At 35.7% G+C, this 57,671-nt stretch carries 59 protein-coding genes, 3 pseudogenes and 1 riboswitch (1 of these 63 running past the window's edge); of the genes and pseudogenes, 41 read left to right on the forward strand and 21 right to left on the reverse strand.

The genetic code is table 11. The features are described 5' to 3' along the window. Window positions 1-5: 5 nt before the first annotated feature. Entirely contained in the window at window positions 6-89 is an 84-nt protein-coding gene (locus BWGOE10_RS33895) for a hypothetical protein (protein ID WP_367890491.1), read from the forward strand. 6 nt (window positions 90-95) lie between these two features. Here the strand turns inward: BWGOE10_RS33895 and BWGOE10_RS03815 are convergent. Continuing rightward, window positions 96-778, reverse strand: a pseudogene (locus BWGOE10_RS03815) (IS6 family transposase). A gap of 319 nt (window positions 779-1,097) precedes the next feature. Between BWGOE10_RS03815 and BWGOE10_RS03820 the strand changes: the two are divergent. The 7 genes from BWGOE10_RS03820 to BWGOE10_RS03850 all read left to right on the forward strand — a co-directional run bounded on the left by BWGOE10_RS03820 (window position 1,098) and on the right by BWGOE10_RS03850 (window position 7,728). Next, entirely contained in the window at window positions 1,098-2,186 is a 1,089-nt protein-coding gene (locus BWGOE10_RS03820; RefSeq protein WP_070140984.1) for a DUF871 domain-containing protein, read from the forward strand. Window positions 2,187-2,332: 146 nt separating this feature from the next. Beyond that, a complete protein-coding gene (locus BWGOE10_RS03825; RefSeq protein ID WP_070140985.1) occupies window positions 2,333-4,273 on the forward strand; it encodes a BglG family transcription antiterminator in 1,941 nt (646 codons plus the stop codon). Between the two features lie 111 nt (window positions 4,274-4,384). Further along, window positions 4,385-4,705, forward strand: a complete 321-nt coding sequence (locus BWGOE10_RS03830) for a PTS lactose/cellobiose transporter subunit IIA (protein ID WP_070140986.1) — start codon at window positions 4,385-4,387, stop codon at window positions 4,703-4,705. Between the two features lies 1 nt (window position 4,706). Beyond that, on the forward strand, window positions 4,707-5,012 hold the full coding sequence (locus BWGOE10_RS03835; protein WP_070140987.1) for a PTS sugar transporter subunit IIB: 306 nt from the start codon (window positions 4,707-4,709) through the stop codon (window positions 5,010-5,012). A gap of 76 nt (window positions 5,013-5,088) precedes the next feature. After that, window positions 5,089-6,399, forward strand: coding sequence for a PTS sugar transporter subunit IIC (locus BWGOE10_RS03840; RefSeq protein ID WP_070140988.1), 1,311 nt, complete (start codon window positions 5,089-5,091; stop codon window positions 6,397-6,399). Beyond that, entirely contained in the window at window positions 6,375-6,653 is a 279-nt protein-coding gene (locus BWGOE10_RS03845; RefSeq protein WP_002150399.1) for a hypothetical protein, read from the forward strand. The genes BWGOE10_RS03840 and BWGOE10_RS03845 overlap by 25 nt, the downstream gene beginning before the upstream one ends. Next, window positions 6,643-7,728, forward strand: coding sequence for a DUF871 domain-containing protein (locus tag BWGOE10_RS03850; RefSeq protein WP_070140989.1), 1,086 nt, complete (start codon window positions 6,643-6,645; stop codon window positions 7,726-7,728). The genes BWGOE10_RS03845 and BWGOE10_RS03850 overlap by 11 nt, the downstream gene beginning before the upstream one ends. 179 nt (window positions 7,729-7,907) lie before the next feature. On the opposite strand, the gene entC is transcribed toward BWGOE10_RS03850, so the two are convergent. The 4 genes from entC to BWGOE10_RS03870 all read right to left on the reverse strand — a co-directional run bounded on the left by entC (window position 7,908) and on the right by BWGOE10_RS03870 (window position 12,836). Continuing rightward, the gene (gene entC / locus BWGOE10_RS03855; protein ID WP_070140990.1) at window positions 7,908-9,320 is read right to left on the reverse strand and encodes a cell wall-binding protein EntC; all 1,413 of its coding nucleotides are present in this window, start codon (window positions 9,318-9,320) and stop codon (window positions 7,908-7,910) included. Window positions 9,321-9,883: 563 nt separating this feature from the next. Beyond that, window positions 9,884-11,035, reverse strand: coding sequence for an ABC transporter permease (locus tag BWGOE10_RS03860; protein WP_415858222.1), 1,152 nt, complete (start codon window positions 11,033-11,035; stop codon window positions 9,884-9,886). Window positions 11,036-11,061: 26 nt separating this feature from the next. Further along, entirely contained in the window at window positions 11,062-11,736 is a 675-nt protein-coding gene (locus tag BWGOE10_RS03865) for an ABC transporter ATP-binding protein (protein WP_070140992.1), read from the reverse strand. Beyond that, entirely contained in the window at window positions 11,733-12,836 is a 1,104-nt protein-coding gene (locus BWGOE10_RS03870) for an efflux RND transporter periplasmic adaptor subunit (protein WP_070140993.1), read from the reverse strand. The genes BWGOE10_RS03865 and BWGOE10_RS03870 overlap by 4 nt, the downstream gene beginning before the upstream one ends. A 211-nt stretch (window positions 12,837-13,047) precedes the next feature. Here BWGOE10_RS03870 and BWGOE10_RS03875 point away from each other — a divergent pair, with 211 nt between their 5' ends. The 3 genes from BWGOE10_RS03875 (at window position 13,048) to BWGOE10_RS03885 (ending at window position 15,745) form a co-directional block, all read left to right on the forward strand. Further along, window positions 13,048-13,782: a TIGR02206 family membrane protein gene (locus tag BWGOE10_RS03875; RefSeq protein ID WP_070140994.1), complete on the forward strand. Its 735-nt coding sequence runs from the start codon at window positions 13,048-13,050 to the stop codon at window positions 13,780-13,782. Between the two features lie 90 nt (window positions 13,783-13,872). Next, entirely contained in the window at window positions 13,873-14,739 is an 867-nt protein-coding gene (locus tag BWGOE10_RS03880) for an ABC transporter permease subunit (RefSeq protein WP_070140995.1), read from the forward strand. A 1-nt stretch (window position 14,740) separates the two neighbouring features. Continuing rightward, window positions 14,741-15,745, forward strand: coding sequence for an ABC transporter permease (locus BWGOE10_RS03885; RefSeq protein ID WP_070140996.1), 1,005 nt, complete (start codon window positions 14,741-14,743; stop codon window positions 15,743-15,745). A gap of 43 nt (window positions 15,746-15,788) precedes the next feature. Here the strand turns inward: BWGOE10_RS03885 and brnQ2 are convergent, their stop codons facing one another. The 4 genes from brnQ2 to BWGOE10_RS03905 all read right to left on the reverse strand — a co-directional run bounded on the left by brnQ2 (window position 15,789) and on the right by BWGOE10_RS03905 (window position 18,392). Continuing rightward, window positions 15,789-17,105, reverse strand: coding sequence for a branched-chain amino acid transport system II carrier protein BrnQ2 (brnQ2, locus tag BWGOE10_RS03890; RefSeq protein WP_070140997.1), 1,317 nt, complete (start codon window positions 17,103-17,105; stop codon window positions 15,789-15,791). Window positions 17,106-17,322: 217 nt separating this feature from the next. Further along, window positions 17,323-17,892 carry a spore coat protein CotJC gene (gene cotJC / locus BWGOE10_RS03895; protein WP_070140998.1) on the reverse strand — a complete coding sequence of 190 codons (570 nt, stop codon included), beginning with the start codon at window positions 17,890-17,892 and terminating at the stop codon, window positions 17,323-17,325. Between the two features lie 12 nt (window positions 17,893-17,904). Continuing rightward, entirely contained in the window at window positions 17,905-18,168 is a 264-nt protein-coding gene (locus tag BWGOE10_RS03900) for a spore coat protein CotJB (RefSeq protein ID WP_070140999.1), read from the reverse strand. A gap of 8 nt (window positions 18,169-18,176) precedes the next feature. Beyond that, window positions 18,177-18,392: a spore coat associated protein CotJA gene (locus BWGOE10_RS03905; protein ID WP_070141000.1), complete on the reverse strand. Its 216-nt coding sequence runs from the start codon at window positions 18,390-18,392 to the stop codon at window positions 18,177-18,179. A 33-nt stretch (window positions 18,393-18,425) separates the two neighbouring features. Between BWGOE10_RS03905 and BWGOE10_RS03910 the strand changes: the two genes are divergently transcribed. Both BWGOE10_RS03910 and BWGOE10_RS03915 read left to right on the forward strand, forming a co-directional pair. Next, window positions 18,426-18,845, forward strand: a complete 420-nt coding sequence (locus BWGOE10_RS03910) for a VOC family protein (RefSeq protein ID WP_081338073.1) — start codon at window positions 18,426-18,428, stop codon at window positions 18,843-18,845. 14 nt (window positions 18,846-18,859) lie between these two features. Next, a complete protein-coding gene (locus tag BWGOE10_RS03915; RefSeq protein WP_070141002.1) occupies window positions 18,860-19,639 on the forward strand; it encodes a DUF2935 domain-containing protein in 780 nt (259 codons plus the stop codon). Between the two features lie 16 nt (window positions 19,640-19,655). Here BWGOE10_RS03915 and BWGOE10_RS32475 read toward each other — a convergent pair. Next, window positions 19,656-19,745 (reverse strand): annotated as a pseudogene (locus BWGOE10_RS32475) (Ku protein); the annotation flags it as partial. A 252-nt stretch (window positions 19,746-19,997) separates the two neighbouring features. Here BWGOE10_RS32475 and BWGOE10_RS03920 point away from each other — a divergent pair. The 4 genes from BWGOE10_RS03920 to BWGOE10_RS03935 all read left to right on the forward strand — a co-directional run bounded on the left by BWGOE10_RS03920 (window position 19,998) and on the right by BWGOE10_RS03935 (window position 21,756). Beyond that, window positions 19,998-20,279, forward strand: a complete 282-nt coding sequence (locus tag BWGOE10_RS03920) for a YkvA family protein (RefSeq protein WP_000733843.1) — start codon at window positions 19,998-20,000, stop codon at window positions 20,277-20,279. Between the two features lie 11 nt (window positions 20,280-20,290). Further along, complete coding sequence (locus BWGOE10_RS03925; RefSeq protein WP_070141003.1) at window positions 20,291-20,896, forward strand: DedA family protein; 606 nt, start codon at window positions 20,291-20,293, stop codon at window positions 20,894-20,896. A gap of 223 nt (window positions 20,897-21,119) precedes the next feature. Next, a complete protein-coding gene (locus BWGOE10_RS03930) occupies window positions 21,120-21,386 on the forward strand; it encodes a DUF3992 domain-containing protein (protein ID WP_236735944.1) in 267 nt (88 codons plus the stop codon). A gap of 16 nt (window positions 21,387-21,402) precedes the next feature. Further along, entirely contained in the window at window positions 21,403-21,756 is a 354-nt protein-coding gene (locus BWGOE10_RS03935; protein ID WP_070141004.1) for a DUF3992 domain-containing protein, read from the forward strand. Window positions 21,757-21,873: 117 nt separating this feature from the next. On the opposite strand, the gene BWGOE10_RS03940 is transcribed toward BWGOE10_RS03935, so the two are convergent. Beyond that, on the reverse strand, window positions 21,874-22,338 hold the full coding sequence (locus tag BWGOE10_RS03940; RefSeq protein WP_070141005.1) for an S-Ena type endospore appendage: 465 nt from the start codon (window positions 22,336-22,338) through the stop codon (window positions 21,874-21,876). Window positions 22,339-22,648: 310 nt separating this feature from the next. On the opposite strand from BWGOE10_RS03940, the gene BWGOE10_RS03945 reads away from it, so the two are divergent. Beyond that, the gene (locus BWGOE10_RS03945; protein ID WP_070141006.1) at window positions 22,649-25,111 is read left to right on the forward strand and encodes a LamG-like jellyroll fold domain-containing protein; all 2,463 of its coding nucleotides are present in this window, start codon (window positions 22,649-22,651) and stop codon (window positions 25,109-25,111) included. Window positions 25,112-25,191: 80 nt separating this feature from the next. Next, complete coding sequence (locus BWGOE10_RS03950) at window positions 25,192-25,395, forward strand: hypothetical protein (protein WP_000391508.1); 204 nt, start codon at window positions 25,192-25,194, stop codon at window positions 25,393-25,395. Between the two features lie 132 nt (window positions 25,396-25,527). Here BWGOE10_RS03950 and BWGOE10_RS03955 read toward each other — a convergent pair whose 3' ends face one another. Next, entirely contained in the window at window positions 25,528-26,931 is a 1,404-nt protein-coding gene (locus tag BWGOE10_RS03955) for an amino acid permease (protein WP_070141007.1), read from the reverse strand. 231 nt (window positions 26,932-27,162) lie between these two features. On the opposite strand from BWGOE10_RS03955, the gene BWGOE10_RS03960 reads away from it, so the two are divergent. From BWGOE10_RS03960 to BWGOE10_RS04000, 9 genes are all read left to right on the forward strand, one after another. Continuing rightward, window positions 27,163-28,344, forward strand: a complete 1,182-nt coding sequence (locus tag BWGOE10_RS03960; RefSeq protein ID WP_081338075.1) for a cation:proton antiporter — start codon at window positions 27,163-27,165, stop codon at window positions 28,342-28,344. 126 nt (window positions 28,345-28,470) lie between these two features. Next, the gene (locus BWGOE10_RS03965; protein ID WP_070141009.1) at window positions 28,471-28,788 is read left to right on the forward strand and encodes an outer surface protein; all 318 of its coding nucleotides are present in this window, start codon (window positions 28,471-28,473) and stop codon (window positions 28,786-28,788) included. A gap of 29 nt (window positions 28,789-28,817) precedes the next feature. Further along, window positions 28,818-29,681, forward strand: coding sequence for a MurR/RpiR family transcriptional regulator (locus tag BWGOE10_RS03970; protein WP_070141010.1), 864 nt, complete (start codon window positions 28,818-28,820; stop codon window positions 29,679-29,681). A gap of 151 nt (window positions 29,682-29,832) precedes the next feature. Continuing rightward, window positions 29,833-30,717, forward strand: a complete 885-nt coding sequence (gene murQ / locus BWGOE10_RS03975; RefSeq protein WP_070141011.1) for an N-acetylmuramic acid 6-phosphate etherase — start codon at window positions 29,833-29,835, stop codon at window positions 30,715-30,717. Between the two features lie 23 nt (window positions 30,718-30,740). After that, a complete protein-coding gene (locus tag BWGOE10_RS03980; RefSeq protein WP_070141012.1) occupies window positions 30,741-32,105 on the forward strand; it encodes a PTS transporter subunit EIIC in 1,365 nt (454 codons plus the stop codon). Between the two features lie 51 nt (window positions 32,106-32,156). After that, window positions 32,157-33,230 (forward strand): DUF871 domain-containing protein, encoded by a 1,074-nt coding sequence (locus BWGOE10_RS03985; RefSeq protein ID WP_070141013.1) that lies wholly within the window; start codon window positions 32,157-32,159, stop codon window positions 33,228-33,230. A 152-nt stretch (window positions 33,231-33,382) separates the two neighbouring features. Then, window positions 33,383-33,787 carry a DoxX family protein gene (locus BWGOE10_RS03990; RefSeq protein WP_002150357.1) on the forward strand — a complete coding sequence of 135 codons (405 nt, stop codon included), beginning with the start codon at window positions 33,383-33,385 and terminating at the stop codon, window positions 33,785-33,787. A gap of 157 nt (window positions 33,788-33,944) precedes the next feature. Next, the gene (locus BWGOE10_RS03995; RefSeq protein WP_070141014.1) at window positions 33,945-34,346 is read left to right on the forward strand and encodes a nuclear transport factor 2 family protein; all 402 of its coding nucleotides are present in this window, start codon (window positions 33,945-33,947) and stop codon (window positions 34,344-34,346) included. Window positions 34,347-34,433: 87 nt separating this feature from the next. Continuing rightward, a complete protein-coding gene (locus tag BWGOE10_RS04000; RefSeq protein WP_070141015.1) occupies window positions 34,434-34,916 on the forward strand; it encodes a PRK06770 family protein in 483 nt (160 codons plus the stop codon). 34 nt (window positions 34,917-34,950) lie between these two features. Here BWGOE10_RS04000 and BWGOE10_RS04005 read toward each other — a convergent pair whose 3' ends face one another. Beyond that, window positions 34,951-35,862, reverse strand: a complete 912-nt coding sequence (locus BWGOE10_RS04005) for a DMT family transporter (protein WP_070141016.1) — start codon at window positions 35,860-35,862, stop codon at window positions 34,951-34,953. Between the two features lie 205 nt (window positions 35,863-36,067). Between BWGOE10_RS04005 and BWGOE10_RS04010 the strand changes: the two genes are divergently transcribed. Both BWGOE10_RS04010 and BWGOE10_RS04015 read left to right on the forward strand, forming a co-directional pair. Beyond that, window positions 36,068-36,562 (forward strand): Lrp/AsnC family transcriptional regulator, encoded by a 495-nt coding sequence (locus BWGOE10_RS04010; protein ID WP_070141017.1) that lies wholly within the window; start codon window positions 36,068-36,070, stop codon window positions 36,560-36,562. A 138-nt stretch (window positions 36,563-36,700) separates the two neighbouring features. Next, window positions 36,701-37,156, forward strand: coding sequence for an N-acetyltransferase (locus BWGOE10_RS04015; RefSeq protein WP_070141018.1), 456 nt, complete (start codon window positions 36,701-36,703; stop codon window positions 37,154-37,156). A gap of 78 nt (window positions 37,157-37,234) precedes the next feature. On the opposite strand, the gene BWGOE10_RS04020 is transcribed toward BWGOE10_RS04015, so the two are convergent. Continuing rightward, window positions 37,235-38,005 carry an SDR family NAD(P)-dependent oxidoreductase gene (locus BWGOE10_RS04020; protein WP_070141019.1) on the reverse strand — a complete coding sequence of 257 codons (771 nt, stop codon included), beginning with the start codon at window positions 38,003-38,005 and terminating at the stop codon, window positions 37,235-37,237. A 289-nt stretch (window positions 38,006-38,294) separates the two neighbouring features. Here BWGOE10_RS04020 and BWGOE10_RS04025 point away from each other — a divergent pair, with 289 nt between their 5' ends. From BWGOE10_RS04025 to BWGOE10_RS04045, 5 genes are all read left to right on the forward strand, one after another. Further along, complete coding sequence (locus BWGOE10_RS04025) at window positions 38,295-38,654, forward strand: MerR family transcriptional regulator (RefSeq protein WP_070141020.1); 360 nt, start codon at window positions 38,295-38,297, stop codon at window positions 38,652-38,654. Between the two features lie 489 nt (window positions 38,655-39,143). Next, window positions 39,144-39,500 (forward strand): DMT family transporter, encoded by a 357-nt coding sequence (locus tag BWGOE10_RS04030; RefSeq protein ID WP_070141021.1) that lies wholly within the window; start codon window positions 39,144-39,146, stop codon window positions 39,498-39,500. 2 nt (window positions 39,501-39,502) lie between these two features. Then, window positions 39,503-39,817, forward strand: coding sequence for a DMT family transporter (locus BWGOE10_RS04035; protein ID WP_070141022.1), 315 nt, complete (start codon window positions 39,503-39,505; stop codon window positions 39,815-39,817). 138 nt (window positions 39,818-39,955) lie between these two features. Beyond that, on the forward strand, window positions 39,956-40,534 hold the full coding sequence (locus BWGOE10_RS04040) for a TetR family transcriptional regulator (protein WP_070141023.1): 579 nt from the start codon (window positions 39,956-39,958) through the stop codon (window positions 40,532-40,534). 278 nt (window positions 40,535-40,812) lie between these two features. Next, entirely contained in the window at window positions 40,813-42,015 is a 1,203-nt protein-coding gene (locus tag BWGOE10_RS04045) for an MFS transporter (RefSeq protein WP_070141024.1), read from the forward strand. 33 nt (window positions 42,016-42,048) lie between these two features. Here the strand turns inward: BWGOE10_RS04045 and BWGOE10_RS04050 are convergent, their stop codons facing one another. Beyond that, on the reverse strand, window positions 42,049-42,387 hold the full coding sequence (locus BWGOE10_RS04050; protein ID WP_063223780.1) for a winged helix-turn-helix transcriptional regulator: 339 nt from the start codon (window positions 42,385-42,387) through the stop codon (window positions 42,049-42,051). A 170-nt stretch (window positions 42,388-42,557) separates the two neighbouring features. On the opposite strand from BWGOE10_RS04050, the gene BWGOE10_RS04055 reads away from it, so the two are divergent. Then, window positions 42,558-43,097, forward strand: a complete 540-nt coding sequence (locus BWGOE10_RS04055) for an ester cyclase (protein ID WP_070141025.1) — start codon at window positions 42,558-42,560, stop codon at window positions 43,095-43,097. A gap of 19 nt (window positions 43,098-43,116) precedes the next feature. Then, window positions 43,117-43,665, forward strand: coding sequence for an NAD(P)H-dependent oxidoreductase (locus BWGOE10_RS04060; protein ID WP_070141026.1), 549 nt, complete (start codon window positions 43,117-43,119; stop codon window positions 43,663-43,665). 143 nt (window positions 43,666-43,808) lie between these two features. Here the strand turns inward: BWGOE10_RS04060 and BWGOE10_RS04065 are convergent, their stop codons facing one another. Together BWGOE10_RS04065 and BWGOE10_RS04070 are read right to left on the reverse strand one after the other, a co-directional pair. Beyond that, window positions 43,809-44,327 (reverse strand): general stress protein, encoded by a 519-nt coding sequence (locus BWGOE10_RS04065; protein ID WP_070141027.1) that lies wholly within the window; start codon window positions 44,325-44,327, stop codon window positions 43,809-43,811. Window positions 44,328-44,359: 32 nt separating this feature from the next. Then, a pseudogene (locus BWGOE10_RS04070) lies at window positions 44,360-46,099 on the reverse strand (SgrR family transcriptional regulator). Window positions 46,100-46,205: 106 nt separating this feature from the next. Between BWGOE10_RS04070 and BWGOE10_RS04075 the strand changes: the two are divergent. Beyond that, window positions 46,206-47,468 (forward strand): MDR family MFS transporter, encoded by a 1,263-nt coding sequence (locus BWGOE10_RS04075; protein WP_070141028.1) that lies wholly within the window; start codon window positions 46,206-46,208, stop codon window positions 47,466-47,468. Window positions 47,469-47,519: 51 nt separating this feature from the next. Here BWGOE10_RS04075 and BWGOE10_RS04080 read toward each other — a convergent pair whose 3' ends face one another. The 3 genes from BWGOE10_RS04080 to BWGOE10_RS04090 all read right to left on the reverse strand — a co-directional run bounded on the left by BWGOE10_RS04080 (window position 47,520) and on the right by BWGOE10_RS04090 (window position 50,565). Then, window positions 47,520-47,723: a hypothetical protein gene (locus BWGOE10_RS04080; protein ID WP_070141029.1), complete on the reverse strand. Its 204-nt coding sequence runs from the start codon at window positions 47,721-47,723 to the stop codon at window positions 47,520-47,522. Between the two features lie 157 nt (window positions 47,724-47,880). Continuing rightward, the gene (locus tag BWGOE10_RS04085) at window positions 47,881-49,080 is read right to left on the reverse strand and encodes an ABC transporter permease (RefSeq protein WP_070141030.1); all 1,200 of its coding nucleotides are present in this window, start codon (window positions 49,078-49,080) and stop codon (window positions 47,881-47,883) included. Between the two features lie 60 nt (window positions 49,081-49,140). Next, window positions 49,141-50,565: an amino acid permease gene (locus BWGOE10_RS04090; protein ID WP_001186323.1), complete on the reverse strand. Its 1,425-nt coding sequence runs from the start codon at window positions 50,563-50,565 to the stop codon at window positions 49,141-49,143. Window positions 50,566-50,712: 147 nt separating this feature from the next. Continuing rightward, window positions 50,713-50,894, reverse strand: a riboswitch (Lysine riboswitch). Between the two features lie 204 nt (window positions 50,895-51,098). Here BWGOE10_RS04090 and BWGOE10_RS04095 point away from each other — a divergent pair. Then, window positions 51,099-51,956, forward strand: a complete 858-nt coding sequence (locus tag BWGOE10_RS04095; RefSeq protein WP_070141031.1) for a GNAT family N-acetyltransferase — start codon at window positions 51,099-51,101, stop codon at window positions 51,954-51,956. Between the two features lie 32 nt (window positions 51,957-51,988). On the opposite strand, the gene gapN is transcribed toward BWGOE10_RS04095, so the two are convergent. Then, window positions 51,989-53,428 carry an NADP-dependent glyceraldehyde-3-phosphate dehydrogenase gene (gene gapN / locus BWGOE10_RS04100; RefSeq protein WP_070141032.1) on the reverse strand — a complete coding sequence of 480 codons (1,440 nt, stop codon included), beginning with the start codon at window positions 53,426-53,428 and terminating at the stop codon, window positions 51,989-51,991. A 643-nt stretch (window positions 53,429-54,071) separates the two neighbouring features. Between gapN and BWGOE10_RS04105 the strand changes: the two genes are divergently transcribed. Together BWGOE10_RS04105 and BWGOE10_RS04110 are read left to right on the forward strand one after the other, a co-directional pair. Beyond that, window positions 54,072-55,832: an ABC transporter ATP-binding protein gene (locus tag BWGOE10_RS04105; RefSeq protein ID WP_070141033.1), complete on the forward strand. Its 1,761-nt coding sequence runs from the start codon at window positions 54,072-54,074 to the stop codon at window positions 55,830-55,832. Next, window positions 55,829-57,671, forward strand: partial view of an ABC transporter ATP-binding protein gene (locus BWGOE10_RS04110; RefSeq protein ID WP_070141034.1) — the 5' portion only. Its footprint extends 158 nt past the window's final position; only the first 1,843 of its 2,001 coding nucleotides appear in the window; its start codon is at window positions 55,829-55,831; the stop codon falls past the right edge of the window. Before BWGOE10_RS04105 ends, BWGOE10_RS04110 begins: the two co-directional genes overlap by 4 nt.

The following is a 57,671-nucleotide window of genomic DNA, read 5'->3' on the forward strand; positions in this document are numbered from 1 at the left end:
CATACATCTATCATTATAACTACAAACGATTCCAAAAACGACTCAATCATCGAGCTCCGATCGAATATCGAATTTCGATGGCTGCATAGTCTTTTTTACAGTTGTCTACTTGACGGGGATAAGTCCAGGTCCCGTAAATCAACCTGTTCTTTTTTATCATATGCATGGCTTCTACTCCAGAAAGAATGGATGTAGCTGTGTCAAAACATTTGAACCCTAGCATAGAACGAATTCGCTTCTTTATAAAGCGATGATCTTGTTCTGCTATGTTATTCAAGTACTTTTGTTGTCTAAGTAGCATACGACCAGGTATGCTTTTTTCTTTTTTCAACTGTTCAATTGCTATAGGATAAGCTGGATTTTTATCGACTGTTATAACACGAGGTTTTGAAACATGAAAAGACTGCAAGGCCTTCTTGAAAAAATGCTTTGCAGCCTTCGGGTCTCTTTTTTTGCTCAGGTGAAAATCGATTGTATTTCCTTTCGAATCAACAGCACGATACAGGTACATCCATTGACCTTTTACTTTGATATATGTTTCATCGACTCTCCAGGAGTCACTTGTTTGTTTAAGGTGACGTCGGATTCGTTTGTCCAATTCAGGACCGTACTGATGAACCCAACGCATAATCGTTGTATGAGAAATGGATAAGCCCCGTTCCTCCATCATTTCCACTAAATCACGAAAACTGAGGTTGTACCGTAGGTACCATCTTACCGTTAATAAAATAATATCAGGCTGATAATGCTTCCATTTGAATACATTTTCCTGTTCCATACCAATCACGCACCTTCTTTAGATTAGTATATCAGTATGTCCAAGATTTGTAGATTGATTGCAATTGTCCTGAAGTTTTTGCACCAGAACCACAATTTTTGAGGCGAAAAAACTGACGAATTTGTGGAAAGACTACACAATTTTGAAAAAAAGATGTAAAGTATAGATGTATAGACTAGTAGTTGTTATGAATGATAGAAAATATTTTTTCTTTAAAGAAAGCGGATTCAAATGGTAGTGGACGAGAAGGGGATACATACTTTTTTACTACATATATTTGAAAAGGTTTACAATATGATGAAGAAAGAGGCATGTACATATGAGACGATTAGGTATTTCTATTTATCCAGAACATTCGACAGTAGAGGAAGATAAAGAGTATTTAACATTAGCAAGTAAATACGGATTTACACGTGTATTCACATGTTTATTATCTGTAGATGGCGAAAAAGAGACAATTATAGAAGAGTTTAAGGAAACGATCTCTCATGCGAATGCATTAGGGTTTCAAGTATTAGTTGATATTAGTCCAGCTGTTTTTGAACAACTAGGTATTTCGTATAATGATTTATCGTTCTTCCATGAACTAGGTGCGTACGGTATTCGTTTAGATGTTGGTTTCTCAGGTTTAGAAGAATCGATTATGACATACAATCCATACGGCTTAAAAATTGAGATTAATATGAGTAACGGTACGAAGTATGTAGATAATATTATGAGTCATAGACCAAATCGTGAAAATTTAATTGGTTGTCATAACTTTTATCCGCATCGTTATTCCGGATTATCATACGATCATTTCATTAAATGCTCGAAACAATTTAAAGATTACGGTATGAGAACAGCTGCTTTTATTTCATCATTCGATGCAACCTATGGACCTTGGCCAGTAACAGAAGGGTTATGTACACTAGAGCAGCATCGTGAATTACCGATGACAACACAAGCGAAGCATTTATTTGCGACAGAATTAATTGATGATGTTATTATTGCGAACGCTTATGCATCAGAAGAAGAATTACAAGCACTAGGTGCATTAAATAAAGAGAAACAAACATTTGATATAGGACTATATGATACAACAACAGAATTAGAGAGAATTATTGTGTTAGATGAACCGCATTTTTATCGCGGAGATGTATCTGAATATATGATTCGTTCTACACAGAGTCGTGTGAAATATAAAACAGAAGAGTTCAAACCGCATAATACGCGCGAAATTAAGCGCGGTGATCTTTTAATTGATAATGAACAGTATGGTCAATATAAAGGTGAATTACAAATCGCGTTAAAAGATATGGTGAATACAGGAAAAACAAATGTAGTTGGCCGAGTTGTAGAGGAAGAGATTTTCTTATTAGACTATTTACAAGCATGGGATAAATTTGGATTTACACTAAAGAAATAATGAAAGCGGGATAAAGTGAAGCTTTAATCAGTGGGGATTTAGTTCGTCCCCACTGATTATTAGCCCACACCAATCGGGGTAAAAGGGAAAAAACTACTGATTTCAGTGGCTTTTTCCCTTTTATATAAAGAGCGAGAGGAAGAGCTATGACAAAAGTGCATCAGCGATTAATTTCCATTTTAGAGGAATTTTTAGAAGAGAAATCGATGTTAAATCGAGCTTTTTTAGCGAGCCGTTTACACGTATCAACTAAGACGATTCAAAAGGATATAAAATTATTAAATGATATATTGGAAGAACACGGAGCGAAAATTGAATCGCAAAGGGGAAATGGGTACGAACTAGAAATTATACAAACTAAGAAGTTTGAAGATTTTTGCGTAAATGTATTTCAAAAGCAGACAGAAAAGATTCCCACTTCTTATGAAGAAAGAGTAGCGTATATTTTACAACGTATTTTAACGACAGATGGTTATATGAAGCTTTCACAGCTAGCGGAAGAGATTTATGTGAGTAAATCTACTGTAAACTTAATTATGAAAGATGTTACGGATATTTGTAGTCGCTATGAGTTACAAATTGAAAAAAGACCATATTATGGTATACGTATTGCAGGAGAAGAATTTAATATTCGTTCTTGTTTATCACAATATGGTTTACCGCGTTATGACCATACGCCGTTTCATGAGAACTATGAGCAGACGGACACATATTTATCGTTACCTCATATTTCTCTCATTCGCTCAGTTATACTAAAATATATCGAGGGAGGAACGATATATTTATCAGATATAGAAATTGATAATTTAGTAATTCATATTGCAATTGCTTTAAAGAGATGCAGGGATGATCATTACATTCAAGCACTGCATGTAGAGAAATCTGAACTTATAATAAAGAAAGAATACAAAATTGCGAAACAGATTTTAGGGGATTTAGAGGAAGAGTTGAAACTTCAATTTCCAGAAGAAGAAATTTTATATGTGACGATGCATTTATTAAGTACGGCTGTTACAGCGAGAGAGTGCTATGAAAATGTGGAAGAGCTATTAGGGAAAGATGTATATGCATTCATGCAGCATATTCTTTTCAAAGTGGCGGAAGAACGGAATCTTACTTTTTATTATGATGAGGAATTATTATTTGGGTTTGGTGTTCATTTAAAAACATTATTAAACCGTTTGAAATATAAATTAAATACGAGAAATCCTCTTTTGGCAGAAGTGAAAAAGAATTATCCATATGCTTTTGAAATTGCGGTTCTCGTTGGAGATATGATTGGTGAATATACGGGTGACTCGATTTCAGAAAGTGAAATTGGTTATATTGCCATTCACTTCGGCGGAGCGATGAGCCGTTTACAGGAAAAGAATCAAAAGAAAAGATGTTTATTAGTTTGTGCGACTGGTCAAGGAAGCGCACAACTATTGAAATATAAAATTCTATCACAGTTCCGAGATAAATTAGAGGTTGTAGGTATTACAGGCTATTATCAATTGAAGGTAGAAGATCTTTATAAAGAAAAAATAGATTGTATTATTAGTACGATTCATATACCGAGTGGTTTGCCTGTGCCAGTTATAAAAGTAAATTCAATATTTGATGATAAAGAGATTAAGTCAATTGGTCAGCAGTTATTTACGCATGTGAATAGTAGTGTGCAGCAATATATTAAGGAAGATTTGATCTTCTTAAATCGTAGTGCTTCTACGAAAGAAGAGGTTATCCAGTTTTTATGTGAGAAAGCTGCTGCGAAAAGTTATGTACCTGCAAACTTTTATGCTTCTGTTATGGAAAGAGAGAACACATCTCCTACAGCGGTTGGGAATTTAGTTGCGATTCCACATCCGATGCAGTTATTAAGTGAACAAACATTTTTGATGTTTTGTACACTTGATAAAGCGATTGACTGGGGAGATAAGAAAGTACAAGTTATTATTTTATTTAGTGTGAAGCGCAATAATAATGAAGATTTGCAAAGGCTTTATGATTTTTTATATGATATTATGTCTAGTCAAAATACGATAGAGAAATTAACTCAGGCTGAAATAATTGAAGATTTCCAAGAGATATTATTATCTTTATAAAAAAAGTATATAAAAACTTCCGTTACATAACGGAAGTTTTTTATGTTTAATTGTATGCGTTTTCATAATAAGGTAAAAATATAGAAAAAACATAGCTTGGAGGAATTTAAAATGACTGATATGCAAACTCCATTTGCGTTAATTTTACATGGTGGCAACGCTAGAAGCGCGGCACTTGAAGCAATTGCTTTTGCAAGACAAGGAGATTTTCAGAATGCGAGTGAAAAGATGGAACTTGCTAGTGAGGAAATATCATCCGCTCATCGTATTCAAACGGATTTAATTCAAGAGGAAGCAAGAGGCAATCATGCAGAAATAAGTTTATTATTAGTGCATGCACAAGATCATTTAATGAATGCCATTACAGTGAAAGAACTTGCTGAGGAATTTATCGCTCTTCATAAACGAGTGGAAGAGAAAGTGACAGTATAATATGTACATTTTATTATGTTGTGCAGCAGGCATGTCAACGAGTATGGTTGTAAGAAAAATGCAAGAAGAGGCAAAGAAACAAGGGAAGGATTATAAAATTAAAGCAGTTGATTCGGAACTTGTGAAACTGGAAATAAAAAATGCTGATGTTGTTTTAATCGGACCACAGGTGAAGTATTTGTTTCCAGCGGTAGAGTTTCTTGCGAAGTCACACGATATACCAGTTGCAATTATAGAGCAACGAGATTATGGCATGTGTGATGGTGTAAAAGTACTTAAGCAAGCTGAACACTTAGTTTTAGCGTAATTATATTTTTTTAAATATAAACATTATAATGTTATAACTTTTGTTTTCGCCAGATTGAACATAGGGAGGGTTATCGATGAATGGTTTTATGAGTTTTATGGAACAGAAGATTATGCCAACAACGCAAAAGATTGCGGGGCAACGACATTTATTAGCAATTCGGAATGGAGTTATTTCTACATTACCGTTAACGATTGTCGGGTCATTTTTCGTTATCTTTTTAAATTTACCAATTGATGCATATATGGAGTGGATTGCACCGTTTCGCCATATTTTAGATATTCCATTCCGATTTACAGTAGGTTTAATGGCTTTATACGCAGCATTTGGGGTAGGGGCCTCACTCGCGAACTTTTATCAGCTCAATCAGTTAAGTGCAGGATTATTATCTGTACTCGCCTTTTTACTAGCATCAGTTGAACCTATTCAAATAACAAAAGCTGTACCAGGTGTTATTGATGCAGGAAGATATATTTCAGTAGGGACATTAAGTGCTACGTCTTTATTCGGAGCTATTGTGACAGCATTAATTGCAGTTGAAATTTATCATTTCATGATTAAGCATAATATTTCGATTAAATTACCAGACAGTGTACCACCAGCAGTTGCAAATTCATTTGCAGCATTAATTCCAACTCTAGTAGTTATTCTTTTATTCTGGGGTATTCGTTACGGTTTGAAATTTGATGTAAATACAACGATCACATATTTAATTGCACCATTAAAGTCAGTATTAGTAGGTAATAATTTATTCGGTGGTTTATTAACAGTATTCCTAATCGTATTCTTCTGGTCGTTCGGTATACATGGCCCAGCGATTTTAGGACCAATCATTCGTCCAATGTGGGATTCAGCAATTCTTGAAAATATGGAAGTATTCACGGCTACAGGAAATGCACATCAATTACCAAACTTATTTACAGAGCAATTTATTCAATGGTTCGTATGGATTGGTGGATCAGGCTCAACGTTAGCTTTAGTAATTATGTTTATGTTCTCTAAATCTAAGTTCCTAAAAGAGTTAGGTAGATTATCATTCGTACCAGGTTTATTCAATATTAACGAGCCAATTATTTTCGGGGCACCAATTGTAATGAATCCAATTTTAATTATTCCGTTCGTTATTACACCGTTAGTTACAACGACAGTATCATATTTCGCAGTTGTTTCAGGTATGATTCCGCTCATGATGGCGAAGCTGCCATTTACGATGTTAGCGCCAATTGCAGCTATTATTAGTACGGACTGGACAATTATGGCTGGTGTACTTGTACTTGTTAACTTTGTTATCTCATTCGTTATTTACTACCCATTCTTCAAAATGTACGAGAAACAACAATTAGCAGGAGAGGAGAAAGTAGAATGCTCGGAGCAATTATCATCTTAATTACATTCGTAGCGGGGCAGTGCATTGCTCATTATTCAAAATGGGTACAAAGTAAATCTTTATTAGTGTTACTACTTGTGTCGATATTATTTATCGGGTGTTCAATGGGAGCTTATGTGGCATTTAGTTTACAATCACCATTCTTTATCATCGTACCAACGATTTTATGTGCAACATGTTTATCTGCAAAATATAGATTTACGAGCATGGCATTAATACAACGTGTGAAGGAGATGCAAAAGCATGGAGCGTAAATTAGGAATTTCACTTTATCCAGAGCATTCAACGAAAGAAAAAGATATGGCATACATTTCGGCAGCGGCACGTCACGGTTTTTCAAGAATATTCACTTGTTTACTATCTGTTAATCGTCCGAAAGAGGAAATTGTAGCTGAATTTAAAGAAATTATTAATCACGCAAAAGATAACAATATGGAAGTTATTTTAGATGTAGCTCCAGCTGTATTCGATCAACTTGGTATTAGTTATAGTGATCTATCATTCTTCGCAGAGATGGGTGCAGACGGTATTCGTTTAGATGTAGGGTTTGACGGATTAACTGAAGCAAAAATGACGAATAATCCGTACGGTTTAAAAATTGAGTTAAACGTAAGTAACGATATTGCGTATTTAGAAAATATTCTTTCGCATCAGGCGAATAAATCAGCTTTAATCGGTTGTCACAATTTTTATCCGCAAAAATTTACTGGTCTTCCGTACGACTATTTCATTCGCTGTAGTGAGCGTTTTAAAAAGCACGGAATTCGAAGTGCAGCATTTATTACGTCACATGCAGCTGACATTGGTCCGTGGGATATTAATGACGGATTATGTACATTAGAGGAGCATCGTAATCTTCCAATCGAAGTACAAGCGAAGCATTTATGGGCAACAGGGCTAATCGATGATGTTATTATCGGAAATGCTTATGCGAGTGAAGAAGAGTTAGAGAAACTAGGAAATTTAAATCGTTACATGTTACAGCTAAAAGTACAATTTGTAGACGAAGCGACTGAAGTAGAGAAGAGAGCAACACTGCAAGAATTACACGTAAGACGCGGCGACATAACAGAATATATGGTACGTTCTACAGAAGTACGTAAAAAGTACAAAGACTATGACTTCCCAGTACGCGAAAGTGTACTGCAGGAAAGAGGGCAAGTGGTGATTGGTAATAACCTATTCGGAAAGTATAAAGGTGAGCTACAAATCATCTTGAAAGAAATGCCGATAGATGAACGGAAAAATATTGTCGGTACAATTGCTGAAGAAGAGTTGTTCTTACTAGATTATGTAGGAGCTTGGACGCAATTTACTTGTGTGGAATAGGGAAGGGAGGAGAGGATGCTATGGCATCCTCTTTTTTCTGTTGAAATAGTAGTCTATCGTATATAGAATGCAAAGGGATAGATTTAACTTGGACGTGGGAGAAGGAGATAGAAAGAATGTAAGAATCATAAAAAAAGAGTCAGCCTCAACGTTGAGACTGACTCTTTTTTATATAGTAATTAGTTTAAAACTTTCACTGTAACTGTTTTACGTCCCCAGTTACTTGATGTACCTTTATCTGGCATTAAAACATCAATTTTATTTCCTTTAATAGCTCCACCAGTATCACCAGCGATTGCTACTCCGTAACCTTCAACCCATACTTTTGAACCTAATGGAATTACACTTGGATCAACTGCAATTAGTTTCATGTTTGGATTAGCTGTTAAGTTATGACCTAAAGCTGATTTTACTTGGTCTCCTGCTTTATAACCATTTTCAAGTGGATCTGCTGTGTAAGCTGTTGCTACAACTCTTAACTCACGAGAAGAAGATGGTGCACTTGTTTCAGTTTCTTTTGCAACAGGTTGTTGTGTAGCTGGTTTTTGAGCTTTATTAGCCGCTTCACGATCAGCTGCCTCTTGAGCCTTAGCTGCTTTACGAGCTTCAGCTGCTGCCTCTTGAGCCTTAGCTGCTTCACGAGCTTCAGCATCTGCCTGAGCTTTAGCCGCTTCACGAGCTTTAGCTGCTTCTTGAGCTTTAGCCGCTGCTTGAGCTTCAGCTGCTTCCTGAGCTTTAGCTGCTTCACGAGCTTGAGCTGCTTCTTGAGCTTGAGCTTCTGCTTGAGCTTCAGCATCTGCCTGAGCTTTAGTTTCTGCTTGAGCCTTAGCTGCTTCACGAGCTTTAGCTGCTTCCTGAGCTTTAACTTCTGCTTGAGCTTCAGCTGCTTCACGAGCTTTAGTTGCTTCCTCTGCTTTAGCTTTTGCTTGAGTTTCAGCTACTTCTCCAGCTTTAACTGCTTCACGAACTTTAGCTGTGTCTTGAACTTTAATTGCTTTTTCAACTTTAACTGCTGGTTGAACTTTAACTGGTGCTTTACCTGTTAAGTAAGGAACATGAACATAAGCTGTTTTTCCGTTATATTCAAATTGAATCCAGTCATTTTGCACTTCGTGTGTTGTTTCGATTACATCATCTTGTTTCAACTTACCAAGAATTTCTGAGTCTGTGTTTGCACCAGCACGTACGTTTAATACGTTTGCTGTTACGTAGTAAGTATCTTTTGTGTAGTCAGCGCTTATGAAAGCCTCTTTACCACTATTTAATTTAACTTTTGACCATCCGTTTTCTGTATGTAAAACGTTAACTTTATATCCATCTAATAACTTTCCGACAACTTGTGATTCAGTAGTTGGGTTTTCTCGTACATTTAGTACATCAGTCGTTACGATTGTTTCTGCTTTAGCAGATGTTGTGAAAATCCCAAGACCAAAAACCGCTGCTGTTGCTATACCCATAAATTTTTTCATAATAGCCTCCATTGCATTTGTTTTCGTTGACCTCATTATAGCAACCATTATTTTCTTATTTGCGGAAAACACAAAACTACAAAGCATTCGTAACGAGGCATTAATATTCTGTAATAATTCCATTAATATCCTGATAGCGTTTTCTTTGCGTTTTTCAGGGGATTAGAACATAGTATTCATAAAATCAATACCATTTTAATTACTGATAGATTAATAATGTATCAGTGGTATTACGCTCATATTTCTGTAACGTTACGAAATGGGGGTATTTAACTGTTTAAATTGCAATTTAGTTATAATAATATAATCTCTTTGCGTGTGGAGTCATATATATAGGGTGGATTTTAATGAAATAGAGATATAATTGTTACAAAATAAGTTGTAGTATGGAAAAAATTACGCCTTGAATTTGTTCTTTTACATATTGTTTTTGCAATAATAGGATTGCTTGATAGCTTTCGCAAGAAATGAAAGTTTAAATGATAAAAAGATATTCGTAACATGAAACATATATAATAGAAGAAACATGATTTAAAGGGACGATATCGTTATGAATTGGTTCACGAATTGCAATAGAATTATATAATAGAAGTTAGAGGTTCTTATTTTTGTCAAAACGTCGATAAAATTACATTTGCCTTCAATAAAATAAAAAACGTAGGAGTGTAAACTCCTACGTTTTTTATTTACTCATATCGTAAACATTCAATTGGATCAAGTTTAGCAGCTTTGTTTGCTGGTAGTAAACCGAATGCAATACCGATTAGCATTGAGATACCTACTGAAAGAAGTCCAAGTTCTTTTGAGATAACGAGTGGCCATCCGGCAAAGATTGAGACGATCCAAGCGAAGAAAATACCGAGCATGAATCCGATGAAACCACCGAGTCCTGTTAAAATACAAGATTCAATTAAGAATTGCGTTAATACTTTACCGCGCGTTGCACCAAGTGCTTTACGAATACCGATCTCACGTGTACGTTCTGTTACAGATACAAGCATGATATTCATTACACCGATACCACCAACAAGTAAGGAGATAGCGGCAATACCACCGAATACCATCTTCATCATACCGATTGACTCGTCTAATTGCTTCGTAAATTCACCTAAGTCCTGTGCTTCGAATTTATGCTCAAATTTAGGAGCTTTCATTTCATTTAAAACAGAAACGGCTTGTTTTTCTACACTTTTCCGTTCTGTTGGAGAGGTCATTGTTAATTTTACAGAGTCATACTCATTTACTCCTGAAATGACAGGAGCGTTTTCAAGTGATGTATAACCTTCAGGCATAGCCATTCCGAATTCATTTTTCGTTTCGTATACACCGACTATTTTATACGGCTTTCCTTTTATATCAGTGTATAAATTTGATTCCCAACCGTTAAATAATTTATTGAAAGCTTCTTCATTTAATATAACAGCAGGAATTGCTTGGTTTAATTCGCTGTCGTTTAATTCACGACCGTGAACTAATTTTATCTTCGAATCTGTCATAAAGGCGCCTGTTCCACCTTTTAAATCAAGAGAGACATCCTTTGAACCAGAAGATGCTTTTACTTTCATACTCACATCGGGGTAAACATCTTTAACGCCTGGAACAGTTTGAAGACGTTTTAGCATATCAGCTGTGATTTTGGCACTATCTGTTCCATAATCAAGGTTGTTGTAGTAAATCGTTACTTCATTATCTTTTCCTTGGCCTAATTCTTTTTTAAACTTTGCGTTTGTACCATCACCCATTGAAATGATAGTAATAATGGCACTAATACCGATAATAATACCTAACATCGTTAAGATAGAACGCATTTTATGAGCAAAGATAGAGGAAAGGGCCATGCGTATATTTTCACTCGTGTTCAAAATTAACCTCTCCAATCTTGGACGATATTTCCGTCACGAATTACAATTTGGCGTGCAGCTGCTTCCCCGATTTCACGGTCGTGGGTAATCATAATGATTGTTGAGCCTTGTTTGTTTAGTTCGTAAAAGAGGTCCATAATTTGTGTACTCGTTTTCGTATCAAGTGCACCCGTCGGTTCATCTGCTAAGAGAAATTTCGGGTTATTTACGATTGCACGTGCGACTGCGACACGCTGCTTTTGCCCACCTGACAATTCATTTGGTAAGTGAGTAGCACGATCAGCTAAACCTACTTTTGTTAAAGCTGCTAGTGAACGTTCACGTCGCTCTTTTTTATCAACACCTGCATAAATAAGAGGTAATTCAACATTTTGCATTGCTGTAAGTCTTGGTAGTAACATAAAGTTTTGGAATATGAATCCGATCTCTTTATTACGAACGTGTGCAAGTTCTGTTTCAGACATGTTTGAAATATTTTGACCAGCTAGTTCGTACGCACCTGTCGTTGGTTTATCTAAGCAACCGATAATGTTCATTAATGTTGATTTACCAGAACCAGATGGTCCCATAATAGAAGTGAATTCTCCTTGGTTCAGTGTTAAGTCAATTCCGTGTAATATTTGAACTGATTCTGCACCATTTTGGAAAGATTTCGTGATGCCTTTTAAGTTAATCATTCAACGACAACCTCCATACCATCTTTTAAATCTTTTTCAGGTTTAGAGATAATTTGCTCTCCTTTTTTCACTCCAGAAACTTTTGCTTCGCTATCTGTTTCAAATTCAACAGTAACCGCTTGTTCTTTCGCTTTACCATCTTTTACAATGAAGACAACATTTTTGTCACCTTTTTTCACGATGCTGCTTTTGGGAACGATTGTACCAGTTGCTTCGCCTGATTTACTTGTTACGTAAACGTGGAAGCCGTTTTGTAATTCTTCACTATTGTCTAATGTAACAGTGAATTGATAGTTGGAAACTGTTTTGTTTTCGTCCATGCTCTTTAATGGTGTAGAACCGATTTCTGTTACTTTTCCTGTCCAAGTCTTACCAGCGACAGTTTTTGATGAAACAGTTACTTCTTGCCCAACTTTCATACTAACAAGCTCATATTCAGAGAGTTGACCTTTTACTTTAAATGGACCAGCGTGACGAAGTGTAATTCCGCTCATACCTGTTTTTTCATCAGCAGTTTTAACGATATCATCAATTACACCATCGGCAGGGCTCGTTACAGAAAGTGTGTTTAATTTCTCTTTTGCTGCTTTAATCATTTCATCAGCTTTTTCTACTTCAAACTTCTTCATTTCAAGTTGTGATTCTAATTGCCCAACTTCGATTTCCGATGCTTTTAATGCTTCCTGAGGAAGGCCGGCATTTTTATCTTTTTGTAATTTTTGTTTCGCTGCATCAATTTGTTTTTGATACAATGTTACTTCTTTTTGTGCGATTTTCTTTTGCATTTCTGCTTCCGTTACACCTTGTTTAGCAGTAGGGTCATTATATTTAAATAGAAGCTGACCTTTTTTCACTTCATCACCTTTTTTAACAGCTAACTCATACGTACCTTTTGTTGGATCAAATGAAATCGTTTCGATTCCGTTTGGAATAACTTCACCGCCAAATTTTTGTGCATTTTCAATTTGTTTTTCCGTAACTTTATAACCACCATATGCCATTGCTACTTCTGAACCGCCGCCAGCAAATGCAAAATATGATCCAGCTGCAATTCCGATTGCTACTACACTAGTAATTAACACTTTATTTTTCTTCTTCATCTATTTATCACCTTTTCGTTCGTTTTAGTATCTACATTAAGTATAGAAGAGGTGAAGAATATGACAAATCGTTTTAGCTTACAATAACCTTACAGTTTTGTAAGGTGTGGATATGTAAATGTAAGGTAGAGGTTGTCCTAGTTTAAGCAAATGAATTGACTCGTTGTTTCTTTCTTACAATAATATTGTATGAAGGAGGGGAGGAAGGAAGATGGAAGCTTATTTTAGTGCGCATCCATTAAAACCGTTTATTCCATACTCAAGGCAACATGTCCTTATATTATTTATTATGTTGGTAGGGATATTTTTTCTGTATCAATACCAAGATGTATTACGTCAAAGTGAGTGGAATATAACGGTTCGATATGCGATTGCATTTTTATTTATTGGAAGCGAAATTGGGCTTCATATGTGGGAATGGAAAGCGGGGATTTTTGAGCTAGGCACTTCATTACCATTTGAGTTATGTACGATTAGTTTGTTGTTAGCGTCGATTATGATTGTAACGAAAAGTTATCGAATATATGAGATTGTATTTTTTACAGGAATTATCGGTGCATCACAAGCTATTTTAACGCCAAACTTGCAGTATGCTTTTCCGCATTTTCGCTTTATGGAATTCTTCATTGCACATGTATTACTTATTTGGGCACCGCTCTTTATGACGTGGGTAGAAGGATATAGACCGACCTTGCAATCTATAAAGCGTACGATGATATTTTTAAACATAGTAATTCCAATCGTTTCATTCGTGAATTACAAAACGGGCGGTAATTATATGTTTTTAGCTCGTAAGCCAGAAACAGCTTCATTGCTCGATATGTTAGGGCCGCATCCTTACTATATTATTCCATTAGAAATTGCAGCGCTTATGGGATGTTTTATTTTGTATATGCCGTTTGCGAAAAGAGAAGGGCATGCGCATAAAGAATCACTAGGATCATAACCTAGTGATTCTTTATTTTATAAATATTTACAATTCGGAAAATTAAGAATAAAATTAGGGGGTAAATTACATATAGAGAGAAGGGAAAACGTGGTCAAAAAAGTTTTTCTGAATGGGATGGAAGTGACGATTCAATTTATTATTTCGATTTTGGGTATTATTTGTTTAGGGGCATTGCCGAAATTATTTTATGGATTTGAGCTGCATGCATCAAAGTACATACAGAGTTTAAAAGAAGTGTTTGTGAACTTAATGGATATCTCCAATTTGCAATATGTGAGAGGTAAATTTTTATTTCCGCAGTTGTTCGTCCATTATAAAGAAACGATGGTTATTTTTTTGGCTGCTTTTTTCATTTCATTATTTGTAGCATTTTGTATTGTTTATGTAATTATAAGTAGTTCACCGCGTATACAACATCGCATTAAATCATTTCTTATCTTCCTAGAATCTATTCCAGACATTCTTCTTATTTTAGTATCACAAATTTTAGTTGTATGGTTTTTTAAACAAACAGGTTTTTTACCTTTTCAAATTGCGTCAATCGGAGGCGAGTCGATTAGAGGATTGCCAATATTTTGTTTGAGTATACCGACTACGATTCTGTTTGTAAAAATGTTAGTACTTCGTTTTGAAAATGAGCTAGAAAAAGATTATGTACTATTTGCTAAGGCGAAAGGGCTGAATCGCTTTCGTATTTTAAATCGTCATGTATTACGAAATGTGTTGCTTAGTACACTTTTCTTTGCGAAAACGAATATCTTTTTTATGTTATCTAATTTATATATTATAGAATGGATTTTTAATACGGGTGGTATTTTTATGTTTTTGAAATCGTATGAGGGTATTAGGGTTGAGGTTTTCATCGTTAGTGTGCTGCTTATTTATATTCCAATTTTTATTTTATTTAAATTGTTTCATTATCTCATTCCAGCTGCGATGAAGGAGAGATTATAATATGTGGACGTACATAAAACGCGATAAAAGATTTTGGGTAAGCATTGGGTTTCTTCTCACATTAGTTCTTTTGAGCATCGGAAATACGATATGGAATGATGGACAGATTAAAAAAGTTACACTGCAATATGATGCGGCCGGAAATCCAGAAGTGCCACCGTTTTCACCTTCATTACAATTTTTACTCGGGACAGACCGGAAAGGATATGACCTTTTACATTTAGTCATTGAAGGCGCGAAGTGGACGATTGGTATATCTATTTTAATTGCAGCACTTAGAATGGTAATAGGTGTGTTTTTCGGTGTTGTACTCGGAACATATTTAAAAAGAGGATTTTCGAAGATTGAGGCTTTTTTTGATAGTTTCACAGTTATTCCGACGGTTATGATTGCGTATTTCTTTCTTCAATCTGTGAATAGATTTGGAAGTGGAGAGGAAACAACAACTTTTTTTGAAAGGGCTTCGTTTCAAGTTATATTACTTGTAATGCTTGTGATGCCAGTTATTGCATTGTATGTTGCGAAGGAAGTTCGTAAATTACAAACAGAAGAATTTATTGATGCCGCGCGCATATTAGGTGGATCGAGAAGACATATTGTTATAAAGCATCTTTTTCCGCATCTCTATATGACGTTTATACTTGTATTTCTTCAACAGTTTACGCAGACTCTTACTATTTTATTGCACTTAGGGTTACTGGAAGTGTTCTTTGGAGGAACTGTTAAGTTTTTAGGACCGGTAGAAGAAGTAGACTCTTACACACATGAATGGTCAGGTTTAATAGGAGTCTATTTTAGATCATTAACAGTGCATCCGTGGATTCCTCTCGTTCCAATTACATTTTTTGGGCTTACCATTTTTTCAGGAAATATGATTGTGAAAAGTATAGAAGAAGCGATGATGAAAGTAAGATTAGGCGGTGAGATAAAGAAGACAGATGTAGAAAAGGAACAACCTGCTGTTCAGTCAAAAGAAGAGTTGTTTACGTTTAAACATACGATGTGAAAATAAAGAAGAAGCAAGCATAATCAATGCTTGCTTCTTTTTTTTATTTTGTAGAAACTTCACCTTCAGTTTCTGTTTGCGGAATAAAGTATCCGACTATACCACCAATTATTGCTGGAACAATCCAGCCAATACCTAATTCATAAAAAGGAATTGCGTGTACGATATTAGCGATAAAACTTGGTATCATTCCCACATTATCAAGTGCATGAATACAGCTAATAAGGAATGCGGCAATCATCGCTCCGATATAGACAGAAGGTTTACGTTTCGTATATTTATCAATAAATGATACGAAAATTAAAATGATTGTAATTGGGTACAAAATAATTAATACAGGTAATGTAATTTTAATTAATAAACTTAATCCTAAGTTTGAAATAATGAAGCTAAAGATACAAACGTATAGTACAAGCTTCTTATATGAAACATTTGTTAGTACTGTTGTGAAATAGTTGGCGAATGCACTTACAACACCGATTGCAGTCGTTAAACAAGCAGCTATAATTGCGATGCTTAATAAAATGTTACCGCTTGTCCCAAAGAATTGATACATAACAGTTGCTAATAGTTGACCGCCATTTTCGAATTGTCCTAAGTTTCCGTTTGAAGCGCCGATATAACCGAGTAAGAAATAAACAATTGTTAAGAAAAGGGCAGCAATGCTTCCGCAAATAATTGTATATTTCGCAATGGATTTCTTATCTTGTATACCGTTTTGGCGAATTGCATTTACAACAATTGTTGATAATACGAGAGCTCCGATTGCATCTAATGTTAAAAAGCCTTCGAGAAATCCTTTGAAAAATGGGATTTCTTTATAGTCACCAATAGGTTCTGCAAACGATCCTGGTGAAAGAATCGCCTTTGTTGCCATAATTGCAATAATTCCAAGTAAAATTGGCGTTAATATTTTTCCGATATGATCTACTAATTTGGATGGATTTAATGATAAGAAGTAGACGACTGTAAAGAAAATAGCACTAAAGACTAACATAGAATACCATTGGTCCGGGAAGAGTGGTGCGATTCCAATTTCGTAAGATACAGTTCCAGTTCGTGGAATAACAAATAGTGGGCCGATTGAAAGATAAATAATGATAGCGAATACTGCTGCGAATTTTGGATGAACACGGCTTGCTAAAGTATTAAAACTACCACCGGCAAGGGCAACAGCGACGATAGCAAGTAAAGATAAACCGACGTCTGTAATAATAAATCCTGTAATGGAAACCCACATATTTTCTCCGGAAGAAAGACCAAGAAGGGGCGGGAAAATCATATTACCAGCACCGAAGAAAACTGCGAATAATAATAAACTAATCGAAAGTATTTGCGCTGGTTTTAAAGTTGTACGCATATAAAGAAAATCCTCCTAATGAGTATTTTTGTCGAAAATTCAAATAATTTGTCGAGTAACTGTTATTATTTTAAAGGTCTGATGACTAGAAAGCAATAGGGAATTTTAAAAATATTAAAAAATAATGCATTAAATTGAATAAATATACTATTTATATGTTAATTAGGAAGGATTTAACTTTGAACATAAAAAAACACATATCGCTAGGATACGTGTATTAAAAATAAATCTTTTGATCGCGTTCTTCTTTTAAAATTTCAACTGCTTCCCGGAAACGTTGTGAATGGACAATTTCTCGTTCACGTAAGAAGCGTAGGCTGTCATTTATATCTGGATCATCGGATAAATTAATGAGCCATTGATATGTTGCGCGTGCTTTTTCTTCAGCGGCAATATCCTCATATAAATCTGCGATAGGGTCTCCTTTTGCTTGAATGTAAGTAGCAGTAAAGGGAACGCCACCAGCATTATGATAAAACAACGCACTATCATGATTAGCGTATTGTGCGTCTAATCCAGCAACTTTCATTTGTTCAGGTGTTGCATCTTTTGTTAATTTATAAATCATTGTAGCAATCATTTCTAGATGTGCGAACTCTTCGGTACCAATATCGGTCAGTAAACCAACAACCTTGTCAGGAATCGTATAACGTTGATTTAAGTAACGGAGGGCAGCAGCTAGTTCACCGTCCGCGCCACCGTACTGTTCAACTAGTAATTTTGCGAGTGCTGGATTGCAAGTTCCTACTTTAACAGGGTATTGTAATTTTTTTTCATAAATCCACATAGTTTCTCTCCTTTATATTTGCCATGGCCAAGGACCTTTGCTCCATTCCCAAGGAGCATTAGAATAGCTATTTCCAAACTGTTGGAGTGGTCCGTATTTTTCTTCCATCTTTTGTTTTAATACCCTTCGTTTATAGGAGAAATCATTAAATTGATTAATCGCAGCGGTGTCATCTGGATGTGTATCTAAATAAAGAGTTAGTTCAACTAGTACAAAGTCTATTTCTTGAAGCTCCAGTAAAAGCTGATAATATTCTTCTGGTAGCGATTGAGTCACGTCAGTAGTCACCGCCCTTTTTTATAAGGATTTTCATAATAGTCATAAAAAACAGGCCATAAAGTCCCTTTTTGTAGTGCTTCTTTTGGTGTGAATTGCGGTAAATTTGGCGGTTGAAAACCTAAAAATAAATGAGGAGGAGTAGAATAATATTTTTTTCCGATAGGAGGACAAGGATCGAGAGGGCTATGATATGGAACGAATGATCTCACATATTTATTCATGAATAAACCTCCTTAAATCTTCATCACTACGTATTGTATTCAGACATAATAGGCATTTATGACACATATAAAAAAGTAATAGGTACAGGGGGAATGTATGTGGAACAATTCATTGTATTAGAAGTGAAGAATTTAAAAGAAACTTTGTATTTTTACGAAGGAATTTTAGGCATAATACCTAGTTCAGAAAGGCCGCAACTAGATATAACAGGGGTTTGGTATGATGCTGATTCAACGAGAATTAGTTTTGTTATGAATCGAAATTTAGGTGGAAGGGACAAGAATGTTACAGATTTATGTAATGTTCTAACATTTTCAATTTCTAACATAGAGAACTTAAAAAAGAGGTTAGTGTTTTATAAAATTGTATATATAGAAAATGAATGTGAGAAGAGTATTGTAGTACAAGACCCAGATGGATATAAACTTCAAGTGATAGAGAAGGATGAATAAACGGAGGGGATTTGGTGGAGAGAAATTATGAAGAAAGTGCGTTGTTTGAGCATAAATTTTGGCTAAAGGTGCTTAGTGATCATGCACAATTTTTACTTGATGCGTTAGCTCCCAAGGAGAAGGAAGATATAAAGAAAGCTACTTATTTTGTTGAGATATTTACGGACTTTCTAAATAAAATTCATACTGTTAATCTCATTGCATTTTCAAAAGAGGCAGAGCGAGCTGCTAAGGAGATTCGGAAGTTTAAATTAAATATTATACAGAAACAGTTGGAAGGAAAAATTACCATTCATTTTACTCCAACTTTTATTAATCATATGGTAAACGAAGTAGAGGAGTATATCACGGTGTTAGAGTTTTTAAAGAAAGGGGAAGTTCCACCTGTTTTTCATGAATTGCATTACCATCTCGTTTGGTTAACGGATGCAGCTGGTCATGCGGGTTCTATTTCTGGTGGGTTAGATCTTGTTGAAAAAAGATTGAAAGAGAAGAGTGAAGAATTCACGAAGCACTTTGAACAATTTTACTTAAAAGCGGTTGAAATGACCGGGTATTTACGGGCAGAGCTTCACCACTTTCCTGCGTTAAAGAAGTTTACAAAAGATGTTTCACTTGAGTTGAAATTATTTTCGCATTTTTTACATGAAGTTGAAGAATTGGAGTTATCGAATGAAATATTAAGCTCATTATCAGCGAGAATGGCAGATCATATGGCAAGAGAGGAATGTTATTATTTATTAAAATTAGCTCTATCATCTGGGCTCGAAATGCCGAAATGTAATCCGCTTTAAAGAACAAAAGGTCGATTTCATTTGACCTCTTGTTCTTTTTTATTTTTGCTTGTTTAATACTTGCCTGTAATGTCTCTATAATATTGATGAAGTTTGGAGCTGGAGAGCTAGAGACATAAAATATATTGACAAGCCCTCCAAAATATTTTAATGTGATTGTATAAAATTGTGTATCTAAAGGGGAGTAACTTATTACAGTAAAGTCGTCATTACAGGGAGAAACCCTCGGCTTTATTGGCAACGATTTCGTTGTTAGTGAGACCTTTACCAGCAATGGTAAAGGCCCCTTATTGTCTTTTTTAGGACCCTTACCATATTTGGTAGGGTCCTTTTTGTATACAAAGAGAGGAGCTAGAAAATGAAAAAACTTATTAGTAGATTAAGAGTCGTATTTCATGTCCGCCGTTTTGTTCCATTTTTATTTGACTTTTTTACTTCAAAAGAGGTTTCCATAAAGAAGAAAATCTTATCTATTGCTTTTTTAGTTGGTTACGTTGCTATGCCGCTCGATTTAATTCCAGACTTCCTGCCGTTTATCGGTATTTTAGATGATATTGGAATTGTGTTATTCATTTTGAACCGAATTGTAAAGATGGCACCAGTTCAATTGCAAGAAAAGCATAATGTGAATATAGGATAGGGGTTAAAAGTATGGAGCAAATTATTTTAGATATAATTGACTATTTAAAGCAGTTTTCTTATTTTGGAGTTGTGTTAGCTTTAACTTTTGAGTTTATTCCAGCAGAGGTAGTTTTGCCGCTTGTTGGGTATTGGGTGTACGAGGGAGATATGAATTTTTGGCTTGCGGTGTTAGCCGGAACACTTGGTGGAACGACAGGACCATTAACGTTATATGCGCTCGGTTATTACGGCGGGCGCCCTGTATTGGTGAAATACGGTAAATATTTCTTCATTAAAGAAGAACAAATTCAAAAAGCAGATGATTTCTTTGAGAAATATGGACCGGTTGTAGCATTTGTTGGACGCTTCGTTCCGGGAGTTCGAACGCTTATTTCCATTCCATGTGGTATGGCGAAAATGAACATATGGAAATTTAGCATATATACATTTGTAGCAATGTTCCCGTTAACGACTTTGTATATTTATTTTGGAATGAAATTAGGTCCGCATTGGGAAAAAGCAGCGGGTGTTGTTGGACAATATATGTTACCTATATTAGTGGTCGTTCTTATTGTTGTAGGTAGTATCTTTATCTATAAATTTATGAAAAAACGAAACAAAACTGAATCTATTTAGTTAATAGCACTAAGGTGTGATTATTTTTTGAAAATGGATGAATAGTACAGGCAAAAGACTCTGAGGGACATACACATATAAAGAATAAAAAAGAAAGAAGGGAAAGACTATGTCTTGTGAGTGCTCAGGAACAGTTTTAACGTGTTGTCCGGATAATAGTAATAACTTCGTCTAAGATAAAGTATGTAATCCATGGTCTAGTGCTGCCGCTAGTACGTTTACTGTGTATGCGAATAATGTGAATCAAAATATTATTGGTACAGGCTATTTAACTTACGATGTCGGGCCGGGAGCGAGTCCTGCAAACCAAATTACAGTGAACGTACTAGATTCAGGCGGAGGAACAATTCAAACATTTACCGTTTCTGAAGGAACAAGTATTGCGTTTACGTTCCGTCGTTTTAATATTATTCAAATTACGACGCCAGCTACACCACTAGGGACGTATCAAGGTGAATTTTGTATTACGACACGTTATTTAATTTCATAGAGAGGGGAAAAATAAGATGGGGAATTGTAGTACTAATCTTTCATGCTGTGCAAATTCGCAAAAAACGATAGTTCAAGATAAAGTTTGTATTGACTGGACAGCAGCAGCTGCTGCTGAAGTAATTTATGCAGATAATATTGCTCAAGATATTTATGCATCGGGGTATTTGAAAGTAGCTACTGGTACTGGTCCTGTTACGATTGTGTTTTATAGTGGTGGTATAGCAGGGACTGCATTGGAAACAATTGTTGTTGCAAGTGGAAGTAGCGCATCTTTTACAGTTCGTCGTTTTGATACTGTTACAATTCTTGGGACAGCAGCTGCAGAAACAGGAGAATTTTGCATGACGATTCGTTATGCTTTATCATAGGATATTATAATATTGTAATAAAAAAACGTGCAAACTATTTCGTAGTTTGCACGTTTTTTAGTGAACTTTTGGACATTTTACAAAAGTAATGGTTGTTTGTAGATAAAAATAATGCAATCATACGCAATCTAGCTTTGATTTGCAATAAGTGAGTTGGATACAGTAGCGTCCCTCTATATAAATAGAAGGATCTGTTGGAATATCTATTATCGAAACAGATTGTAAATTAGATCCTGTGTATGAAAATGTATTACCTGGTAAAACGGTGAAAGTACTTATAGTATTGCCTACTATTTGTACGAATAAAGCATTTGTACTATTCCTATTGTTATATACAGATATAGTGCCGGAAACTGAGATAACTCCATTGGATTCCCAAAGTTTTAATGTTTGATAGGTTTGTTTTAGTTGTCTTTGGGAAACTGGAATAAAATCATTTGAGATAAATATATTACCGGCGAATTCATTTGTAACAAGTTCAGCATTGCATGTAGGAGGTGGTGGAATTGGAGGGCAAGGACATGTCGGTTGACAGATGATAGATAAAGGAGCAAAGCAACCAATTTTTTTATGGGGTTTCAATAGGGTCCCCTCCTTTTGAAATGGTGTTTACTATTATTAAATGTAACAGCATGGCCGATGTGTTAAGAATGGACAAAAAAAATAAAATCGTGATAGTTTCATAGGCTCATACCTCGTAATAGTTTTTATAGGGAAAAGTTAGTTGTCTATTAGACAAAAAGTGCTTTTTTTATGTAAATGTGGCATTTAACATAAAATTAACTGTATATTTACAAAAATTTAAACAAAATAAATTTTTAGTTTAAACGAAGTTAATATACGTTCGATACAATAACCAGTGTAATTAATTTAGTATATGAGGAGGATTCACGTGGAAAGAACTGCTTTACGAAAAGTAAAAGGTCTTATTGGATTATTAATGGTGTTTGTATTGGCATTTGTATCATTTTCGTGGAGTACATCGGTTAAAGCGGAAGAGAAAAAGCAAGAAAAGGCACCAAGTGAGAAGAAGCTTGTTTTTCCAGTAGTAAGTGATGTACATATTAAAAATAGTGGAACAGATGATACGTTTCGCTGGAAACGAGCGATTGAGCAATTTAATACGCTTGCACCAAAGCAAGATGCTTTTGTTATTGTAGGTGATTTCACGGATACAGGCTCGCTGCAGCAATATGATCGTTTCATGCAAGTGTATAACGAAAATGCAAATAAAGATGCGGTACGAATGAATTCTCTAGGTAATCATGATTATTGGAACGGTTTATCTGTAGAGGGAGCACAGAAACGTTTCTTAGAAAAAACAGGGATGGAATCGATTTACTATCATAAAGTGGTAAAGGGTTATCATTTCCTTGTTATGTCACCAGAGGATGGGACAACTCATGGATATTATTCAGACAAACAAATTAATTGGTTAAAAGAAGAAATGGCAAAGGCCCAAAAAGATGATCCGGAAAAACCAATTTTCGTATTTTTACATCAACATATTAAAGATACAGTATACGGTAGCCAGGAGTGGGGAACGAAAGATAGTGCGAAAATTAATGCAGTATTAAAAGAGTACCCACAAGTAATTACGTTCTCAGGTCATTCACATTATCCGTTAGATGATCCAAGATCGATTCATCAAAAAGACTTTACGTCCGTTGGTACATCTTCTGTAAGTTATATGGAAGTTGAAGGTGGTAAAGTACAAGGAAATATCCCGCCAGGAGCTAGTACATTAAGCCAAGGTTTATTAGTAGAAGTGGATGATAAAGAAGTAACAATTAATCGTCGTGATTTCCATACGAATTCTTGGACAGGCGAGCCATGGAAAATTCAATTGCCATCAAAGAAAGAAACATTTACACATGTAGAAGATCGTGATAAAGAAAAGCCATCTTTCAAGAAAGATGCAAAGTTGGCAGTATCAAATGTAACGGAAAACGCAGCAACAGTGACATTCCCGCAAGCGGTGGATAACCTTCTTGTTCATTCTTATCGTGTACAAGCGAAGGATAAACAAACGGGTGAGATTAAAAATAAGTTATTAGCATTCTCAGAGTTTTATCGTGATCCAGTGCCGAAAGAACTTACATTTACACTTGCAGGATTAGATGGCGGGAAAGCATACACACTTGAAGTAGTTGCAATTGATTCGTTTGGCAATGAAAGCGTGCAACCGTTAACCGCAGAAATCACAACGAAAAAAGATGATATTGATCCGAATGTAAAAGTGCCAAAGGCAGACGTTTTTGACGTGAATTTCTTAGATGGTACATTTAAAGACAACTCACCGTTTGGAACAAAAGGTGATGTGAAAGGGAATGTATCTATTGCATACGATAAAGCTTTAAAAACAAATGTAATGAAATTAAATGGACAAGCAAATACATTTGGGTACCTTCCATTTTCAGCAGCACAAAAAGAAAAAGTAGCGAATACGTTTACGTTAGAAACTGTATTTTCAATGAATGAAATTCGCGGACAAGGTATTTTGCAAAATACAGAGAGCGGTGGAATTGGTTTTGAGTCTACAGGAAGTGGCTATGTAGAATTATGGGCTCATATTGGCGGAAGCTATAAACGTGTTGGCGTTCAATTAGAAGCAAACAAAACGTACCATTTAGCAGGAACATATAACGGAAGTGAAGTAGCAATTTATGTAGATGGTAAAAAAGTAAATAGTCAGCCAGCTAGTGGGAAAGTGTATCATCCGAACGTGCCATTTGCACTTGGTGCAGATCCAGATAGCAACGGAAATGGTGGTATTCCGTTAAAGGGACAAATTGCGTTAGCAAAATTATATAGTAAAGCATTAAGTTCTTCAGAAGTAGTAGCAGCATATAACGAGTTTTCAAATCGTACAAAATTAGAGCAAGTAAATACATTATATGAAGAGATTGGAAAAGTGAAAGAAGTATTGGCAGGTACTTATGAATTTGGTGAAAAGCCAGGTCAATATTCACAAGAAGCCTTTAACGAATTACAAAGAAGCTATGACAATGCAAAGAAAGTGTTTGAGAATATAGCGAGTACAGGAGAACAAATTGTTCAAACGTATAATGAATTAAAAACAGCAAACCAAACATTTGTACAATCAAAGGTAGCAGAAGAACAGCCGAAAACACCGAAAGAAAAATTGCAAATCAATATTGAATCTGCCAAAGCCTTAGTAAAGAAAGCACAAGCTGCAAACGTAACGGATGGTTCAGTTAAATCATTAAGTCAAAAAGTCACAGTTGCAGAAGCTGTGTTAAAAGATAAAAATGTAAAAGATGAGAAAGTAGAATCAATGAATCGTACGTTAGAGCATGCTATTTCATTGGTTGAAAAAAGTATTAACAAGTAAGGTATAAGAAAAAGAAGCTTATCATGATAGGCTTCTTTTTTGTTATACTAAAAGTAGTATAGAAAAAGGGAGCGAATAATTTGGAAGAGAAAAAGCTAAAAAGAATTCTTGAATATGTATGGATCGCTGTTGTGCTCCTTGTAGGATATTATTTATTAAAAGATAAAAGTATATGGGTTCTATTTTTAATGACATTTTTATTAGCGGGATTAGGAACGCTATTTATTAACTTTTTCTTTGATAGTGTAAATGCGTGGAGAAAGAAAAAGAAAGAGACGAAGTAAGGGGGAATAAGTATACAAAAGGTGCAGGTTATGTACTAACTTGCATCGGTATATTTTTCGTTTTACAATCGTTAACGAAAAAACATAATAAAACATGAAAATAGCTCGCCGTTTCATCGGCGAGCTATTTTGTTATGCTTCTTTCGTCTCATCATTCGTTTTTTCATTAGCTAGATGACTATGTTTTCTAGAGTAGAAGAAATAGAAGCATAAGCCGACTATAAGCCAGACTGCAAAGCTGATCCATGTCGTTTTGGACAAATTAATCATTAAATATAAACAGCAAATAATAGCGACAACCGGTAGTGCAGGTACGAGTGGTGTGCGGAATCCTCGTTTTAAATCAGGATGAGTTTTCCGTAAAATAAGTACAGCAAAGCAAACGAATGTGAAGGCTGTTAACGTACCGATGTTTACTAAATTCGCTAGTAAATGTAGGTCTAAAAGTCCTGCTAATAAAGCTGCAAATACCCCAGTAATCCATGTGTTTAGTAAAGGGATTTTTACTTTTTTATTTATGCGTGATAACGCTTTTGGGAGTAAGCCGTCTCGGCTCATTGCATAAGAAACACGAACTTGTCCATACATAACGACTAAAAGAACGGTTGTCATTCCTGTCATCGCACCAACTGCAAGTAGCCCCGCAATAGTATCTTCACCAACGAAATGCAGTGCAAATGCAACAGGGTCAGAAACGTCTAATTGCGTATAAGGAACCATGCCTGTTAAAACGAAAGATACGATCATGTATAAAACGGTACAAATAAGAAGGGAACCGATAATGCCAATTGGTAAATCACGCTGCGGTTTTTTCGTTTCTTCTGCCGCAGTTGCGATTGCATCAAAACCTAAAAAGGCGAAGAAGACAGTGGCAGCGCCAGTAATAATACCGTCGTACCCGAATGGAATGAACGGTGTCCAATTTTCAGGTTTTACATATTTTGCGCCTGCTACGATAAAGGCGATAATAACTGCTAATTTTATAAGGACCATAATATTATTAATGCGTGCGCTTTCGCGTATACCAAAACTTAAAAGACCAGTAATGAGAAGTAAAATACAAACAGCGGGTAAATCAATGAGACCACCTTTTCCCGTTCCGGGGGCCGAAGAAATAATGGCGGGAAGGTGTATATTGAAACCTTGAAGCAATGATTGTAAATATCCAGACCAGCCAACAGCTACCGCTGCAACTGCGAGTAAATATTCGAGCATTAAACACCAACCAACGATGAAGGCAACAACTTCTCCGACAGTCATGTATGCATAAGTGTAAACACTTCCTGAGACTGGTATAGAAGAAGCGAATTCGGCATAACAAAAGGCTACACAAGCACAAGTAAATGCAGCAATAAGGAATGATAGCATAATACCAGGACCAGAATGTTTCGCCGCTACAATACCTGTTAATACAAAAATCCCTGTCCCAATTACGGCGCCGATTCCTAAAAACGTTAAATCGAGTGCCGTTAATGTTCGATCTAGCTGCCGTGGTGATTCAGTACTAAGCGCTTTTTTTCGTAATAATGACTTCACTTTGAACTCTCCCCCCGTTTTTTCATCTCCATAACTGCGAATAGTGTGAACCAATTGGAAAAGAGTAAGTAAGTGAATGAAGATACAGTTATGGTATGCAGTTTTTTAAAATTTCTGGGTTAATCTTATTATAATTCAGAATATTTTGTCAAATAAAACTTTAACAAATAAAATGCTGGCTTTAAGGAGAAACTATGTGCAGAAATAGATGCAGGTTAACAATCAGTAGGGATGAAGAATAACCCACTGACTAGAGTTTTACTTTATATAGTAGGAGAAGGTGCTATGCTATTTTATTTCGAACTTGTTGTCATTTTACTTTGTACGAAATTAGCTGGTGATATTAGTGTTAGGCTTGGCCAGCCTTCTGTACTTGGTAAATTAATCGTTGGTATTATTATTGGTCCTGCTGTGCTTGGTATTATTAATAGTTCAGAACTTATTGATGAGCTTAGCGAGATTGGTGTTTTACTACTTATGTTTATGGCAGGTCTTGAAACAGATTTAGAAGAGTTAAATCGGAATTTAAAAGCGTCATTTGCAGTAGCGGCTGGTGGAATTATTTTCCCTTTCATCGGTGGTTATGTGGCAGGGTTGTTGTTTGGATTAATGCAATCTCATGCAATTTTTATAGGGTTATTACTTTGCGCAACATCGGTTAGTATTACAGTGCAAACGTTAAGAGATTTAGGGAAAATGAATACGAGAGAAAGTACAACGATTTTAGGAGCAGCTGTATTTGATGATGTGATAGTCGTTATTTTATTAGCATTTGTAATGAGCTTTTTAGGAACGCAAGATGTGAATATAACACTTGTTATTGCAAAGAAAATTATTTTCTTTGTAAGTATCGTTTTTATCGCATGGAAAGTTGTTCCGTGGATTATGAAAATGCTTGTCCCACTTCGTGTATCGGAAGCATTAATTAGTGCAGCTCTTATTATTTGTTTCTCTTTTTCGTATTACAGTGAAATGATGGGAATCGCAGGTATTATTGGGGCTTTTGCAGCAGGAATTGCGATTTCGCAAACAGAGTACAAACATGAAGTAGAACATAAAATTGAACCGATTGCATATGCGATATTTGTACCAGTTTTCTTCGTAAGTATTGGAATGGAAATTACATTTCAAGGTATCGGAAGCCAACTTTGGTTCATTATCATTATGACGCTCATCGCAATTTTCACAAAGTTAATTGGATCAGGTTTAGGAGCAAGACTAACAGGATTTAACTTACAATCTTCTATTAGTATCGGTGCGGGGATGGTGTCGCGCGGGGAAGTAGCGCTTATTATCGCAGCAAATGGACTTACGGCAAATTTATTAGCGAAAGAAAATTTCACAGCTATTGTCATTGTTGTTATATTGACGACGATTATTACACCGCCGCTTTTGAAGAAGTATTTTGTGTAGAGGGAAAGAGCTTATCTGACGTAGATAAGCTCTTTTTTTATTGGAAAAAGGCAATAGTCATATAGCGTGAATAGGTTGTAATTATGGTAAAATCTACGTATATGATAAGTCGAGGAGAGAAAATGTGTGAGGATTACGAAGGGGAAGGTTATAGGTGTAATCATACTTATTGCACTATGTATACCATTTACCGCATGGAAAGAATCAAAAGTGAAAGATTTTCCAGTTTCTATTTTTTCTTCCTATGTAGAAGACGAAAACCCGAAAGACTATAAGTACACTGCTTTTGTACCTGACTTTGCAATTTGGATACATGGATGGGAAAAACAGAGATCTGAAGGTGAAATAACGTCATATAAAAAAGGGGATCGAACTGTAATTGTTCACCATCCTCCTGGTAATGATGGTTTTTATCTTTATGATGCAAAAGATATTAGAGAATAAACGCAACCGTAAGAAGTGGAGGTTAAATAGTGAAAGCTTCAACATTACTATTTAAAATTGAAAATAATATGGATCAATTTTCACCAGCTGAAAAGAAGGTTGCCATGTACATAATGGAGAACGCAGAGATTGTTCCGAATTTAACGACAAAAGAAGTGTCAACTAATGCAGGCGCAAGTGAGGCGAGTGTTGTTCGCTTTTGTAAATCGATTGGTATTGGGAGCTTTAAAGCATTTAAAATAGCACTCGTTCGTGAATTAACAATTGCTGATTATAATATTAATGATTTTTCAGTGATGAATACGGAAGATGGACCGTATGACTTGTTTAATAAAGTTACATATGTGAATAAAGCTGCAATTGAGGCGAGCGTCACGGCGATAGATAAGAAGGAACTTGAGAGAGCTGCAGATCGTATTGTAAATGCGGATAAAGTTATATTTTACGGAGTAGGTGGGTCAGCTACTCCAGCGATGGACGGGGCTTATAAATTTACACGACTCGGATTTACAGCGATGATGCTATCTGATTTTCATATGATGTTACCGCTTGTGACGAATTTAAAAGAAGATGATATATTTGTTGCGATTTCAACTTCTGGTCGTACGAAAGATGTACTTGAAATGGCGCAATATGCGAAGAAGCGAGGAGCTACAGTTATTGCGATTACGAAGCTAGATCAATCATCTCCTTTATATAAAGCGGCAGACATTCGCCTTTGTATGCCAGATGTAGAGCAAGATCATCGCATTGCAAGTATTGCTTCACGAATGACGCAGCTAAATATGATTGATGCCTTATACGTTATTACTTTTAACCGTATTGGTAATAATGTGATAGATCAATTTATGGAGACGAGAGAAGAAGCTCTGCGGTTACGGAAGTTAAAGTGAAAAGATGGGGCAACCCATCTTTTTTGTGTGACTGGACATAAATTTGTCATGAAAAGAAATAAAATTTCATAAAATAAGAGAGTAATATTGATTTTTAATTTCTTAAAGTTATAATAAAAGTGTGAAATTAAATTTCAAAGAAGGTGACAATATGTTAGAAAATTTATCTACAGAACATCGCAATGAGAAGACGATGAATTTAGATGAGATGAGCATAAAAGAAGTGTTACAAAGTATGAATGAAGAAGATCGAACTGTTGGGTTAGCAGTTGAAAATGAAATAGAAGAAATTGAAAAGGTTGTACAAATTGTTATTAAATCTTTTGAAGAAGATGGACGATTAATTTATATTGGGGCTGGTACGAGTGGCCGTCTAGGCATTTTAGACGCAGTGGAATGTCCCCCAACATTTGGAACAGATGATAAAATGGTTCAAGGATTTATAGCAGGTGGATTGAAAGCGTTTACTAAGGCGGTAGAAGGTGCTGAAGATCGTGAAGAGTTAGCGGAAGAAGATTTAAAAAGTATTGGATTAAACGAGAAAGATACGGTTATTGGAATTGCAGCAAGTGGTAGAACACCTTATGTAATTGGCGGATTGAAATACGCAGGCAGCGTGGGAGCGAGTACAGCGAGTATTTCTTGTAATAAAAATGCTGAAATAAGTAAATATGCAAAACTAAATGTGGAAGTGGAGACAGGCGCAGAAATTTTAACAGGCTCAACTCGTTTGAAGGCTGGCACAGCGCAAAAGTTAGTACTGAATATGATTTCTACAGCGTCTATGATTGGTGTAGGGAAAGTATATAAAAACTTAATGGTAGATGTTCAATCTACAAATGAAAAATTGGTAGAACGCTCAAAACGAATTATTGTTGAAGCAACAGGTGCTAGTTATGAAGTAGCTACAGAGTATTATGAGAAAGCAGATCGAAATGTGAAAGCTGCAATCGTTATGATATTACTACAGTGTGAATATGGGGAAGCACTAGAAAAATTAAAAGGTGCGAAAGGATTTGTGAAGAAGGCACTTTAAACTCTGGGGAGGGGGATTCTATTATGAAGAAAGAAGAGATAATGGCGAGTAGGATTACGGAGCAGCTTGGGGGAGTAAAAAATATTCGTGGCATTGCTCATTGTATGACGAGATTACGATTAACGCTTCATGATGAAAGTAAAGTGAACATAGACCTTTTGAAAAAGGTTGAAGGGGTTATGGGCGTTATTGAAGATGAAACGCTTCAAGTCGTCGTTGGTCCAGGAACGGTAAATAAAGTAGCAGCTGAAATGGAAGTTTTAACAGGGCTCCGAATTGGTGAAGTTGCAGATCATCATCTTGAAGATCTCGGCCGGGAAATAAAGTCAGGGATAAAGAAGAAAAATAATACACCAGTGAAAAACTTTTTAAGAAAAATAGGAAGTATTTTCATTCCGTTAATACCTGGTCTTGTCGCATCAGGAATTATAAACGGGGTCGCTAACTTTGCGAAAAATGCAGGCGCCGATCCGAATGCAACATGGCTACAAATGTTACTATTAATTGGCGGCGGTATCTTTACATTCTTAGGCATTTTAGTCGGCTGGAATACAGCGAAAGAATTTGGAGGGACACCAGTTCTTGGGGCAATTGCTGGTATTTTAATTTTTAACCCGGCGATGGCGAATGTAAAATTATTCGGTGAAGCGCTAGTACCCGGACGGGGCGGATTGTTTGCAGTTATTTTTGCAGCATGGCTTATGGTTGTAGTGGAAAGACAAGTTCGAAAAGCAGTGCCAAATGCAGTTGATATTATTGTAACGCCGCTTATTACTGTGTTAGTGGTAAGTATCGTAACGATGTTAGCAATTCAGCCAGTTGCAGGTTTCTTATCTGAAGGAATTACAAGCGGAATTAATGCTATTTTAAATATTGGCGGAGCATTTGCCGGAGCTGTGCTTGCCGGAACATTTTTGCCTCTCGTTATGGTCGGATTGCATCACGGTTTAACACCGATTCATATGGAATTTATTAATCAAACTCACGTAACGCCTTTATTACCAGTACTCGCAATGGCAGGTGCTGGGCAAGTAGGAGCAGCGATTGCAATTTATGTGAAAACAAAAAATAAACGACTTCGCAACGTTATTAAAGGCGCATTACCAGTTGGTTTTTTAGGAATTGGTGAACCGTTATTATACGGGGTTACATTACCACTTGGAAAACCGTTTCTTACTGCTTGTTTAGGTGCAGCTGTCGGTGGTGCATTCCAAGCAGTTATGAAAACAGCCGCACTCGGAATCGGCGTATCAGGATTATCATTAATTCCGTTAATTGCTGATAATAAATATTTATTATATTTCCTTGGATTAGTAGTTGCATATACGTTCGGATTCATCTTTACGTACTTCTTCGGCTTTAAAGAAGAAATGGCAGAAAACATATAGAGAAAGGGATTCCTTTCTCTTTTTTTTATATTAATAGAAGGAGAGATTTATATGATAGGAGTTTCAATTTATCTTTCAAAAGAGCGAGTAGAGAAACAAGAAGCATGGCTAAAAATAGCGAAAGAAAACGGATTTTTATCTATTTTTACATCTCTTCACATTCCAGAAGATGATCCGAATACGTATAAGGAGTTAATTCAAATACTTGGGAAACAAGCTCTCGAATATGAAATGGAATTAATGGTTGATGTCTCTCCAAAATCGTTACATCATTTAGGAATAACGTATGAAAATGTGGAAGAATTATTGGAGTGGGGCATTACTGGTTTACGAATGGATTACGGCATTGCGCCCAAAGAAATTGCGAGTGTATCTCATAAGATGAAGGTAGCGTTAAACGCGAGTACGATTACAGAATCATTTTGGAAAGAGTTACTCGCGGAAAATATACGAGTAGATCGTGTAGAAGCATGGCATAATTTTTACCCGCGTCCAGAAACAGGACTAGCAAAGTCGTTTTTACAAAAACAAAATAAGTATTTACATGAGTGCGGAATAAAAACGATGGCATTTATTCCGGGAGATGGTGAAAAACGTGGTCCGTTATATGAAGGTTTACCAACTTTAGAAAAGCACCGCTATATGCGGCCACTTGAGGCGTATTTAGAACTTGTTCAAGAGTGTGACGTCGATAAAGTGCTAATTGGAGACATAAGCACGAGTATAGAAAGTGTACAAGAAATCGCGATTGCGAGTAATGGAATTATTCCAGTGCGATATCAATCATTTATAAATGATAGCGACACTGTACAATTGATAGAACGAGTACATACGAATCGGCTTGATCCAGCTCGGGATGTTATTCGCTCTGTAGAATCGCGCGAAGAAAATAAAGTTGTATTACAACCGATGAATACAATTTCAAGAAAAAGAGGCAGTATTACAATTGATAATGAATTGTACGGTAGATATGCTGGCGAAATGCAAATTGTTATAAATGATTTACCTGAAGATCGGAAAGTGAATGTTGTTGGTATGGTGATTGAAGAAGATGCATCTTTATTGTCTTATATAGGTGCTGGGAAAAATTTTCAAATTTTTTTTAGTAATAGAGAGAAAGCTTGAATTAGCGCTACTTTGTAAAAAAACATTATCCGTAAAGTGGATAATGTTTTTTGTTTTCTTTAAAAAAGTGTTTGACGAATGAAAGGAAATACCGTATTGTTTTGTCTTGTGAATAAATGTTCACCATAAGAAAACAAGAAGGAGAGTTCAAAATGAATCAATATATCGGTAATTTAATTATTCGTATCGTGTTAGGAGTTACGTTCTTTGCACACGGTTTAGCGAAATTCCAATCAGGAATCGATAACGTAGCAGGGTGGTTTACAAGCATCGGCTTACCAGGTGGTCTTGCATACGGCGTAGCAACAGTTGAATTAGTAGGTGGTATATTATTAATCATCGGTTTAGGTGTACGATATGTAGGATTGTTATTCGCTCTTATTTTGGCTGGAGCTATCGTAAAGGTAAATGGGGCAGCAGGATTATTAGGAGATGGAAAGAATCCAGGATATGAATTAGATCTTGCATTATTATCAATGGGTGCGTATTTATTTATTGTAAAAGCAGAAGGATATGTAGATCGTTTCTTAAAAGAGAAAGTAATGAAAACGAAGTAAATTTCATTTATAAATTGTTGACTTAAAGAGTTGTTGTAACTATAATGGTTACAACAACTAAGTTAAGAATAAAATAATTAGAATATTTTTTTACACAAGTTGTAACTAATTTGGTTACAACTTGTGTAAAAAATAAATAAACGAGGGAGGAAGTACTATGTCTAAATCAAATTTAGAAATTATTCGAAGCACATATGAAGGATCAGCTTCTTCAAATGCAAAACATTTAGCGGAAGCCCTCTCTGAAAAAGTAGAATGGACAGAGGCAGAAGGTTTCCCGTACGGCGGAACGTACATAGGTACAGAAGCTATAATGGAAAATGTATTTAGTCGTTTAGAATCAGAATGGGATGATTATAAAGCGAGCGTAAATACATACCATGAAGTAAACGGAAAAGATGTAATTATTGCTGAAGGTATGTATTCTGGAGTTTATAAAGAAACGGGAAAATCATTTGAAGCAGAATTCGTTCATATATGGCAGCTTAAAAATGGAAAAATCATAAAATTCAAGCAATATGTGGATAGTTATATTGTGCGAGAAGCTATTAAGGTTTAAAATGAAATAAGGAAACAAATGGAATCGGCTGTGCGCAGGCGATTCTATTTGTTTATGTGATTATTAGGGGAATGGGGAATACATAATATGAAAAAATGGATTATAGGGACAATTACAATGATTGTAATTGCGATAGGAGCTGTATTCGGTGTTACTAAACTTCTTAATTATATAGAAGAAGAGGAGAAGAGTCTTAAAGCACAAAATGTAATGGGGCAACAAGGGAAGAAAGCAAAGGAAGAGAAGCAACAAGCTAGTGAAGATGAAATTATTTCTACAATGCATAGGATGGTACATCAAAAAGTGAAATCCTCTGAAAAATGGGGATTTATTGAAATGACAAATAAGGAAATTCGTGGTGCGAAGAACGCAGTAGAAAGCAGTACAAATTTTAAACATAAATCAAAGTTACTTTCTACTTTGGAGCGTTGGGAGAAAGGAGACTTTTCACAAACGGTTGAGGAGCATAACTTTTTGTGGGAAATTCAAGGTGGTGATACCGGAAAGGCAACAGAACGTTTATCGCCAGAAGAAGAAAAACAGTATGTGAAAGAAATGAAAGGTAAATAAAAACATCGCCACTTTGGTGGCGATGTTTTTTTGATTAAGAATGCTTTCGCATTAAAGCTCTAGCCGGCTGAACAGCAACAGTTTTGAAATGAGAAAATAAATAACATCCTGTCACAACGATAACTGTTCCGAAAATTTGAATCCATGTTAATTCTTCTCCTAGGAAAAGGAATGCTAAAATAGCTGTGAAAATTGGATTGAAATTTAGAAAAATACCCGATGTAGTAGCTCCTAATTTCTGTACACCAATGTTCCAAAATACCATACAAAGAACTGTGGAAATAAGTCCTGTATATAAAAGTGATGTTATGAAGGAAGAATTAATATTGGAAACAGTGAAGTTGCCTATGTTAAATGGAAGCAATAAAATGACGCCAAAAATGCCAGAATATAACGTCGCCATTAGTGGTGTAACTGTTTTTGTCGCCCATTTACTACAAACAGAATAAATGCCCCAAATACAAACTGCTGCAATCATCCATAAATCTCCGCTATTAAAATGGAGTGAAAATAAAAGTGCGAAATTTCCTTTTAAAAGAACGAGGATGACCCCGAAAAATGAAAGAATCATAGAAAGAATTTGAAGTGTATTTACTTTTTCTTTTAGAAATAGCACAGAAAATAATGCAATCGAAATAGCGTTCAATGTAGAAATAAGACCTACATTCGTTGCGGATGTTTTTTCTAGTGCTAAAAATTGAAAAATGTTAAAAAGGACGACTCCTGAAATTCCCATAAGTATTAATGGAAGAATAGCAGCGCGCGGTGGTATGATTTTTTTCTCTTTAAGCCATACCATCGGTAATAAACAAATGATCGCAATTATCCATCTTAAACTTGTCAGTGTCATCGGAGACGCATGATCGACGAGTGATTTCCCAACGACGAAATTTCCTCCCCATAATAAGCTTGTTAATAATAGTAAAAAGACATAAAAATAAGGCATACTAAAAACCCCTTTGTTGAAATAAGAATGAACTGTAAATAATTTTAGCATTTTTCTTTATTATCTAATATATTCTTTTGTATAATGATGAAAACTCGATAAAATGTTTCGTTAGAAATCTCATTCACAGAAAAATATTCAGTTTTATATAAGTTATGAGATGTTTCTTCGAATAATCGTCGGTAAGAAAAAAGGGGGGATTTTGATGGAGTCATCTGTTATTAAGGTGTTAGATGATTTGGATATACAAATTTTAGATATATTGCAAAAGGAGTCGCAAGTAAGTAATGCGGAACTTGCACGCCGCGTTAATTTATCACCAGCTGCGATGCATGCACGAATAAAAAGATTAGATGGGGAAGGATTTATTGATAAGCAAGTGGCAATTTTAAATCAAGAAAAGCTTGGATTTGATTTATTATGTTTCATTTTTATGAGCACGAATATTCATCAGTATGAAAAGCTGAAAGTGTTAGAACGAGAATTAGAATCTATGCCTGAAGTGTTAGAATGTCACTGTTTAACAGGAGAGTATGATTATTTATTAAAAGTTGCAAATCGTGATCGTAAGGAATTGGAGCAGTTTATTAGAAAGCTGAATAAGCTTGGTATTACACGTATACAGACGAGTTTAGCACTTCGTGAAATTAAATATTCGACGGTATTGCCGATACGAAATGAGGAACCAAGCATTGATTAGATTGCTTGGTTTTTTGTTTGGGTAAAATTCAGAAAAGTAATTGACGGAGAGGAAAGTCGGATGTATTATTATATAAAATTATGAATTAATATTCATTTAGTCTTATAAAAATTATGGTGCTAGGCAAGGGGATATAATATGAAAATTTTTAATGCGGTTACAAGTGATGTAAAAGAAATTTATAATCTCATTGAAATGTATGCAAAAGAAGGAGTTGTTTTGCCGCGGTCTCTTTTGTCTCTCTATCAGTATTTGCAATGTTTATATGTTATGAAAGAAGGAGAGGAAGTCGTTGGAGTTGCTGGTTTACATGTGTTAGGAGGGGACCTTGCAGAAGTACGATCGTTAGTAGTTTCGCATACATATGCAGGAAAAGGGATAGGGCGTAAGTTAGTGAATCATGTAATGAATGAGGCGGCAAAGATAAAAGTGAACAGGGTAATTTCTTTAACATACGAAACGGAATTTTTTCAAAAGTGCGGGTTTGATTTTGTGAATAAAGAAGCGCTGCCAGAGAAAGTGTGGATTGACTGTAGACATTGTCCAAAAGTTGATTATTGTGATGAAGTGGCGATGATACGGTATGTTGGGTGAAATATTTAGAGAGAAAAAAGGCCCACTATTATTTAAGAAATAGTGGGCATCTATATTTTAGTCAGAAATGAGATGTTGTTAAGAATTTGAATTTGTTTTTCTTACTGCAAAATTAAAAATGGGATTTTTAAGCTCATAGTTATAAGTAGAACCATCGACAAGCCCTACAACTTTATCGCTATCATAAAGATCGAGCATAAATTGTGCCATTTGTTTTGCAGTGTGGAATTTTGGTACAACACCATCATATTGAAACTCATCAATATTAAATGAACGCTTTGCAAATTCTGTTTCAGTTGCACCAGGAGCTAAAACTTTTGCTTGTAGTTTTGCACCTTGTTCTTTCAGTTCGTGAGATAGTCCTTCTGTAAATGCACTTACATAGAATTTCGTAGCACAGTACGTAACAGCATTGGCAACAATCGTGTATCCACCACCTGATGAAACGTTAATAAGCTGTGTTCCTTCGGTCATTGAATAATCTCGAACGAAAAGGGAAGAGAGTATTGTTAGTGCTTCTATATTTACATGCAACATCGTTTCTATCTTGTTTAAATTTTGTTCAGCAATTGAGGCGAAATTACCAAAACCTGCGTTGTTAATCCACGTTTCAATTTGAAAACTTTGTAGACTTTCATAAAATTTATAAACTTCTTCAGTGACGGATAAATCAGTTCTTCGAATGATAACATCCAATTCCGGATGCATTTCGTTAATTTTTAATTTTAATTCTTCTAATTTTGCTTGTCTTCGAGCTACAAGTATTAAGTTTTTTCCGCGAGATGCAAAGGCTAATGCGGATTCATAGCCAATTCCTGAACTAGCACCAGTAATAACAGTATATTTCATATAAAAGCCTCCTAAATTCAAATTAATTTATTATGGTTAGATTGTATTTATTAGAGTATACTCTAAGTCAAATGTTTTTTATAAAGTGAAACTTTAATCAGTGGGGGGGGCATCCCCCACTGATTATTAGCCTTCACCAATCGGGCGTTTACGGGCAGTTGATCTCCCACCTTGCTTCTTTGCTCCAGTCGAATTTTGAGGTGGGAGTTTTACTGCTCGTTAATGCGGGATAATTTGGATAAGGCAGTAAAATATATGAGAGTAAATGGCGTGCGGAGGGAGTATGATTATGTACACAATTAGCGAGGTAGCTAAATTATTAGGAGTGAGCACACATACATTACGTTATTATGAAAAGGAGAATATATTAATTGCAAATCGCGATGCAAATGGGAATAGATTGTATGAAGAGTCGCATATAAAGTGGTTGCAGTTTGTAATGAAGTTAAAACAAACACAAATGCCGATAGCAAAAATAAGAGAATATGCTAGATTATATACAGAAGGTGAGCATACAACCGAAGCTCGTTTACAACTTTTAGAAGATCATAAAAAATCTATTCAAACTCAAAGAGAAAACTTAGAAGTTACAGAGAATATGCTTGAAAATAAAATTATTGCATACAAAGACTCGTTGGAAAGTAAATAGCGTACAAAATATTTCGTTCTTTGTTGCATGTTGAAAAGGGAGTACAGGTCTTTGTTTTGGAATTTATCTATGAGTATTTTATTATAATGTGCCGATAAATTAAAAAAGAGCAGTTAGCTAAAAGCAACTGCTCGATTCAAAGGGATCTCCAAGGGGGAATGGAGAAAATATTATGTTACTAGTATTATTGACAGACTATTAAGAAATATACATGTGAATTTAAGAAATTTAAAATATTTTTGGGTTAATAGAATCCGGGTGTTGACACTTTATCAATTGGTCATGTAGAATATTTATGAATGACATTCAGTCATTTTCTGTGAAAGGGTGTAGATAAGCAACTTTTATATGTAGTTAGCTTAATAACGGAACAAATATAAGGATAAATGAGGATGATATTGGTTTTTTAAATAGTAGTTAGCGTGAGATTATATTTTTTAAATTAAAAATGACTGATGGTCAGTCAGTGAATAATAGAAGGTGAGAGTTATGAAAAATAAAGCTTGGTTATATGTCATATTAACATGTATTTTTGAAGTCTTTTGGGTGTTTGGTTTTAATACGGCCCACACTTGGTGGCATTGGGTCATTATTGTAGGAGTTATCGCTGTTGATTTTCATTTTCTTTCTAAAGCGTGCGAACATCTTGCAACAGGGACTGTATATGCTGTATTTGCCGGAGCTGGTACGGTAGGTACTTTCCTAATGGACGTATTCCTTTTCGGCGGCAGTTTCAGTGTAGGAAAACTATTCTTTATCGTGATGGTTGTAGCGGGCGTTATCGGTTTAAAATTGGCTGATAATAAAGCAGAGACTGTGGAAGAAACTATGGAAGGAGCTGCTTAAAAATGGGTTGGTTTTTCGTATTTTGTGCTGCAATTAGTGAAATAGTCGGTGTGATAGGACTTAAAATGTATAGTAAAAATAAGACGTTAGCAAATGGAGCGATTTATATAGGTGGATTTGCAACTTCCTTCGCATTCTTATACACATCTTTCTTGTTCTTACAAGTAAGTGTGGCTTATGCGGTTTGGATTGGCATTGGAACAGCGGGCGCAGTTTTATTAAATATGTTTCTGTTTGGTGAATCGAAAAGTAAGGCGCGTTTGATTAGTGTAGCTCTTATTGTATGTGGAGTAACTGGATTAAAGGCTCTTTCATAAGAAATTGATATTAAAGTTGAATCTCCTAACGATTTGTTGGGAGATTTTTATTATGAAAAGTGCACTATAATTGACAGTACAGCTAGTTATTTTATAAAATGAGTGACAGTCATTCAATATGCGTTTGAAAGGGTTTAGATGATGAATAAAAAAGAAAAAATTGTCTATGCAGCTATTGAAGTATTTCAGGAAAAGGGCGTTGAAAAAACGAAGATTTCTGATATCGTGAAATTGGCTGGCATTGCACAAGGAACTTTCTATTTATATTTTCCTTCTAAGTTATCTGTTATGCCTGCAATAGCAGAAGTGATGGTTGAGAAGATGATACTTGCAGTGAAAGAAAAAGTACAGAACGATGCACCTTTTTCAAGTAAAGTTGAGCAAGTAATAGATGCAGTGTTTAACTTTATAGCTGAATATCGTGAAATACAAGCATTAATGTATGCTGGTCTTGCATCTACTGAACATATAAAAGAATGGGAAGCTGTGTATGAGCCTCTTTATATGTGGCTAAGCGAATTTTTAAGTAAGGCAAAAGAAGATGGTGAAATTCGTGATTCGGTTCACGCAGAAAGAACAGCCAAGTTATTTATCGCTCTTGTTGAATCAGCAGCGGAACAAGTTTATTTATATGATCATAAAGATGATGAGCAAGTCGAGCTACAAAAGGCAGAAGTACTAGATTTTTTAACACATGCACTACATATAAAGAAATAAGTGAAACTTTAATCGGTAGGGGCATTCCCTGCTGATTATTAGCCCGCACTAATCGGGATAAAACAGTTAGGTGAACCTATCTTAAAAAGGTAGGTTCATTTCTATGAAAAACTGAATGATAATCATTCATCTTGTGCTTATGCATGTGTTGAAGGATAGAGTGAAACTTTAATGAGTGGGGGCATCTCCACTCATTATTAGCCCAAGAATAGCGGGATAAAGAGAAAGTTTCTTGGGCATTATTTTTGAGAGGAACTTACGGGAAGAGGTGTTAAAAAGTGAAGAAACCGATAAAAGAACAAAAGATGGTATTGATCATTCTTTTGAGTAATATATTTATCGCTTTTTTAGGGATTGGGTTAATCATTCCGGTTATGCCATCCTTTATGAATGATATGAATTTAACCGGAAAGACAATGGGCTATCTCGTTGCAGTGTTTGCAATGGCTCAGCTTATTACTTCACCAATTACAGGTCGTTGGGTCGATCTTTACGGTAGAAAGAAAATGATAATCATTGGATTATTTATTTTTGGTGTTTCAGAGCTTCTTTTTGGATTAGGAAAAGATGTGTGGATGCTTTATGTGGCGAGGGTGTTAGGCGGAATTAGTGCTGCGTTTATTATGCCGGGTGTTACGGCATATGTTGCTGATATTACATCTATTCAGGAACGTCCAAAGGCGATGGGATACTTATCTGCGGCTATTAGCACTGGATTTATTATAGGGCCTGGAATCGGTGGGTTTATTGCAGAATACGGTATACGTGTACCGTTCTTTGTGGCAGCAGTTATAGCCTTTATAGCATGTATTATTTCTATATTTATTTTGAAAGAGCCGTTAACGAAAGAACAAATTGCAGAGATTGCTGCTAATACGAAAGAATCAAGTTTTATTGGGGATTTAAAGAAATCATTACATCCAATGTATGCAATTGCATTTATTATTGTATTTGTACTCGCTTTCGGTTTATCGGCATATGAAACGGTGTTTAGCCTGTTCTCTGATCATAAATTTGGTTTCGCGCCGAAAGATATTGCTGCCATTATTACAATTAGCTCAATCTTTGGGGTAGTTGTGCAAGTATTTATGTTTGGAAAATTGGTAGACATGTTCGGTGAGAAAGTGTTAATTCAAATATGTTTAATTGTAGGTGCAGTGTTAGCATTCGTCTCAACTGTAGTCTTTAATTATTGGATTGTACTTCTCGTTACTTGCTTTATTTTCTTAGCATTTGATTTACTTCGTCCAGCTTTAACGACGTTTTTATCAAAAGCAGCTGGAAAAGAGCAAGGATTCGTTGCTGGAATGAACTCAACGTATACGAGCTTAGGAAATATTGCAGGACCAGCGATGGGCGGGATATTATTTGATATAAATATCCATTATCCATATGCTTTCTCAGGCTTTGTTTTAATAGTTGGTCTCGGCATTACATTTATGTGGAGAGAGAAGCAGTTAGCTGAAAGTTTCGCGAAGTAATAAAACCCCTTACCGTTGTAAGGGGTTTTTGTTTTACAAACTTAATCCAAACCGCTTTAATTCAATAAATATCCCCTCTAATTGCTTTCCTTTATCCGTTAATGTGTACTCTACACGAGGCGGAACTTCTGGATATACTTTTCTCGTTATAATCCCTTGTGCTTCCAATTCTTTTAGGCGAAGTGATAATGTTTTCGGACTAATACCGTCCATTGATTTTTGTAAATCACTAAAGCGTAATGTTCCTTCGATAAGAAGGTCACGGATAATTAAAAACGTCCACTTTGTACTAATTACGTCAAGAGTTTTAGCGATAGGACATGGAATACCAGGTAAACCTTTCGTTAATTCAACTGGATCTATATTGTTCATGGAACTAGCCTCCATAAAAAAATTTTTAAATGAATTTGCTTTATAGTATCACAAAACTATCTTTTTGGTAACTATATGAAAAAAATATCACTACTTCCATAAAGGAAGTTAATGCATATACAATAGCAATACGAAATACAAAGGGTTTGGATGAGGAGGAGGTGATTTCCATGAGTATAAAAAAGTTGTTTGCGTTCCTTAGTTTTTTTGTCATTTGTATTACGCTTGCAGCATGCGGCGTGGAACAAAAAACTGAAGTCCAGTTATTAAAAGAAATGCCACAGCCAAAAACAATGACAATTGATTCTTCATTAAGTAAAAAAGAAGCGACAGAAATGGTTCATGCAGCTCAGCGTTTTTATGCATTTTGGGATACAGGTAGGGAGGAACTTATTCCGCAGACTGTTACGGAAAATTTCTTCGATAATACATTGCCGAAAGGCCGTCCACAAGGTATTGAAGGATTAAAATTTGCGGCGCAAAACTTTCGTAAAGTAGTTCCAGACATACATTGTGAAGTTGAAGATTTATTAGTGGTTAGTGATAAAGTAACAGCTCGTCTTTCTTTTACAGGAACTCATAATGGTAAAAACATTCGTTTTTTTGCAATTGATATTTTGCATGTGAAAGACGGAAAGGTAACGGAAGATTGGCATTTAGAAGATAATCTTACGCTGAAACAGCAACTTGGATTAATAGCTGAAGAGTAAAATAAGGGAGAGAAAAGTTATGAAAAATATATTCATTATAAATGGGCATGAAAAATACGGTTCAAAGGAAGGAAGATTAAATAAAACGTTAGTTGATTATATGGTAACGGTATTAAGCGAGAATCATCATGTGAAAACAACAACGATTCAGGATGGCTACACTATTCAAGAAGAACAAGATAAGTTTTTATGGGCTGATGTTGTGATTTATCAAACACCAATTTACTGGTTTAGTGTGCCTGGATTATTTAAAACGTATATGGATGAAGTATATGAATATGGCTTGTTTTTTGAAGGTGCGAATGAATACGGTACAGGTGGTTTATTAAGAGAGAAGCAGTATATGTTTTCTACAACTTGGAATGCACCTGAAAAAGCATTCGGAGATAAGACGAAGTTCTTTGAAGGAGAAAGTTTAGAGGCAGCGCTTAGTCATTTACATCGTGTGCAGAAGTTTCTCGGTATGAGTCCATTAAAGAGTTTTGCTTGTTATGATGTGGTGAAGAATCCGAATATTGAGCAGTATTTATTAAACTTGAAAAATCATTTGGATGAAGTAATTAAATAATAGTTTGCATCCTTGTGCGTAAAAAGGTTCATCTTTAAAAATGTAAAAGAAGGTACTACTAAGAGTGTAGTACCTTCTCTTGCATTCATAAAAATTGCTTAGTTTTTCTTAGCTTAAAGTTTTCATAAGTGAAATCTAATATTTTATGAAATACGTTGAAAATCTTTACTCATACAGGACTGTTTTAGTTTTTTTGATTTTATCAAATATTTAATATCAGAGGTGTTATCATATGAAAGCTGAATATGATAATAGTTAATATACTCAAATAATGCAAAAACATAAACGAATAGGGCGAATGATAGCCCGCCCAAAGGTAATTGGGGATACCAAATTAAAAAATCGATAATAAACATAATAAGTCCTGTGATAATCAATCCTATATTTATCTTTTTTAGCATTTTCAAATATTGAATAATCCTAATAGGTGTAACAGATGTTTTCTCTTTTTTTAGTCTTTTCCACTTTACGTACCAGTAAACAGTTCCTTGTAGTAAGAGAAACTCTAAAAGAAGAAATGAGACCCAAAAAGAGTATAGGGAATATAAATGTAATGTAGGATAAGCATAATTAATTACGTAACTTGTAAAAATAAAAGTAATGACTGAAAATAACTCACCTGTGTATAGATACGAAAGCCTTTTTTCTAGGTTGCTTTTCATGGTTCTTCTCCTTTTATAAAAAATTTCACATTTTACTGCGGGGATGGCTGTATCCATAACTTCGCAAAATTTGCCCAACCGAATGAATCAATTGTCACGTTTTTTAAAGAAGAAGGATATGTTTTTCTTTTTAAAACGTGATAGTTAAATAAAATGATGCTTTCAGCTTGTAAAAACTCTTCAATTTCATACATGAGCTCATAACGTTTTTCTTTATTTTCTTCTAGTAAAAATGTATCTAGCAAACAATTAATTTGTTTTTCATAGTGCGGGTCCATGAACCGATTTACGAAGCAGCTTTTATTTTTAAATACATTTAAAAATGCAATTTCATGCTCGGTAGCAAACACTTCTCCCATTAAAATAATATCGGCGTGTTTATCGATAGAACGATCCATATAATCTGAAACGAGAAATGGGTGAAGTTCTACGTGCATTCCTAATTGTTCGCAACGTTCTTTTAGGAAGTCTGCGTCGTTTGCACTATCTTTAAATGCGAAGAAATAAATATGTATCGTTTCTCCATTATAGGTGCTCTTTTTCAAATACTCTTTCGCTTTTTCTAGAGAGTAAGACCTTTTGGGAGCTTGGCGGCTTCTTTCAGGGAAAAAGCTTGATGCAGCAATTGTTCGGCGCCCCTCTATGTTCCGAAGTATTGTTTCAACATCATATATTTCTCTCCAAGCTTTACGAAAGTAAATATCGTGATGGGGACCGGTTTTCTTAAAGTTGAAGCCAGCATAAATGCAGCCTATTTCTTCTATTTGTATGTCGTGTCTTTCATTTTCCTCTTCATTTGGCAGTTCATAATCAGAATCTATTTTCACATGATCTGGAATACGCCAAAACTCAATACGGTCTAGTAACGCACGTTCTTTAAAATAATGGGTGAACGCTTCGAGTACGATATTATCTTCAGAGTAATGAGTAAGTTTGAAAGGCCCAGTACCTATGTAATGATAATTTTGGATACTCGCATCATGCGGTAAAATTGCGAGTTGCATGGAACTTACATAATGTAAGAAAAATAAATTCGGTTTTGCTAAATGGAATCGTATTTGTAGTGGTGACGGTGTTTCAATTTAGACAATTTCCTGTGTTAACCATGCGTAAGGAGATTGAGCTTGCTGCAATCTTTCAAATGAAAATTGAACATCTTTAGAAGTTAAAAGAGTTTCGTTATGAAAATGTATATCTTTTCGTAAATAAAACGTCCACGTAAGTTGATCCTGACTTAATTCCCACGTATGAGCAATGTGCGGTTCCATTTTTTCTGTAATATCGTTATAAATGACTAATGTATCAAAAATTTGGCTAATAAGATGACCCTCTGTTGTTACAGCCGTAAAAGCCGGATCTAATGGGAATATCTTTCTTGATATAGGAATCTTTAATATGTCGTACATATCATTTGAAGGTTCGTATCCAAAATGATGATGTAGCTTATTTTCTATCTTTTTTTGAAGTGCAAGAGGAAGGGGCTCTTTTAAAAGAAGAAAGACATCTTTTAATTTTTCTTGGGCTAACAGTTCATCTGCATAGGATTCAATCGCTTCTACTAAACTATGTACAAATATAATTTCTGTTTTATTCCCGCGGCCTCGCCCTGGCGTCCACTTAATGAATTGTTCCTCGCTCATTTTCTTTAATAAAATCTTCACGTTTTTCGTACTGCAATATAAAACATCCGCTAATTCTTGTAAGCTATTTCGTATATGCTGTTGGTCTTGTGCATGTAATCTTAGTCTAATGTAATAGTCCATAATCTTCATACGTATACACTTCCTTCTTTATAAAAGGGGAAACTCTTTAGAATATTCTAACCTTTTTCTTCCTCTTTTTCAAAGTAAAATGAATAAGCATAAGGAGGGGGAAACAATGGGTTTTTGGAGTATGCATCGAAATATAAAAATTAGAATTATAACTTCGTTTTTAACACGTACTGTGTCCACGATGATTTTTCCATTTATGGCGATTTATTTTTCAATAAAGTTAGGTAGTGCGATTGCTGGTGCTCTACTACTAATTAATGTAATAGCTGCATTAGTAATTGGTTTATACGGTGGATATGTTGGAGATCGGCTCGGTCGTAAAAAGGTGATGATTATCGGCCAAAGTATACAAGTCGTTTCAATTGCTTGTATGGGAATTGCGAACTCAGATTATGTAGATTCACCGTGGCTAACATTTGTATTTATGCTAGTGAACAGCTTAGGATCTGGACTTATGAATCCAGCGACAGAGGCGATGTTAATCGATGTGAGTACACCTGAAAATCGAAAAGTGATGTACAGCATTAACTACTGGGCGATTAATTTATCAATTGCAATTGGAGTGATATTTGGCGGATTACTATTTGAGAACTATAGGTTACAATTGTTTATCGTATTAACGGCTGTGGCGATTATTACTTTATATGTGATGGCTGTATATATGGAAGAAGTGTATGTGGCAAGAAAAACAGTAGAGAAGAAAAATGTATTAAAAGATATGGCAGATAGTTATAAAGTTGTGATGAAAGATAGAGCGTTTTTAATTTTTTGTTTAGCGAGTATATGTACATTATCGTTAGAATTTCAAATTAATAATTATTTAGGGGTGCGTTTACAAAAGGAATTTGAAACAATACACTTTTTCTTCGGTAATGGTTTTACGTTTGATTTAACAGGTCTAAGAATGCTGAGCTGGATATCGGCAGAGAATACAATTTTAGTTGTTTTATGTTCGGCGCTTATTATTAAGATGTTAAAGCGTTTCAACGATTTGAAAATCTTATATGTGGGTTTATTTATTTACACAATTGGATTTACAATACTCGGAACGAGCAATAGCTTATGGATTTTATTAATTGCGGGGATTTTCCAAACTGTAGGAGAGATGATGTATGTACCGGTTCGTCAATCTATAATGGCGGATATGGTGCCAAATGACGCGCGAGGTTCTTATATGGCGATTAACGGAATGGTTTTTCAAGTGGCGAAAATGAATGGTACATTAGGTGTTATGTTAGGTTCATTTATTGCATCTTGGGGCATGAGTGCTCTATATTTTATCGTTGGTATGAGCAGTATTTTATTATTTATGAAGGCAATTGGAAAAGAGAAGTATCAAGATGAACGAAACGTTTCTCGTATTGGATAAAACCATATGAAAAGCGAACCAGTCACACTGGGACTCGCTTTTTACATAGTTTTAAAACGGATCAACTTCGGCTAAGTCAGGATTGGCGTTAGGATTCGTTAATAAATGTTTTAGTTCACCCACTTCTGAGAGAGCGACGAGAATATAACCACTAATGAGGACGATGAGTCCGATGACTCGTAATGTTTGCAATTTAATGTCACGGCTATTTTCTTCTGAGTGGTTTTGGGGCGTTGCAGGCGGATTGTTGTTCATAATAGAGCTCCTATCTTTTTTATTTATATGTGCGAAATCATTATTAACGTATGGATAGGAATTGTATAGTCATTTTCACTATATGAGAAATGCCTATGAAAAGTGATTATAAATTTTAGGACGAGAAAAGAGGCCGTTATGTGCAGCCTCTTTTTCGTTAAAACGAGGAAATTCGTTTCTTTGTTTTTGGTACAATAATAAACTTTATCCAAAGTACGCCGATTACCATAATAATCAAAGCATGTAGTAATTGTCCTGTAGCAACGAGTATAACAGTTGAAAAAACAATTAATTGAATGCTTATTAATGTGAGAATTAAGCTGAGAAATTGCTTCATTCTTTCTTCAGTATCAATCGGATATAATGCTACAATAATTTTTCCCGAAAAATATTTCCACAGAGAACGAAGTTGCATAGAAATCATATATAGGACGATGTAAGCAGTAGCGCCTTTTACATATAGATTCGGTACGAAATATATGATACAGGAACCGATTAACCCTAAGCGAATATATATACCGAAATAATCATTCCCACGTAAAAACGATAGCGTATGTAAATAGAAGAAAGTAGCTTGTTTTTTATGTAGTAAAGGTTCGATCCAATTTGTAAGCCATTTTCTGCCGTTTACTTGTTTTTTTAGCTGCGGAACATCAGTGAAGATGCTAGCGAATTGATAAAAGCGTATGTCCATTTTTTCTTCTTGGTCGATTACGTATTCCCACGGTATTCGTTTTGTAGGTTGTTTCTTCGTGTATAGAAGCAGGAAAGCAAGAAGTAAGAGTAGTCCGCCTAATACAATCACATTTGCAGTATAAAACAGCATGTAAATGATCAGGGCGTTACAAGCAATACGAATGATAAACCATACGCTTTTTTCATAACTATCACGCCACATCCAATGTATGTACATGTTCCACGCTTTCGTAATCATTAAAACGATAAAGATTGTACATAAAAAAGGTACGGTTAATTGTAATGATTGCATGGCAAGCGGTACGATAATAAGGAACGTAAATACAAGCGGGAAAAGCTGAATGATGTAATTATATAAAAGAGATTTTTTAAAATAAGATGTTAATTTTTCTTCTAGTGCTAGTAAATAGACAGCGTCCGGTTTTTGCATAAATGTGCGAATGGGGCATCTCGTTATAATGAATGTTAGTACGATTGTAATAAGTAATAAAGATATTCCTTTAGAAGGATCAGTTTTAAGAAACTTTGCGTAATAATATGCACCTACACATGAGACGAAGATGAAACTATATAGCAAACCGTTAATCATACGTGCAAAGTATGTGATGGCATTTTGAATATGTTGTTGAAAGCGAGAGCTCCATAGTGATTCGATTGACATGTTTTTCACCTCTTTTTTCTATTATATATGTTTTATTAAGCAAAAAACGAGCAAATTGCGTTACGCAACTTGCTCGTTTTTCTTTTCGTTATTTTTTTTCTGATCACGATTCATTAATGGATAGAAGGCAAAGCCAATTGCGAATAAACCGATTCCGAGAAGGAACGTTTTTATATCGGATGCGCCTGTTTTAATAACCCATAGTGCATAGCAAAGTGCGATAACTGCGACTATACCATCTGTAATTCTTGCCCGCATTTCATTTTTATATGTTTCACCAGTTGCGACTAGTTTTAACTGGAAGATTGGTGAAACGAGATATGGAATGAGGTAGGCCAGTGTTGATACGGTAATAACGAATGTATAAGCTTCCGCAATTGTTCCTGATAATGTTGAGAATAAGAACACTTGCGACATAATGTTTGTTAATCGTAGTGAATGAATTGGACTTCCTTTTTTATTTGTTTTTGCGAAGAAGGAAGGGAAGAAACCTTCTTTTGCTGCTTGATAAGGTACTTCTGAGCTTAATAAAATCCAGCCTAATATTGAACCGAATAGGGAAGTAAGAGCAAGTAATGCCATAAGTTTCCCGCCGCCATGACCCATTGCTGCGTTTAATGCATCTGCTAATGGACGTTCAGAAGCTTGTAATTTATCAACGTGAAGTACACCCATTGTTAAAATTGTAATTCCTAAATAAATTGCAACCGTTATTAATAAACCGGCAACAGTCGCACGTTTTACCGTTTTGGGAGAAGTAGCTCGGTTTGATAAAAGAACGGCGGATTCAATCCCAATAAATGCCCAAAGCGTTGTAAGAGCCGCTAAATTCACTTGTGAAAGGAGACCGTGTGATACGCCTTCTTTATCGATCATCGGTGTGTACCATTGTCCAAACTTTGAAGCTTCGAACGCAAATAACGTAACGACAATGAATAGAAGGAATCCAGTTACTTTCGTTGTTGTTGCTAAGAAGTTTAGTTTCCCAGCTCCGCTTACACCGTTTGTTAATATTAAATGAGTTCCCCAAAGTAAGACGGAACAAATAGTAAATGTAATGAGCTTTCCAACTTCTATATCGAACGAGCCGATGGAAAATAATAGTCGCGTATCTTTCATAATTGGGAAGAAGAGTGATAAATATCCCGCGAAAGATGTAATGATGGCAACGTTACTTGCCCAGTTTGCAACCCAATATCCCCATACCATGCTGAAACCAGCCATTTTCTTTCTTTTTGGTGTTGAGAATAAAGCATATGCATGACTTTGTGGTCCTGTCGTTAAATCAGGACGACGAATTGCTAAATTACCGAAAACAAGAGCTAGCATTAAAACACCAAATCCTGTTGTTAACCAAGCTAAAGTGACACCGAGAGGGCTAGCTGTTTGTGCCAACGTACTTGGCACCATGAAAATACCAGCGCCAACCATGTTACCGACAACGAAAGCTGTTAGTACCCAAAAGCCCCATTTTTTTTGTTGCATAGAAAATACCTCCAAAGTTAGTATAACCAAGTCAAGCGAGGAGATATGTATGTCTTCCTAAGTCAAGAAGAGAAGTTCCAAACAAAACAAAAAAAGCACGTAATTTGCCGCTACATGCTTTCTATCTTATAAGAAACCCACGACATACCTCTCGATAGCTCTCCACAAACGAAACGTTTGTGACAGTTCTGCACTTATTAAATGCAGACCCAGCAAGCGCGCATGGTGGGCACGTCTTACTTCGGCAACCATTCCTTTCTCATTCATTCATCAATGCCACTACATCTCCTGAAATGATACTCTTAATGATTGCAACCTCTACCTCACCGAGATACGAATGAGGATTTATGTATTAAATTAACATGTTTAAGAGTAACAAATGTATTTTTATACGTCAATGGATATAGTAATAATCAGATTATAGAGAAGAGTTCGTTATTAGGGCTTGGAGGGTTTGAAACGGATTCATTGAATAAATATATATTGAATTTTTAACAGGGAATGTACTTTTAATCGGAATGGGGATTATTTAAATGATACGTGCTTATAGTGAAAAAGAGGATTGGATCAGGACATTGAATTTAATAAAAAGTATGGGGATAGAAGAGGAGATAGGCTCTTTAGATGATATTGTATCGAACTCTACGCATTTTCTTTTATGTAACCGAAATGGGATTGAAGGATTTGCGTATGCATCTTTTTATACAAATAGTGCTGAAGAGTCTATTGCTCAAATAAGTGTGTATGTGGAACAGGGTTCTCGTTTGAAAGGTATTGGCTCTGCCTTGTATAAAGAAATAGAAGAGTGTGTTTCTAAAATGAATCCAGATTTTGTATGCACTTATATGAAAGTTGAATCAGAAAATTGTATTGGTTTTACTAAGAAAATGGGATTTGAAAGATGGTGGGGATCGCTTGAATTGATATATAAGGGAGGGAGTTTCCCTAAAACGGATATGACGTTTATTAAATATGAGGATAGATTTTTTGATCAGTTTGTAAAAATGGTACAGGAATGTTATTACGAGTTGCATGAAATGAATGATATGAAGCCTTATCTTGCTCCAGAAGATAGTATAAAGAAATACAAATTGAACGATAAAAGTAACGTGTATGTAGTTTTAGAAAATGAACAGTTAGTTGCAGCGATTACACTAGGAGAAGGGACAGTAGAGAATGTAATGGTTGCAAGAGGCTATCAAGGAAATGGATATGGGCGTAAAGCGTTACAATTTGGTGTGAGCAAGTTGTTAGAAGGCGGGTACGAAGATATTAGACTCTGTTATATAGAAGGAAATGAAAGTGCTAAGAGGTTATACAATTCTGTAGGATTTAAGCCGCTTCATAATACACAGGTGTATCGGAAGTTTCTTTGCATGAAAAGAAGCTGATCTAAATTTTAGATCAGCTTCTTTTTGCAATATTAAACTAAGTTTAATACAGTTACTTTTTGACGAGTCATAGACTCAAGGCTCTTACGAATACCTTGTGCGCCCATACCTGAACCTTTTACACCGATGAATGGGAAGTGGTCAGGGCCGCGCTCTGTGCGTCCGTTAATTTGAACAGAACCAGTGTCGATTTTGTTAGCAATTGCAAATGCTTTGTTAATGTCTTTTGTGAAGACACTTGCTTGCAGACCGAACTCTGATTTGTTAGCAATTTCAATCGCTTGTTCATCAGAAGAAACACGGATGATTGGAAGGATTGGGCCAAATGGCTCTTCCCAAGCAACTTTCATTTCTTCTGTTACGTTGTCGATTAATGTTGGATAAATTAGGTTGCGCTCACGTTTGTTACCGATAACGATTGTTGCACCTTTTTCAGCAGCATCATCAATTAAACCTTGAACGAAGTCAGCCGATTTATCGTCGATTAATGGAACGATTGTGCTGTTTTGTTCTGGAGATCCAACTGATAGTTCTGCTACTTGCTCTTTTAATAAGCCAGCTAGTTCGTCTGCTACATTTTCATGTACAAGTACACGTTTAATAGCTGTACAACGTTGACCTGAGTAAGAGAATGCACCGCTTACGATATGCTTTGCAGCTTCTTGTAAGTCTGCATCTTCACAAACGATACCAGGATCTTTACCACCAAGTTCTAATACAAGTGGAATCATCGCAGCTTTTTTCGCTAAATGTTTACCTGTATTTGTACCACCTGTGAACGATACCATATTTACGCCAGGATGTTCTACTAAGTAGTCACCAATTACAGAACCGCGTCCTGTAGCTACGTTTACAAGACCTTTTGGAAGGCCAGCTTTATGAAGTGCTTCAACCATTTTAATACCGCTAATAGCACCTTGAGTTGCTGGTTTGAAGATAACAGCGTTACCCATAATAAGTGCTGGTGCAAGTTTTGCAGCAGATAAGTTTACTGGATAGTTAAACGGTGCGATTGCTAATACAACACCAAGTGGTGCGCGCTGAATAATCGCAAGTTTAGATTTAGATCCACCAGGGAAGCTATCACCCATCATGCTTTCACCGTGCATGTGAAGTGCTTCGTCAACTGTGTAACGAATTAAGTCAGCTGTACGAACGACTTCTTTTTGCGCATCTTTATAGCCTTTACCGACTTCTTTCATAATGATATCGGCAATTTCATCTTGCATATTTACGAGCTCATCAGCCCATTTATATAAATATTTTGCGCGATCCTGTAGAGAAGCTTCAGCCCATGATTTTTGAGCTTCTTTTGCAGATGCAATTGCTTCATCTACTTCTCCGCGAGTAATTGCTTGTACTTGACCAATTACTTCGTGTAAGTATGGAGATGGAATTTCGATTGTTTGACCTGAAGAGCTTTCTCTCCATTCTCCGTTTAAATAAAATTTGTACGTATTGCTAGTTGTCATGATTAGTCCTCCTAAAATAGCAACTTGTAAGAGTGAGTATAAGGTGATTGTAGGTGGTTTGATAATATTTTTCAAATGAAATGTTTGTGAAAACGATTTCTTATTATTTTTTTATTTTGTATGCCCTTTCTTACAGAAGATTCCCTTATTTCAAACTGAATTATAAGTAGAATGCATCACTTTCATTTTTTGTGATAAAAGATTATTTTATTCTAAAGCGAAAAAAATAATTGACAGAATACTCAATAAAGTTGTAAGATTATAAATGGAAAATAAATGAAGGGGGTGTGCGTAATGATTGTAATCGTAATCGTAAATGTAATGGGCTTAGCTCTGTTAAATGGCGGAAAACATTCATATCATTACGCAACCCGTGCGGATATATAGGACCTTTGTGTCTTATGAGAAGCGTACGTTGCGTATATCGTAACGTACGCTTTTATGCATTCTTTTGCATATCGTCAAGCGGCGGTATGCTTTTTTTTGTTTATTTTCCTTGTTTTCGTGGTTACTATAAAAAATCAGAATTTGGAAGGTGGAAAAATGTGATGAAATTGTATGGTTTACGAAATGTAAATGTGATGGATTTGGATAGTGGATAAAGAAATGTGAGCCAAACGAGAACGAGAAGGGAGAGGTTATATTGTTTTCAGTATTACTAAAGTTAAGCTGGTTTTTTAGGGAGCATTGGAAAAGGTATAGTATCGCAATTGGGGTACTTTTAATTGTAAATGTGATAGAGGTAATTCCTCCGAAAGTGTTAGGAATTACCATTGATAATATTAAAACAGGAGCCTTAACGAACGAGGCGATTATGCAATATATTTTTATTTTACTTGGGGTAACAATTGGTGGGTATGTACTTACTTTCATTTGGCAGCACCAACTATTTGGCGGTGCGTTCGTACTTGAGAAAACGATGCGTTCAAAATTTATGGGGCATTTACTCAAGATGACACCAACGTTTTATCAAAAAAATCGTACTGGCGATTTAATGGCGAGAGCGACAAATGATTTAAAAGCAATTTCCATGACAGCTGGCTTTGGTATATTAACGCTCGTTGATTCTAGTCTATATATGCTTACAATCGTTTGTATGATGGGCTTTTCAATTAGTTGGCAGCTAACATTTGCTGCGCTTATACCGCTTCCGATTATGGCGTATGCGATGAATAGATACGGAAAGAAATTGCATGAAAGATTTACAGTCGCGCAAGATGCGTTCGGGGATATGAACGATAAAGTACTTGAATCAATTGCGGGTGTACGCGTTATTCGTGCGTATGTACAGGAGAACGCTGATCAAGAAAGGTTTCATCATTTAGGAGATGACGTATACGAGAAAAATATGAGAGTAGCAAGAATCGATGCATTATTCCAACCAACTGTGAAAATGCTCGTTGGTCTTAGTTATTTAATTGGTTTAGTGTACGGTGCATATCTCGTATTTCAGTCAAAAGTGACACTTGGTGAGCTCGTTTCTTTTAACGTCTATTTAGGGATGATGATTTGGCCGATGTTTGCAATTGGTGAATTGATTAATGTTATGCAAAGAGGAAATGCTTCGCTCGATCGTGTAAATGAAACGTTAGCTTATGAACCGGATGTAAAGAATCCGAAAGATCCAAAGGTTGTACAAGAGCCAGATTACATTCAGTTCGATAACGTTACTTTTTCATATCCTTCATCAATTGAAACAAATTTAAAAAATGTTTCGTTCTCATTAAAACAAGGAGAGACCCTTGGAGTTGTTGGGAAAACAGGAAGCGGGAAAACGACGCTCGTTCGTCAACTTCTTCGTCAATATCCACTTGGTGAAGGTGATATTGCGGTTTCTGATGTGAAGCTAGATAAAATTACGAATGATAACGTACTTGGCTGGATTGGTTATGTACCTCAGGAACACATTTTGTTCTCAAAAACAGCGAAGGAAAATATTTTATTCGGAAACAGAGAAGCGACTGAAGAAGAGCTTGAAAAAGCGATTGAAATAGCTGCATTTAAAAAGGATTTAGAGTTTTTACCGGAAGGTTTAGAAACGCTCGTTGGAGAGAAAGGTGTTTCTTTATCAGGTGGACAAAAGCAAAGGATTTCGATTGCGAGAGCTGTTATTCAAAATCCAGAAATCTTAATTTTAGACGATTCTTTATCAGCTGTTGATGCTCGTACGGAAGCGGCGATTATTGAAAACATAAGAACAGAAAGAAGCGGGAAGACGACGATTATCACGACGCATCGTTTGTCAGCCGTACAGCACGCAGATTGGATTCTTGTTATGGATAACGGTGAAGTTATTGAAGAAGGTTCGCATGAAGCACTCATTCGAAATGGGGGCTGGTATGCAGAGCAGTTCGAAAGACAACAAGGTGAAAGTGAAAGTGCGGATAGCGGGGTGAAAATATGAGTGTTTCAAAACGATTGTTTCAATACGCGATGAAAGTGAAAGGGCCGATTTTTGCAGCGATGGCGATGCTATTTGTTTTCGTTATCGCAGAACTCGCGGGTCCTTTCGTCGCAAAAACGATGATTGATGAGCATATCGTTGGAATAGAGAGGCCTTGGTATGAAACAGAAAAGAGTGAGGATGCTGTTTCATATAATGGCGCCTTTTATAAGCGAAGTGATCGCTTTGAGGAAGGTGAGAAAAAAGGGAAAGAAGTCCGAGTGATTCAAGTTGGTTTTCAGTACTATTTTGTACCGAATAAAATAACGCTTGAAGGAACTCGTTCTGTTAAGGGTGATGTGCTTACAGTACAAAGTGGTAAGGCAGTGCAGGTTTATAAAGCGAAAGCCTTAACGAAAGAGGAAGTATTTGCGTTTTATAAACCAGAAATAAATCGATTATTACTACTCGGCGGTGGATATTTCGCTTTATTAGTAGTTGTATCATTATTTGCATACGGAAAGCAGTTCTTCTTACAGAAGGCGGCAAACAAAATTATTCAAATTATGAGGGAGGATGTTTTTTCTCATATACAAACGTTGCCAATTCGTTATTTCGATCATTTACCAGCAGGGAAAATTGTATCGCGTGTAACGAATGATACAGAAGCGATTCGTGATTTATATGTAACAGTGCTTGCGACATTCGTCTCTAGTATCATCTATATTATCGGGATTTTCGCTGCGCTATTTTTACTTGATGTAAAACTGGCGGCGCTATGCTTACTCATCATTCCAATTTTAATTGTTTGGGCGATTATGTATAGAAAGTATGCGTCTGTATACAATCATAAAATGCGTTCTCGTTTATCGGATATTAACGGAACGGTGAATGAATCGATTCAAGGGATGCCAATTATTCAAGCATTTCGTCAAGAGCGTGAAACGAAGAAGGAATTTGAAGAACTCAATGGCGATTATTTTAAATATCAAAATAAAATTTTAAATTTAAATGCAGCAACTTCGCATAACTTAGTGTCTGTATTAAGAAATATCGCTTTTACAGGTGTAATCTGGTATTTCGGTGGTGCTTCATTAAGTGCTTCTGGCATCGTTTCACTCGGGATACTTTATGCTTTCGTCGATTATTTAACGAGGTTATTCTCGCCAATTACGAACATGGTGAACCAACTTGCTAACTTAGAGCAATCGCGTGTTGCCTCAGAGCGTGTCTTTGAATTGCTAGAGGAAAAGGGAGAGGCAGTAGAAGAAGAACGTATGCCTCGCTTAACCGGAAATGTGAAATTCGATAATGTTTCGTTTTCTTACAATGGAAAAGATGAAGTGTTAAAAAATATTTCTTTTGAAGCGAAACAAGGGGAGACAGTGGCACTTGTCGGCCATACTGGATCAGGAAAAAGTTCCATTATGAATGTGCTCTTTCAATTTTATGAATTTCAAAAAGGGAAGCTTACGATTGATGGTCACGATGTAACAGAGATGCCGAAACAAGCAACACGTGAACATATGGGAATTGTATTGCAAGATCCGTTTTTATTTAGCGGAACAGTCGCATCCAATGTAAGCTTAGAGAACGAAAATATTTCAAAAGAGCGTATCGTAAAGGCGTTACGTGATGTTGGTGCCGAAAGGTTTGCAAACAACATAGATGAAAAAATTACGGAGAAAGGAAGTACACTTTCAACCGGAGAACGTCAGCTTATATCGTTTGCTAGGGCACTTGCTTTTGATCCAGCGATTTTAATTTTAGATGAAGCGACTTCCAGCATTGATACAGAGACAGAAGCGATGATTCAACAAGCACTAGAAGTTGTGAAGAAAGGACGAACGACGTTTATTA

The sequence above is a fragment of the Bacillus mycoides genome (assembly GCF_001757995.1).
In the GTDB taxonomy this organism is placed as follows: domain Bacteria; phylum Bacillota; class Bacilli; order Bacillales; family Bacillaceae_G; genus Bacillus_A; species Bacillus_A mycoides_B.

Bases quoted from the DNA above. Each gene is read 5' to 3' on its own strand.
- BWGOE10_RS03820 (WP_070140984.1), top strand. From the start codon at position 1,098: ATGAGACGATTAGGTATTTCTATTTATCCAGAACATTCGACAGTAGAG.
- BWGOE10_RS03825 (WP_070140985.1), top strand. From the start codon at position 2,333: ATGACAAAAGTGCATCAGCGATTAATTTCCATTTTAGAGGAATTTTTA.
- BWGOE10_RS03830 (WP_070140986.1), top strand. From the start codon at position 4,385: ATGACTGATATGCAAACTCCATTTGCGTTAATTTTACATGGTGGCAAC.
- BWGOE10_RS03835 (WP_070140987.1), top strand. From the start codon at position 4,707: ATGTACATTTTATTATGTTGTGCAGCAGGCATGTCAACGAGTATGGTT.
- BWGOE10_RS03840 (WP_070140988.1), top strand. From the start codon at position 5,089: ATGAATGGTTTTATGAGTTTTATGGAACAGAAGATTATGCCAACAACG.
- BWGOE10_RS03845 (WP_002150399.1), top strand. From the start codon at position 6,375: ATGCTCGGAGCAATTATCATCTTAATTACATTCGTAGCGGGGCAGTGC.
- BWGOE10_RS03850 (WP_070140989.1), top strand. From the start codon at position 6,643: ATGGAGCGTAAATTAGGAATTTCACTTTATCCAGAGCATTCAACGAAA.
- entC (WP_070140990.1), bottom strand. From the start codon at position 9,320: ATGGAATTATTACAGAATATTAATGCCTCGTTACGAATGCTTTGTAGT.
- BWGOE10_RS03860 (WP_415858222.1), bottom strand. From the start codon at position 11,035: ATGGCCCTTTCCTCTATCTTTGCTCATAAAATGCGTTCTATCTTAACG.
- BWGOE10_RS03865 (WP_070140992.1), bottom strand. From the start codon at position 11,736: ATGATTAACTTAAAAGGCATCACGAAATCTTTCCAAAATGGTGCAGAA.
- BWGOE10_RS03870 (WP_070140993.1), bottom strand. From the start codon at position 12,836: ATGAAGAAGAAAAATAAAGTGTTAATTACTAGTGTAGTAGCAATCGGA.
- BWGOE10_RS03875 (WP_070140994.1), top strand. From the start codon at position 13,048: ATGGAAGCTTATTTTAGTGCGCATCCATTAAAACCGTTTATTCCATAC.
- BWGOE10_RS03885 (WP_070140996.1), top strand. From the start codon at position 14,741: ATGTGGACGTACATAAAACGCGATAAAAGATTTTGGGTAAGCATTGGG.
- brnQ2 (WP_070140997.1), bottom strand. From the start codon at position 17,105: ATGCGTACAACTTTAAAACCAGCGCAAATACTTTCGATTAGTTTATTA.
- cotJC (WP_070140998.1), bottom strand. From the start codon at position 17,892: ATGTGGATTTATGAAAAAAAATTACAATACCCTGTTAAAGTAGGAACT.
- BWGOE10_RS03905 (WP_070141000.1), bottom strand. From the start codon at position 18,392: ATGAATAAATATGTGAGATCATTCGTTCCATATCATAGCCCTCTCGAT.
- BWGOE10_RS03920 (WP_000733843.1), top strand. From the start codon at position 19,998: ATGAAAAAACTTATTAGTAGATTAAGAGTCGTATTTCATGTCCGCCGT.
- BWGOE10_RS03925 (WP_070141003.1), top strand. From the start codon at position 20,291: ATGGAGCAAATTATTTTAGATATAATTGACTATTTAAAGCAGTTTTCT.
- BWGOE10_RS03935 (WP_070141004.1), top strand. From the start codon at position 21,403: ATGGGGAATTGTAGTACTAATCTTTCATGCTGTGCAAATTCGCAAAAA.
- BWGOE10_RS03960 (WP_081338075.1), top strand. From the start codon at position 27,163: ATGAAGAATAACCCACTGACTAGAGTTTTACTTTATATAGTAGGAGAA.
- murQ (WP_070141011.1), top strand. From the start codon at position 29,833: ATGTTAGAAAATTTATCTACAGAACATCGCAATGAGAAGACGATGAAT.
- BWGOE10_RS03980 (WP_070141012.1), top strand. From the start codon at position 30,741: ATGAAGAAAGAAGAGATAATGGCGAGTAGGATTACGGAGCAGCTTGGG.
- BWGOE10_RS03985 (WP_070141013.1), top strand. From the start codon at position 32,157: ATGATAGGAGTTTCAATTTATCTTTCAAAAGAGCGAGTAGAGAAACAA.
- BWGOE10_RS03990 (WP_002150357.1), top strand. From the start codon at position 33,383: ATGAATCAATATATCGGTAATTTAATTATTCGTATCGTGTTAGGAGTT.
- BWGOE10_RS03995 (WP_070141014.1), top strand. From the start codon at position 33,945: ATGTCTAAATCAAATTTAGAAATTATTCGAAGCACATATGAAGGATCA.
- BWGOE10_RS04000 (WP_070141015.1), top strand. From the start codon at position 34,434: ATGAAAAAATGGATTATAGGGACAATTACAATGATTGTAATTGCGATA.
- BWGOE10_RS04005 (WP_070141016.1), bottom strand. From the start codon at position 35,862: ATGCCTTATTTTTATGTCTTTTTACTATTATTAACAAGCTTATTATGG.
- BWGOE10_RS04010 (WP_070141017.1), top strand. From the start codon at position 36,068: ATGGAGTCATCTGTTATTAAGGTGTTAGATGATTTGGATATACAAATT.
- BWGOE10_RS04015 (WP_070141018.1), top strand. From the start codon at position 36,701: ATGAAAATTTTTAATGCGGTTACAAGTGATGTAAAAGAAATTTATAAT.
- BWGOE10_RS04020 (WP_070141019.1), bottom strand. From the start codon at position 38,005: ATGAAATATACTGTTATTACTGGTGCTAGTTCAGGAATTGGCTATGAA.
- BWGOE10_RS04025 (WP_070141020.1), top strand. From the start codon at position 38,295: ATGTACACAATTAGCGAGGTAGCTAAATTATTAGGAGTGAGCACACAT.
- BWGOE10_RS04030 (WP_070141021.1), top strand. From the start codon at position 39,144: ATGAAAAATAAAGCTTGGTTATATGTCATATTAACATGTATTTTTGAA.
- BWGOE10_RS04035 (WP_070141022.1), top strand. From the start codon at position 39,503: ATGGGTTGGTTTTTCGTATTTTGTGCTGCAATTAGTGAAATAGTCGGT.
- BWGOE10_RS04040 (WP_070141023.1), top strand. From the start codon at position 39,956: ATGATGAATAAAAAAGAAAAAATTGTCTATGCAGCTATTGAAGTATTT.
- BWGOE10_RS04050 (WP_063223780.1), bottom strand. From the start codon at position 42,387: ATGAACAATATAGATCCAGTTGAATTAACGAAAGGTTTACCTGGTATT.
- BWGOE10_RS04055 (WP_070141025.1), top strand. From the start codon at position 42,558: ATGAGTATAAAAAAGTTGTTTGCGTTCCTTAGTTTTTTTGTCATTTGT.
- BWGOE10_RS04060 (WP_070141026.1), top strand. From the start codon at position 43,117: ATGAAAAATATATTCATTATAAATGGGCATGAAAAATACGGTTCAAAG.
- BWGOE10_RS04065 (WP_070141027.1), bottom strand. From the start codon at position 44,327: ATGAAAAGCAACCTAGAAAAAAGGCTTTCGTATCTATACACAGGTGAG.
- BWGOE10_RS04075 (WP_070141028.1), top strand. From the start codon at position 46,206: ATGGGTTTTTGGAGTATGCATCGAAATATAAAAATTAGAATTATAACT.
- BWGOE10_RS04080 (WP_070141029.1), bottom strand. From the start codon at position 47,723: ATGAACAACAATCCGCCTGCAACGCCCCAAAACCACTCAGAAGAAAAT.
- BWGOE10_RS04085 (WP_070141030.1), bottom strand. From the start codon at position 49,080: ATGTCAATCGAATCACTATGGAGCTCTCGCTTTCAACAACATATTCAA.
- BWGOE10_RS04090 (WP_001186323.1), bottom strand. From the start codon at position 50,565: ATGCAACAAAAAAAATGGGGCTTTTGGGTACTAACAGCTTTCGTTGTC.
- BWGOE10_RS04095 (WP_070141031.1), top strand. From the start codon at position 51,099: ATGATACGTGCTTATAGTGAAAAAGAGGATTGGATCAGGACATTGAAT.
- gapN (WP_070141032.1), bottom strand. From the start codon at position 53,428: ATGACAACTAGCAATACGTACAAATTTTATTTAAACGGAGAATGGAGA.